Source organism: Burkholderia sp. YHN3-13 (assembly GCF_055810675.1).
This window is the reverse complement of record NZ_JBVVNQ010000017.1, coordinates 55,000-112,027: the sequence shown is the minus strand read 5'-3', so window position 1 is coordinate 112,027 and position 57,028 is coordinate 55,000. Positions and strand designations below refer to the sequence as shown.

General features: G+C 69.4%; 48 protein-coding genes and 1 pseudogene (2 of these 49 running past the window's edge). 23 read left to right on the top strand and 26 right to left on the bottom strand.

What is annotated here, in order from left to right:
• A protein-coding gene (locus AC0KUR_RS29535) for an SDR family oxidoreductase (protein ID WP_034190783.1) crosses the window boundary here: on the top strand, positions 1-252 show its 3' portion. It extends 510 nt beyond the left edge of the window; the window shows 252 of its 762 coding nt (coding positions 511-762); the start codon falls outside the window, past its left edge; the stop codon is at positions 250-252.
• Positions 253-481: 229 nt separating this feature from the next.
• Entirely contained in the window at positions 482-2,374 is a 1,893-nt protein-coding gene (locus AC0KUR_RS29530; RefSeq protein WP_034190782.1) for an ArnT family glycosyltransferase, read from the top strand.
• Positions 2,375-2,532: 158 nt separating this feature from the next.
• Here AC0KUR_RS29530 and AC0KUR_RS29525 read toward each other — a convergent pair whose 3' ends face one another.
• The 16 genes from AC0KUR_RS29525 to AC0KUR_RS29450 all read right to left on the bottom strand — a co-directional run bounded on the left by AC0KUR_RS29525 (position 2,533) and on the right by AC0KUR_RS29450 (position 19,828).
• Positions 2,533-3,150, bottom strand: coding sequence for a DUF924 family protein (locus AC0KUR_RS29525; protein WP_473376762.1), 618 nt, complete (start codon positions 3,148-3,150; stop codon positions 2,533-2,535).
• Complete coding sequence (locus AC0KUR_RS29520) at positions 3,147-3,878, bottom strand: alanyl-tRNA editing protein (protein WP_473376761.1); 732 nt, start codon at positions 3,876-3,878, stop codon at positions 3,147-3,149. Before AC0KUR_RS29520 ends, AC0KUR_RS29525 begins: the two co-directional genes overlap by 4 nt.
• A 104-nt stretch (positions 3,879-3,982) precedes the next feature.
• Positions 3,983-4,393, bottom strand: coding sequence for a group II truncated hemoglobin (locus tag AC0KUR_RS29515; protein WP_034190779.1), 411 nt, complete (start codon positions 4,391-4,393; stop codon positions 3,983-3,985).
• 43 nt (positions 4,394-4,436) lie between these two features.
• Complete coding sequence (locus tag AC0KUR_RS29510) at positions 4,437-6,941, bottom strand: ABC transporter permease (protein WP_473376770.1); 2,505 nt, start codon at positions 6,939-6,941, stop codon at positions 4,437-4,439.
• 107 nt (positions 6,942-7,048) lie between these two features.
• The gene (locus AC0KUR_RS29505; RefSeq protein WP_034190778.1) at positions 7,049-7,666 is read right to left on the bottom strand and encodes a DUF4126 domain-containing protein; all 618 of its coding nucleotides are present in this window, start codon (positions 7,664-7,666) and stop codon (positions 7,049-7,051) included.
• A gap of 240 nt (positions 7,667-7,906) precedes the next feature.
• Positions 7,907-8,227, bottom strand: coding sequence for a quaternary ammonium compound efflux SMR transporter SugE (sugE, locus tag AC0KUR_RS29500; protein ID WP_034190777.1), 321 nt, complete (start codon positions 8,225-8,227; stop codon positions 7,907-7,909).
• Positions 8,228-8,387: 160 nt separating this feature from the next.
• Positions 8,388-8,669, bottom strand: a complete 282-nt coding sequence (locus AC0KUR_RS29495) for a DUF333 domain-containing protein (RefSeq protein ID WP_034190835.1) — start codon at positions 8,667-8,669, stop codon at positions 8,388-8,390.
• Positions 8,670-8,827: 158 nt separating this feature from the next.
• Positions 8,828-9,526, bottom strand: coding sequence for a two-component system response regulator KdpE (gene kdpE, locus AC0KUR_RS29490; protein WP_034190776.1), 699 nt, complete (start codon positions 9,524-9,526; stop codon positions 8,828-8,830).
• On the bottom strand, positions 9,519-12,362 hold the full coding sequence (locus AC0KUR_RS29485) for a DUF4118 domain-containing protein (RefSeq protein ID WP_069705565.1): 2,844 nt from the start codon (positions 12,360-12,362) through the stop codon (positions 9,519-9,521). The genes kdpE and AC0KUR_RS29485 overlap by 8 nt, the downstream gene beginning before the upstream one ends.
• Positions 12,363-12,514: 152 nt before the next feature.
• Complete coding sequence (gene kdpC, locus AC0KUR_RS29480) at positions 12,515-13,096, bottom strand: potassium-transporting ATPase subunit KdpC (protein ID WP_049036776.1); 582 nt, start codon at positions 13,094-13,096, stop codon at positions 12,515-12,517.
• A gap of 25 nt (positions 13,097-13,121) precedes the next feature.
• Positions 13,122-15,206, bottom strand: a complete 2,085-nt coding sequence (gene kdpB, locus AC0KUR_RS29475; RefSeq protein WP_034190773.1) for a potassium-transporting ATPase subunit KdpB — start codon at positions 15,204-15,206, stop codon at positions 13,122-13,124.
• A 46-nt stretch (positions 15,207-15,252) separates the two neighbouring features.
• Entirely contained in the window at positions 15,253-17,058 is a 1,806-nt protein-coding gene (gene kdpA / locus AC0KUR_RS29470) for a potassium-transporting ATPase subunit KdpA (protein WP_049036779.1), read from the bottom strand.
• A complete protein-coding gene (gene kdpF / locus AC0KUR_RS29465) occupies positions 17,055-17,147 on the bottom strand; it encodes a K(+)-transporting ATPase subunit F (protein WP_006752209.1) in 93 nt (30 codons plus the stop codon). Before kdpF ends, kdpA begins: the two co-directional genes overlap by 4 nt.
• 300 nt (positions 17,148-17,447) lie before the next feature.
• On the bottom strand, positions 17,448-18,422 hold the full coding sequence (locus tag AC0KUR_RS29460) for a quinone oxidoreductase family protein (RefSeq protein ID WP_034190771.1): 975 nt from the start codon (positions 18,420-18,422) through the stop codon (positions 17,448-17,450).
• A 177-nt stretch (positions 18,423-18,599) separates the two neighbouring features.
• A complete protein-coding gene (locus AC0KUR_RS29455) occupies positions 18,600-18,992 on the bottom strand; it encodes a methylglyoxal synthase (RefSeq protein ID WP_034190770.1) in 393 nt (130 codons plus the stop codon).
• A gap of 56 nt (positions 18,993-19,048) precedes the next feature.
• Complete coding sequence (locus AC0KUR_RS29450) at positions 19,049-19,828, bottom strand: SDR family oxidoreductase (protein WP_034190769.1); 780 nt, start codon at positions 19,826-19,828, stop codon at positions 19,049-19,051.
• A 207-nt stretch (positions 19,829-20,035) separates the two neighbouring features.
• On the opposite strand from AC0KUR_RS29450, the gene upp reads away from it, so the two are divergent.
• The 13 genes from upp (at position 20,036) to AC0KUR_RS29385 (ending at position 31,466) form a co-directional block, all read left to right on the top strand.
• On the top strand, positions 20,036-20,686 hold the full coding sequence (gene upp, locus AC0KUR_RS29445; RefSeq protein WP_006478229.1) for a uracil phosphoribosyltransferase: 651 nt from the start codon (positions 20,036-20,038) through the stop codon (positions 20,684-20,686).
• Positions 20,687-20,903: 217 nt separating this feature from the next.
• Positions 20,904-21,632, top strand: coding sequence for a YebC/PmpR family DNA-binding transcriptional regulator (locus AC0KUR_RS29440; RefSeq protein WP_034190768.1), 729 nt, complete (start codon positions 20,904-20,906; stop codon positions 21,630-21,632).
• Between the two features lie 105 nt (positions 21,633-21,737).
• The gene (gene purD, locus AC0KUR_RS29435) at positions 21,738-23,018 is read left to right on the top strand and encodes a phosphoribosylamine--glycine ligase (protein WP_034190767.1); all 1,281 of its coding nucleotides are present in this window, start codon (positions 21,738-21,740) and stop codon (positions 23,016-23,018) included.
• Between the two features lie 119 nt (positions 23,019-23,137).
• Positions 23,138-24,061 carry an oxygen-dependent coproporphyrinogen oxidase gene (gene hemF, locus AC0KUR_RS29430; RefSeq protein WP_034190766.1) on the top strand — a complete coding sequence of 308 codons (924 nt, stop codon included), beginning with the start codon at positions 23,138-23,140 and terminating at the stop codon, positions 24,059-24,061.
• Entirely contained in the window at positions 24,052-24,801 is a 750-nt protein-coding gene (locus AC0KUR_RS29425; RefSeq protein ID WP_404824005.1) for a nicotinate-nucleotide adenylyltransferase, read from the top strand. Before hemF ends, AC0KUR_RS29425 begins: the two co-directional genes overlap by 10 nt.
• 4 nt (positions 24,802-24,805) lie before the next feature.
• Entirely contained in the window at positions 24,806-25,255 is a 450-nt protein-coding gene (rsfS, locus tag AC0KUR_RS29420; RefSeq protein WP_034190765.1) for a ribosome silencing factor, read from the top strand.
• Between the two features lie 18 nt (positions 25,256-25,273).
• Positions 25,274-25,744, top strand: a complete 471-nt coding sequence (rlmH, locus tag AC0KUR_RS29415; RefSeq protein WP_006484265.1) for a 23S rRNA (pseudouridine(1915)-N(3))-methyltransferase RlmH — start codon at positions 25,274-25,276, stop codon at positions 25,742-25,744.
• Between the two features lie 51 nt (positions 25,745-25,795).
• The gene (locus tag AC0KUR_RS29410) at positions 25,796-26,428 is read left to right on the top strand and encodes a Maf family protein (RefSeq protein WP_034190764.1); all 633 of its coding nucleotides are present in this window, start codon (positions 25,796-25,798) and stop codon (positions 26,426-26,428) included.
• Positions 26,429-26,436: 8 nt separating this feature from the next.
• Positions 26,437-27,906 (top strand): ribonuclease G, encoded by a 1,470-nt coding sequence (gene rng / locus AC0KUR_RS29405; RefSeq protein WP_034190763.1) that lies wholly within the window; start codon positions 26,437-26,439, stop codon positions 27,904-27,906.
• A gap of 127 nt (positions 27,907-28,033) precedes the next feature.
• Positions 28,034-28,369 (top strand): YggL 50S ribosome-binding family protein, encoded by a 336-nt coding sequence (locus tag AC0KUR_RS29400; protein WP_034190762.1) that lies wholly within the window; start codon positions 28,034-28,036, stop codon positions 28,367-28,369.
• A 267-nt stretch (positions 28,370-28,636) separates the two neighbouring features.
• On the top strand, positions 28,637-29,599 hold the full coding sequence (locus tag AC0KUR_RS29395) for a PRC-barrel domain-containing protein (protein ID WP_034190761.1): 963 nt from the start codon (positions 28,637-28,639) through the stop codon (positions 29,597-29,599).
• Positions 29,596-30,858: an MFS transporter gene (locus AC0KUR_RS29390; protein WP_034190760.1), complete on the top strand. Its 1,263-nt coding sequence runs from the start codon at positions 29,596-29,598 to the stop codon at positions 30,856-30,858. Before AC0KUR_RS29395 ends, AC0KUR_RS29390 begins: the two co-directional genes overlap by 4 nt.
• Before the next feature lie 41 nt (positions 30,859-30,899).
• The gene (locus AC0KUR_RS29385) at positions 30,900-31,466 is read left to right on the top strand and encodes an FUSC family protein (protein ID WP_473376760.1); all 567 of its coding nucleotides are present in this window, start codon (positions 30,900-30,902) and stop codon (positions 31,464-31,466) included.
• A gap of 56 nt (positions 31,467-31,522) precedes the next feature.
• On the opposite strand, the gene AC0KUR_RS29380 is transcribed toward AC0KUR_RS29385, so the two are convergent.
• Together AC0KUR_RS29380 and msbA are read right to left on the bottom strand one after the other, a co-directional pair.
• The gene (locus AC0KUR_RS29380) at positions 31,523-31,903 is read right to left on the bottom strand and encodes an RcnB family protein (RefSeq protein WP_034190758.1); all 381 of its coding nucleotides are present in this window, start codon (positions 31,901-31,903) and stop codon (positions 31,523-31,525) included.
• 94 nt (positions 31,904-31,997) lie between these two features.
• A complete protein-coding gene (gene msbA / locus AC0KUR_RS29375) occupies positions 31,998-33,749 on the bottom strand; it encodes a lipid A export permease/ATP-binding protein MsbA (protein ID WP_034190757.1) in 1,752 nt (583 codons plus the stop codon).
• A gap of 225 nt (positions 33,750-33,974) precedes the next feature.
• On the opposite strand from msbA, the gene AC0KUR_RS29370 reads away from it, so the two are divergent.
• From AC0KUR_RS29370 to AC0KUR_RS29360, 3 genes are all read left to right on the top strand, one after another.
• The gene (locus AC0KUR_RS29370; protein WP_034190756.1) at positions 33,975-34,727 is read left to right on the top strand and encodes a glycosyltransferase family 2 protein; all 753 of its coding nucleotides are present in this window, start codon (positions 33,975-33,977) and stop codon (positions 34,725-34,727) included.
• Positions 34,728-34,850: 123 nt separating this feature from the next.
• On the top strand, positions 34,851-35,693 hold the full coding sequence (locus AC0KUR_RS29365) for a glycosyltransferase family 2 protein (RefSeq protein ID WP_069705570.1): 843 nt from the start codon (positions 34,851-34,853) through the stop codon (positions 35,691-35,693).
• A 136-nt stretch (positions 35,694-35,829) separates the two neighbouring features.
• Positions 35,830-37,110: an O-antigen ligase family protein gene (locus AC0KUR_RS29360; protein WP_034190754.1), complete on the top strand. Its 1,281-nt coding sequence runs from the start codon at positions 35,830-35,832 to the stop codon at positions 37,108-37,110.
• A gap of 133 nt (positions 37,111-37,243) precedes the next feature.
• Here AC0KUR_RS29360 and AC0KUR_RS29355 read toward each other — a convergent pair whose 3' ends face one another.
• The 3 genes from AC0KUR_RS29355 to dnaE form a co-directional block, all read right to left on the bottom strand.
• Entirely contained in the window at positions 37,244-38,422 is a 1,179-nt protein-coding gene (locus AC0KUR_RS29355) for a glycosyltransferase family 9 protein (protein WP_059558138.1), read from the bottom strand.
• A 163-nt stretch (positions 38,423-38,585) separates the two neighbouring features.
• A complete protein-coding gene (locus AC0KUR_RS29350) occupies positions 38,586-39,671 on the bottom strand; it encodes a glycosyltransferase family 9 protein (protein ID WP_473376759.1) in 1,086 nt (361 codons plus the stop codon).
• Between the two features lie 308 nt (positions 39,672-39,979).
• A complete protein-coding gene (dnaE, locus tag AC0KUR_RS29345) occupies positions 39,980-43,513 on the bottom strand; it encodes a DNA polymerase III subunit alpha (RefSeq protein WP_034190751.1) in 3,534 nt (1,177 codons plus the stop codon).
• Between the two features lie 216 nt (positions 43,514-43,729).
• On the opposite strand from dnaE, the gene AC0KUR_RS29340 reads away from it, so the two are divergent.
• Both AC0KUR_RS29340 and gluQRS read left to right on the top strand, forming a co-directional pair.
• On the top strand, positions 43,730-44,584 hold the full coding sequence (locus tag AC0KUR_RS29340; protein WP_034190750.1) for a sulfurtransferase: 855 nt from the start codon (positions 43,730-43,732) through the stop codon (positions 44,582-44,584).
• A 19-nt stretch (positions 44,585-44,603) separates the two neighbouring features.
• Positions 44,604-45,497 (top strand): tRNA glutamyl-Q(34) synthetase GluQRS, encoded by an 894-nt coding sequence (gluQRS, locus tag AC0KUR_RS29335; protein WP_473376758.1) that lies wholly within the window; start codon positions 44,604-44,606, stop codon positions 45,495-45,497.
• A gap of 174 nt (positions 45,498-45,671) precedes the next feature.
• Here the strand turns inward: gluQRS and AC0KUR_RS29330 are convergent, their stop codons facing one another.
• The 4 genes from AC0KUR_RS29330 to purT form a co-directional block, all read right to left on the bottom strand.
• The gene (locus AC0KUR_RS29330) at positions 45,672-47,189 is read right to left on the bottom strand and encodes a DEAD/DEAH box helicase (protein WP_473376757.1); all 1,518 of its coding nucleotides are present in this window, start codon (positions 47,187-47,189) and stop codon (positions 45,672-45,674) included.
• A gap of 465 nt (positions 47,190-47,654) precedes the next feature.
• Complete coding sequence (locus AC0KUR_RS29325) at positions 47,655-48,035, bottom strand: MliC family protein (RefSeq protein WP_034190747.1); 381 nt, start codon at positions 48,033-48,035, stop codon at positions 47,655-47,657.
• 86 nt (positions 48,036-48,121) lie between these two features.
• A complete protein-coding gene (locus tag AC0KUR_RS29320; RefSeq protein WP_006497052.1) occupies positions 48,122-48,307 on the bottom strand; it encodes a DUF6726 family protein in 186 nt (61 codons plus the stop codon).
• 18 nt (positions 48,308-48,325) lie between these two features.
• Positions 48,326-49,540: a formate-dependent phosphoribosylglycinamide formyltransferase gene (gene purT, locus AC0KUR_RS29315; RefSeq protein WP_069705573.1), complete on the bottom strand. Its 1,215-nt coding sequence runs from the start codon at positions 49,538-49,540 to the stop codon at positions 48,326-48,328.
• 213 nt (positions 49,541-49,753) lie between these two features.
• Between purT and AC0KUR_RS29310 the strand changes: the two genes are divergently transcribed.
• Both AC0KUR_RS29310 and AC0KUR_RS29305 read left to right on the top strand, forming a co-directional pair.
• On the top strand, positions 49,754-50,299 hold the full coding sequence (locus AC0KUR_RS29310) for an META domain-containing protein (RefSeq protein WP_034190745.1): 546 nt from the start codon (positions 49,754-49,756) through the stop codon (positions 50,297-50,299).
• Positions 50,300-52,906: 2,607 nt separating this feature from the next.
• Positions 52,907-54,910 (top strand): annotated as a pseudogene (locus AC0KUR_RS29305) (DNA translocase FtsK); the annotation flags it as partial.
• A 110-nt stretch (positions 54,911-55,020) separates the two neighbouring features.
• Here AC0KUR_RS29305 and AC0KUR_RS29300 read toward each other — a convergent pair.
• A complete protein-coding gene (locus tag AC0KUR_RS29300) occupies positions 55,021-56,271 on the bottom strand; it encodes a lactonase family protein (protein ID WP_124609477.1) in 1,251 nt (416 codons plus the stop codon).
• A 164-nt stretch (positions 56,272-56,435) separates the two neighbouring features.
• On the opposite strand from AC0KUR_RS29300, the gene AC0KUR_RS29295 reads away from it, so the two are divergent.
• On the top strand, positions 56,436-57,028 hold the beginning of the coding sequence (locus AC0KUR_RS29295; protein ID WP_473376756.1) for a glycoside hydrolase family 15 protein. Its footprint extends 1,237 nt past the window's final position; 593 of the gene's 1,830 nt are visible here — the first part of the coding sequence; the start codon lies at positions 56,436-56,438; the stop codon falls past the right edge of the window.

Sequence of the window (57,028 nt, the reverse complement as noted above, 5' to 3'; positions counted from 1 at the left end):
TCGTTGACGATCGGTCTGGCGAAGGAACTCGGCCCGCACGGCGTGCGCGTCAACGCGGTGCGCCCCGGCCTGATCGAGACCGACATTCACGCCAGCGGCGGCCAGCCCGGCCGGGCAGCGCGCCTCGGCGCGCAAACGCCGCTCGGCCGCGCGGGCGAGGCACCGGAGATCGCCGAAGCGATCGTCTGGCTGCTCGGCGACGCGGCGTCGTACACGACGGGCGCCCTGCTCGACGTCGGCGGCGGCCGGTAATCTCGCCCGCCCGGCGCCCCCGAAGCGCCGCCAGGCATGCCCTGTCGTCACGACACCACAAATCTCCACAATTTCGTGACGGTTTCAGTAAACATTCGTAACAGTTCCGTGCTCTACTAGCGGGCAATCAGACAGGCGTCGTCTACGCCAAGTCTCCGCCACCCTGATGTGGCCCTTATCGGTCCCGCCCAAGTAGCGGACCGGCTCGACTCGACCCGAGATCTTTTCCATGCCTGGAACCGCAGCGCCCAGCCGGCGACGCACGTCTGTGCCCGCGCCGGCTCAGCACGCCCGCTCGACAGCCGACACCGACGCCACCGCGACGCTCGACGCCGCCGGCACGCCCGTCGTGGCGTCGACCACCGCAACCCGCACCGCGCGCGACCGCGCGGCCCTGCTCGGCTGGCGGGCCTGGCTGCTCGTCGTCGTGCTGGTCTGCGCGTACACGCTGCCGGGCGTGCTCGGCCACGATCCGTGGAAACAGGACGAAACCTATACGTTCGGCATCATCCAGCACATGCTCGAGACCGGCGACTTCGTCGTGCCGACCAATGCCGGCCTGCCGTTCATGGAAAAGCCGCCGCTTTACGCATGGGTCGCGACGAGCCTCGCCTGGCTGCTGCAGCGCGTGATGCCGCTGCACGATGCGGCGCGACTCGCCAGCGCGCTGTTCGCCACGCTCGCGTTCGGCTTCATCGCACGTGCGGCGCGCGTCGCCAGCCGCGCGGACAGCTGGTTCGACCTGCGCGTGATCGGCCCCGTCGTGCTGAGCGCGAGCACGCTCGTCGTCATCAAGCACCTGCACGACATGATGACGGACGTCGCGCTGTTCGCCGGCACGGCGATGGGCTTCTGCGGGCTGCTCGAACTCGTGATGCAGCACGTCGCGCGCGCGCAGCAGATGCGGCACGGGCTGCCGGTCCGGCCGTCGGGCCGCTGGGCCGCGCCGCTCTTCGGCGCGGGCGTCGGCATCGCGCTGATGACGAAGGGGCTGTTCGTGCCGCTCGTGTTCGCGGCCACGCTCGTCTGCACGCTGGTGCTCTACCCGGCCTGCCGCACCCGCTCGTTCGCGCGCGCGCTCGGTGTCGCCGCGCTCGTGTTCGCGCCGTTCGCGCTGATCTGGCCGACCGCGCTGTTCCTGCGCTCCGAAACGCTGTTCATGACGTGGTTCTGGGACAACAACGTCGGCCGGTTCTTCGGTTTCTCCGTCCCCGAACTCGGCGCGGAAAACGACAAGCCGTTCTTCATCCTGCGTGCGTTCCTGCTCGTCGGCTTCCCGGTCGCGCCGCTCGCGATCGTCGCCGTCGCGCGCGGCGCATGGCGCGACTGGCGCACGCCGCGCGTCGCGCTGCCGGTGCTGTTCGCCGGTATCGGGCTCGTGGTGCTGCAAATATCCGCGACGTCGCGCCAGCTCTACATCCTGCCGTTCTTCGCGCCGCTCGCGCTGGTTGCCGCGCAGGCGATCGACCGCCTGCCGCGCCGGTTGCATCTCGCGTGGGATTATTTCAGCCGCGTGCTGTTCGGCACGACCGTCGCGCTCGCGTGGGCGATCTGGGCCGTAATGGCCGATCCGGCCGCGTCGCGCGCCGATCTCGCGCTGCTCGGCCGCTGGCTGCCGCTCGACTGGACGATGCCGATCCGGCCCGCGCTCGTGATCGGTGCGCTCGCGCTGACCATCGGCTGGCTGACACTGTTGCCGAAGCTGCGCTCGACGGGCCTGTGGCGCGGCGCGCTGTCGTGGGGCGCCGGCGCGCTCGTCGCGTGGGGCCTCGTCTATACGCTGCTGCTGCCGTGGCTCGACGTCGCGAAGAGCTACCGCTCGGTGTTCGACGACCTGAACGCGCATCTCGCGCTCGAATGGAACGACGGCGACTGCATGGCGAGCCTGCACGGGCTCGGCGAATCGGAAGCGCCGATGCTGTACTACTTCTCCGGCATCCAGCACACGCCGATCGACGACGCGAAGTCGACGCGCTGCACATGGATGATCGTCCAGGGCGTGCGTGCCGTCGATCCGGCACCCGGCAGCGAATGGCAACTGTTCTGGACCGGCGCCCGCCCGGGCGACAACGAGGAACTGCTGCGCGTGTACGTGCGGACGCCCGAACAGCACCTGCAGTAACACGGGGCGGGGCGGTGCGCCGCCCTGCCCGCCTTCATCTTTCGCGCCGGTCGCGCCCGCCCGGTCGGCCGGCGCGCAACCTCTGCGCGATATCCATCCTTGACGCACCCGCATCAAGCCGCGGGCTCGCACTCCCCTTTACACCACGGCCTGGATCTTCAGAACGACGAACCGGGCTCGCGCAGGAACGCCGTTTCCTCGTCGGTCGACGCGCGGCCGAGGATCGCGTTCCGGTGCGGGAAACGGCCGAAGCGCTCGACGACCGCCGCGTGCAGCACGGCGAAGCGGTGATAACGCTCGCACCCGGCCTCGTCGCGAATGCCCGCGCACAGGCGCACGGCTTCGCGCTGGCTCTCGACCGACTCGTCGTGCTCGAGCGGCAGGTACGCGAACGCACGATGATGCCCGCTCGGCAGCCGTGCGTCCCAGCCGGTCGCGACGACACGGCGGGCGATCGCGAGCGCCTTCGGATCGGCGGCAAACGCGCGCGGCGTGCCGCGATGGATGTTGCGCGAGAACTGGTCCAGCACGACGATCAACGCCAGCGCACCCGACGGCGAGCCGGCCCAGTGATCGCAGGCGCCGTCGCATGCGGCGTCGAGCAACGCGCCATAGCGTGCGCGCAGCAGATCGTCGAAGGCGGCGCCGCCGTTGAACCACACCTTGCGTTGCCGCCCGAATTCGGCCGAGCCCGGCTCGCCGAACCAGAAATCCAGAATCTCCCGTGCTTGCGGATCCAGCGCTGCCGCGCCGGCGTGGCCGGTATCGATCGTCATGCAAACGCCAGGACGAGGCGCCGTGTACGCGCGCTCTTCTTTTCCAGTTTCGCGACCCGCAGCGCGCCGATTTCGGACGTGTTGCGCACATGCGTGCCGCCGCACGGCTGCAGGTCGACTTGCTCGATCCGCAGCAGCCGCACGCGGCCGAGGCCCATCGGCGGCTTCACGCTCATCGTGCGCACGAGTTCGGGCCGCTCGGCCATCTCGTCGTCGGTGATCCATTCGGTCGTGACCGTATGCGCGCCGCCGACCAGCGCCGCGAGACGCCGTTCGACGTCGTCGCGGTCGATCGCATCGGACGTCGCGAAATCGAGCCGCACGTAGTCGGCCGTCACGCTGCAGCCATCGACCGCGTACGGCAGCACCGCGCACATCAGGTGCGCGGCCGTGTGCAAACGCATGTGCCGGTAGCGGCGCAGCCAGTCGATCTCCGCGATCACGCGCGTGCCGGGCGCGAGCGCCGCGACGCGGGCCTCCTGCCCCGGCGCCGGCACGTGGACGGCGTCGTCGGGCGTCGCGCCGTCGAACTTCGCCTTGCGCGTGTCGGCGATCACGATCGTGCCGCCGTCGGGCAGCGTCAGCGTGCCGGTGTCGCCGGCCTGGCCGCCGCCGAGCGGATAGAACACCGTGCGGTCGAGCCGGATGCCGTCGTCGCCGACGGCCCGGACGACCGCGTCGCATTGCGTGAGGTACGCGTCTTCGCGAAACAGCGCTTGTGTCGTCATCGGGCGAGCCTCGTATCGGTGGGGGAAACGGCCAGTGTCGCGCGATGCCTTCCGCGCGCCCAGACGCAGATCGTCCGGCGCACGGGCAGCGGCGTACCGGTCGATCAACCGGGCCGGTTGCGCATCCAGTCGGCCGTGTCGTAGAACGAATGCATCAGCCGCTCGCGCAGCGGCTCGGCCAGCCCGACATCCTCCATCGCCCACGCCATGCAGCGCAGCCACTGGTCGCGCTCGACCGACGCGATCGGGAACGGCAGGTGCCGCGCGCGCAACCGCGGATGGCCGAACCGGCTGATGTAGTGGTCGGGGCCGCCGAGCCAGCCGCACAGGAACCAGAACAGCTTGTCGCGCGAGCCGTCGAGCGACTGCGGATGCAGCGCGCGAATCTGCGCGAACTCCGGCTCGAGGTCCATCAGGTCGTAGAAGCGGTCCACCATTTCGCGCACGCGGGCTTCGCCGCCCACGAGTTCGAACGCCGTCGGCTGCGACGGCGCATCGTCATTCACATCGGTCATACGGATAGTCGGAAAACGGGATCTTCGGGGCCGCCGGCAACGCTCATGCGTCGCGCAGCGACTGCAGCGCGGGGCGCCGCAACACATTATGCAGGCTCAGCCAGCCGGCCGCACCGGCGCAGGCGACACCGGCCGCGATGCCGGCCGGCACGAGCCACGGATCGACGGCGAGCTGGAAGTCGAACACGCGCGACGCGAGCACCCAGCCAACCGCGATCGCGCCCGCCGAAGCCAGCACGCCGGCCAGCGCGCCGACCACGACGAATTCCGCGCGCTGTACCGCATTGACCTGCGCGCGCGACGCGCCGAGCGCGCGCAGCAGCGCGGCCTCGCGCACGCGCTCGTCGCGCGAGCCGGCAAGCGCCGTGTACAGCACGAGCACGCCGGCCGCGAGCGTGAACGCGAACAGGAACTGCACCGCGCCGACCACCTGCAGCATCATCCGCTGCAACTGCGCGAGGATCGGCGCGACGTCGATCGCGGTCAGGTTCGGATAGCGCGCGATCAGCGGATCGAGCAGCGCGGCGTTCGATGCGGGCAAATGGAAGCTCGTCAGGTAGACGGCCGGGAAATCCTTCAGCACCGGCGGCGGCATCAGCACGAAGAAGTTCACGCGGAACGAACCCCAGTCGAGCTTGCGCACGCTCGTGACCGGCGCGTCGACCGTCAGCCCCGTCACGTCGAAACGCAGCGTGTCGCCCGGCTTCACGTTCAGCGTCTTCGCGAGGCCGGCCTCGATCGAGATCTGCGGCGTCGCCGCGGTGCCGAACCAGTCGCCCTCGACGATCCGGTTGTCGGACGGCAGTTCGGTCGTATACGACAGGTTGAACTCGCGGTCGACGAGCCGGCGCGCCTCGTCGGACGGATACGCGTCCGGATTCACCGGCTTGCCGTTGATCGCGACGAGGCGGCCGCGCACCATCGGCGCGGGCACCGCGTCGCGCACGCCGTGCGCGGCCAGATAGGCCGCGACGTCGTCGCGCTGGTCGGGCTGGATATCGATCAGGAACTGGTTCGGCGCATCGGGCGGCGTCGACTGCCGCCAGCCCGCGACGAGATCGTTGCGCGTGATCGCGATCAGCAGCAGGCACATCAGGCCGAGCGCGAGCGCGGTGATCTGCAGCGCGCTCGCCGTGCCGCGCCGGTGCAGCGACGCCAGCGCGTAGCGCCAGCCGACGCCGGCGGCCACGCGCGCGTTGCGTACCGCACGTGCCGCCGCGAACAGCACGAGCCGCGCGATCAGTGCGAAACCGACCAGCGCGCCGGCGAAGCCGCCCGCGACGATCAGGCCGAGCTTCAGGTTGCCGGCCGCCACGATCAGCAGCCCCGCGAACAGCACGACGCCGATCGCATACGCGGCCCACGCGGTGCGCGACGCGTCGCCCCACTCGCGGCGCAGCACGCGCACCGGCGGCACGCGCGTGAGCGGCACGAGCGGCGGCAGCGCGAAGCCGAGCAGCAGCACGAGCGCCGCGCCCATGCCGATCAGCGCCGGCCACAGCGTCGGCGGCGGCAGCGCGACGTCGATCAGGCCGCCGAGCGCGGCCAGCAACGCCCAGTGGCCGCCGTAGCCGAGCACCGCGCCCGCGGCGCCCGAGACGATGCCGACCCCGGCGAATTCGAGCGCGAACAGCGCGCCGAGCGTGCGGCGGCTCACGCCGAGGCAGCGCATCGTCGCGCAACCGTCGAGATGGCGCCGCATGTAGCGCTGGGCGGCCATCGCGATCGCGACCGCCGCGAGCAGCGCGGTCAGCAGCGCGACGAGCGTCAGGAAATGGCGCGCGCGGTCCAGCGTCTGCCGCACCTGCGGCTGCCCCTGCTGCAACGACTCGAGCCCGACGCCGCGCAGTTTCCCGCCATCGACGCGCGCGTGCGCGTAGGCTTCGAAACGCGCGACGGCCGGTGCGTCGCCGGCGACCAGCAGCCGGTAGGTGACGCGACTGCCGTAGCCCGTCAGCCCCGTCGCGGCGAGGTCGTCCGCGCGCATCATCAGCCGCGGCGAAAAATTGACGAACGAAAAACCGCGATCGAGTTCGCGGGAAATCGACGCGGCGACCGTGAACGTTCGCAGACCGACGCGCACGGTGTCGCCCGCCTTCAGGTGCAACGCGTCGAGCAACGCGGGATCGGCCCACACGGTGCCGGGCGCGGGAATCGCGGCCGCCTTCTGCGCGGCGGTCGCGCCGGCCGGCACGATGTCCACGGCGCCGCGCAGCGGATACCCGGGCGACACGGCCTTCACGGCCGCGAGGCGCGACGGCGCGGCATCGGCTGCCTGGCCGCCCGCGGCGGACGCGATCATGCTCGGGAAGATGGCGGTCGTCGCGGTGCGCAGGCCGAGCGCCCGGGCCTGCCGGTCGAACGACGGATCGACGGGACGATCGGCGCGCACGACGAAATCGGCGCCGAGCATCTGGCGTGCATCGCGCTCGAGCCCCTGGCGCAGCCGGTCGGCCAGAAAACCGACGCTCGTCAGCGCCGCGACCGCCAGCACCAGCGCGAGGACGAGCAACGTCAACTCGCCCGCGCGCCAGTCGCGCGCGGTCATCCGGGCGGCCTGGCGGATCAGGTCGTGCAGGCCGAAGCGGCCTGCCTGCGCGGGCCCGTCATGGCCGGGCTGCCCGGCCGGCGGCTGCGCCGCGTGTCGCCGCTCGTTCAATCGCGCTTGCCCCCGATCGAGTTGAGCCGCGACACCATGTGGTTCGCCATCCCGCGGAAGCCGCCCGACACGCCGCGCCACAGACGCGGCAGCGCCCACGCCGACGCCGCGATGAACGCGGCGAGCAGCACGAGGAACGCGAGCGGAACGAAGAACGCGAGCACGAGCCCGCCGACGACGAGGCCGTCCTCGGTCGACGACGCGACCCAGTTCGAAATCGGCTCGGGGGACAGGTTGATCAGCGCACGCGTGCCGGCCTTCGCGACGTGCGCGGCGCCGGCCAGCGAGCCGCCGGCGAGCCCCGCGACCGCGAGCACGGTCGGATCGGCATGGCCGAGCGCGCCGGCGGCCAGGACGGCACCGGCGGGAATGCGGATGAAGGTATGCACGGCATCCCACAGCGAGTCGAATGCGGGGATCTTGTCGGCCAGGAATTCGGTGAGGGTGAGCACGGCCGCCGCGCCGATGACCCACGGCGACATCAGGACGGCCAGCGTATCGGGCAGATGGAGCCAGCCGACCCGCGCGAGCACGCCGGCGATCAGCACCGTCAGGTACAGGCGCAGCCCGCTCGCCCACGCGAGCCCCGCGCCGAGCGAAATGGCTTCGATCATCGCCCTCTCCTTGCACTTTCCGTGCGATTTGCCGATTGACCGGATCGGGTCGGACAGGCCGGCCGCGCGGCGCGTGGCGACCGGCACCGCGTGCCGCGAGAGGCACGACGGTATTCAGGCCCGAATGCGTTCCATTATAGACAGGCTATCCGGGTGACCGGCGCAATTCCGCAGCGCGACATGCCGGGCACACGCGCGGCCGGATGCCGGTGCCGCGGTATCGACGCCCTGACGCCGGCGTCAGGCGGCCGACGACAGCTTGAGGCCGACCAGCCCCGCGACGATCAGCGCGGCGCTCGCGACGCGCGCGGCGGTCAGCGCCTCGCCCATCATCACGATGCCGAACACGAACGCGCCGACCGCGCCGATGCCCGTCCACACCGCGTACGCGGTGCCGAGCGGCAACTGGCGCATCGCGACCGCGAGCAGCCCGAAGCTGGCCAGCGCCGTCACGATCGTGAACACCGACGGACCAAGCTTCGTGAAGCCGTCCGACGATTTCAGGCCGGCCGCCCAGGCCACTTCCAGCAAACCGGCAATCAACAACCATACCCACGCCATCTCGACGTACTCCGTATCGGATGGGGCCGTCCCCGTTGAAGCGAATGACCCGGGGTCGTCCCCGGGCGGCGCCGAGTATAACAAGTTGCTTACGGACCGCCGCGGCGGGGCAGCCCAACGGCCGATCCGGGGCGCGATCGGCCGGGCCCGGCCAGTTCGGTCAGTTCGACACGCGCTTGGGCGCGCCGCCGCCGACGCAGCGGTCGTCGCGGTACAGCGCCCACTCCTCGCACACGCGGCCATCCTTGAACATGCACATCCCGACCTGCCCGCGCGGCAGGCTGCGGACCACGTGGCGGCCGCCGAGCTTCTCGCAGTTGACCGACGCGGGGTTGGCCAGCGCCGCCTGGGCGGGCGGCTGCTGCCCGGGCGGCAGCGGCTGGGCGAACGCGCCGGGCGCAGCAAGCGCCAGCGCACAGATGACGACCAGACGGACGGACATTGCACGCTCCTCGTTTTCGTTCGCGGAACGGTCAGGATAACGGGGAATGAGCGGACGGTGTGCGAGGCCGGCGCGCGGCGCGAGATTGTCGCGCCGGCGCAACCCTGCCGGCGCGCGACGTCCGGCGCGGGGATGCCGCCAGCGCCCTCGCCGCGCCGTCACGCGGCGCCGACGAGCCGGTAGCCGACGCCCGTCTCGGTGACGATGTACTCGGGCTGCGCGGGGTCGAGTTCGAGCTTCTGCCGCAGGTGCGCCATGTAGATGCGCAGGTAGTGATGGCTTTCGACGTGCGACGGCCCCCACACGTCGCGCAGCAGCTGGCGGTGCGTGAGCACACGCCCCGCGTGCCGCACGAGCGTCGCGAGCAGCCGGTATTCGAGCGGCGTCAGGTGCACGATCTCGCCGTCGCGCCACACCTGGCGCAGCGCGAGATCGACGGTCACGGTGCCGAAGCTCACCTTCGGCGACTCGTTCGCGCCGCCCTGGTTGCGCCGGCGCAGTTGCGCGCGGATCCGCGCGCGCAGCTCGGACACGCCGAACGGCTTGGTCAGGTAGTCGTCGGCGCCCGCGTCGAGCGCGGCGACCTTCTCCTCTTCCTGCGTGCGCGCGGACAGCACGATCACCGGCACCTCGGACCAGCCGCGCAGTTCGCGGATCACGTCGAGGCCGTCGGTGTCGGGCAGGCCGAGGTCGACGATCACGAGGTCGGGCTTGCGCGTGGCCGCGTCGATCAACCCCTGCTTGCCGGTCTCGGCCTCGAACACCGCGATGTCCTCCTCCTCGAGCGCGGCGCGCACGAAACGGCGGATCTGCTTTTCGTCCTCGATCAGGACGACGGTCAGGCTGGGTTCACTCATGGTCTGGCAATGACTCGGATGGGGACGAGGCGCCCGGCAGGTCGGATTCGTCGTCGGGCACGGCGGGCGCGGCCGGCGGCGTCTCGACCGGCAACGTGAACCAGAAGCGCGCGCCCGTCACGTGGCCGTCGGGCGCGGTGCGGTTGAGCGCGCCGATTTTACCGCCGTGCGCCTCGACGATCGCCCGGCAGATCGCGAGACCGAGCCCGATGCCCGGCGTCGCCGACTCCTTCTCGCCGCGCGTGAACTTGTCGAAGATGCGCGTTTCCATCCCGGCCGGCAAGCCCGGGCCGTGATCGTCGACATGCACGCGCACGAACGGCAGCCCGTCGTCGGTCACGCGCTCCGCGCCGATCTCGATCGACGTATCGGGCGGCGTGTACTTCGCGGCGTTCTCGAACAGGTTGGTGAACAGGCGCTCCATCAGCACCGCGTCCATCTGCAGCAGCGGCAGGTCGGCCGGCAGCGCGACGCGCGCGGGATGACGCGCGAGCACGCGCTTGCACGCGGCGAGCGCGGCGCCGACGGTCTCCTCGAGCAGCGACCATTGGCGCTTGAGCTGCAGGCTGCCGGCCTGCAGCCGCGCCATGTCGAGCAGGTTCGTGACGATGCCCGTCATGCGCAGCGCCTCGTCGTGGATCGCGTCGACCAGCTCGCCCTCGCGCTGCGCGAACCGCTCGGCCGCCGCCGCGTCGCCGCCCTGCGCGGCCGCGCGCCCGTTCGCGAGCATCGACGAGAAGCCGACGATCGTCGTCAGCGGCGTGCGCAGGTCGTGCGAGATCGCGGACAGCAGCGAGTTGCGCAGCCGCTCGGACTCCATGTTGACGAGCGCGTCGCGCGCGATCTCGACGTAGTGCACGCGCTCGAGCGCGAGCGCGATCTGCGCGGCGAACGCGTCGAGCATCCGCTGCTGCTCGGGCACCTCGAGCTCGCGCGGCTCGCGCGACGCGACCGCCAGCACGCCGCGCGTGCGCATCGGCGCCTTCAGCGGCAGGTACAGCGCGGCCGTCGCGGGCAAGGTGTCGGTGCCGCGGCCGGCCGGCTTCTGCTGGTCGTACACCCACTGGCCGACGTCGCTGTCGAGGTCGGCACCCGTCAGCGTGACGGCGGCGTCCGGCTCCTCGATCTTCTGCCGCACCTTGTCCGCGCTGTCGGGCAGCAGGAACGCGACGCGGGCGCGGAACACCTCGCCCACGTGGCGGCTGCCGATCTCGACGATCTGCTCGGTGGTGAGCGCCGCGCCGAGCTCGCGCGCCATCGCGTAGATCGCGCCGGTGCGGCGCTCGCGGCGCTGCGCGACACTCGCCTGGCGCGTCAGCGTCGACGTCAGGTGGCTGATCACGAGCGACGTCAGCAGCATCCCGAAGAAGGTCAGCAGGTATTGCGTGTCGCTGACCGAGAACGACATGCGCGGCGGCACGAAGAAGTAATCGAACGCGGCCACCGACAGGAACGACTGCAGCACGCCCGGGCCGCGCCCGAGCCGCACGGCCGAGAACACGACGCCGAGCAGGTACAGCATCACGAGGTTCGTCAGGTCGAGCCGCTCGGACACGAGGCTCGCGACGACCGTGATCGCCGTGCAGATCGCGGCCGCATAGACGTAGTGGCGCGGCGGCGAACGGTGCGTGCCGAACTGCGCGAACGCATCGCGCCAGTCGCGCGCCCGCGCGTCGAGCGGCGCGGCGCGCGCCTCGTCGCTCGTGGACGCGCGGATCAGCATCAGGTCGACGTCGCCCGCGCGTTCGGCGAGCTGCTCGCCGAACGGCCGCGCGAGGCGGCGCAAGAGCCCGGCCTTCGGCGAGCCGCCCGCGACGATCTTCGACACGTTGCGCACCTTCGCATAGCCGATCAGCGCGGCCACCGCGTCGGCGCCCGCGAGCGTGGCCGTTTCCGCGCCGAGCTCGGAGGCGAGCTTCAGCGCATCGAGCGTGCGCTGCCGCCGCGCGTCGGGCAGCCGCTGCAGGCGCGGCGTCTCCACGTACACGGCAAGCCAGTCGGCCTTCAGGCTCGCGGCGAGCCGCGCGGCCGCGCGCACGAGCGTCGGCGCTTCGGCGCCCGGCCCGACGCACACGAGCAGCCGCTCGCGCGCCTGCCAGATGCGCTGGATCGAACGGTCGGCGCGGTATTCGCGCATCTGCGCGTCGACCCGATCGGCCGTGCGGCGCAGCGCGAGTTCACGCAGCGCGATCAGGTTGCCCTTGCGGAAGAAGTTGCGCACCGCGCGCTCGGCCTGCTGCGCGAGATAGACCTTGCCGTCGCGCATCCGCTCGAGCAGCTCCTCGGCCGGCAGATCGACGAGCGTGACCTCGTCGGCCGCGTCGAACACGCGGTCGGGCACGGTCTCCCACACGCGGATGCCGGTGATCGCGCCGACCACGTCGTTCAGGCTTTCGAGATGCTGGACGTTGACGGTCGTATAGACGTCGATGCCCGCGTCGAGCAGTTCGTAGACGTCCTGCCAGCGCTTCAGGTGCCGCGCGCCCTGCACGTTCGAATGCGCGAGTTCGTCGACGAGGATCAGTTGCGGCTGGCGGGCGAGCGCACCGTCGAGGTCGAATTCGGCGAGCGTGCGGCCGCGATAGTCGATGCGCGCGAGCGGCAATACGTCGAGGCCGTCGAGCAGCGCGGCGGTCTCGCCACGGCCGTGGGTCTCGACGATGCCGACGACGACGTCGACGCCTTCCTGCAGGCGCTGGCGCGCGGCCTGCAGCATCGCGTAGGTCTTGCCGACACCGGCCGACGCGCCGAAGAAGATCTTGAGCTGGCCGCGCCGCTGCTTTTCTTCGTCTCGCTGCAGCTTGTCGAGGAGTTGGTCTGGATCGGGACGGTTCATGCGTCAGGAAAGCGGAGCGCCCGGATGCGCGCGAGTACGAGCATTGTTGTGCCAAATCGCCGCAAAAGGCAAAGACGGCGCATGCGCCGTCGGGAATGAATGCGTCCGGCGCGGGTCATGCCGCGCCGGACGCCGGTCGTCGGGTACCCGAATCAGTGCGCGGCCTGCGCCGCGTCGAGCGCGAGGTTCAGCTTCAGCACGTTCACGCGCGGCTCGCCGAGCACGCCGAACTGGCGGCCCGTCGTGTTCGCGGCGACCAGCTGCGCGACCGCGTCCGGCGTCAGGTTGCGCGCCTTTGCAACGCGTTCGACCTGGTATGCGGCCGCAGCCGGCGTGATCTCCGGATCGAGACCGCTCGCCGACGCCGTCACGAGGTCGACCGGCACGGGCTTCGACATGTCGGTCCCGGCGTCGCGCAGCGCGGCGATGCGCCCCTTCACCTGGTCGGCGAGCGACGGATTCAGCGGGCCGAGGTTCGAGCCGCCGGAGCCGGTCGCGTTGTACGGCATCGGCGCGGTGGCCGACAGCCGGCCCCAGAAATACTTCGGCGCATCGAACGACTGGCCGATCAGCGCGGAGCCGACCGCCTGGCCGTTCTTCTCGATCAGGCTGCCGTTCGCCTGCGACGGGAACACGGCCTGGCCGAACACGGTCATCACGGCCGGGTAGGCCAGGCCCGTCACGGCGGTCAGGACCACAAAGAGCACGACGAGCGGGCGAATCAACGTTTTCATGATGTTTCCTTCAAGGACGGCCGGCTCAGGCCCAGCCGAGTGCGGCGAGCGTCATGTCGATCAGCTTGATGAACGGGAACGGCAGCAGCACGCCGCCGAGACCGTAGACCAGCAGGTTGCGGCGCAGCAGCGACGCGGCGCCGAGCGGCCGGTACGTGACGCCCTTCAGCGCGAGCGGGATCAGCGCGACGATGATCAGCGCGTTGAAGATCACCGCCGACAGGATCGCGGACGCCGGCGACGTCAGGTGCATGATGTCGAGCACGCGCAATTGCGGGTAGGTCGTCACGAACGCGGCCGGGATGATCGCGAAGTACTTCGCGATGTCGTTCGCGATCGAGAACGTCGTCAGCGAGCCGCGCGTCATCAGCATCTGCTTGCCGATCTCGACGATCTCGATCAGCTTCGTCGGGTTCGAGTCGAGGTCGACCATGTTGCCGGCTTCCTTCGCGGCCTGCGTGCCCGTATTCATCGCGACGGCCACGTCGGCCTGCGCGAGCGCCGGCGCGTCGTTCGTGCCGTCGCCCGTCATCGCGACGAGCCGCCCGGCGGCCTGGTGCTCGCGGATCGTCGCGAGCTTGGTTTCCGGCGTCGCTTCCGCGAGGAAGTCGTCGACGCCCGCTTCCGCCGCGATCGCCGCGGCCGTCAGCCGGTTGTCGCCCGTCACCATCACGGTCTTGATGCCCATCTTGCGCAGCTCCGCGAAGCGCTCCTTGATGCCGCCCTTCACGATGTCCTTCAGCTCGATCACGCCGAGCACGCGCGCCGCCCCTTCGTGCAGGTCGGCCACGACGAGCGGCGTGCTGCCGCGGCGCGCGACGTCGTCCACCGCGCGGCGCACGTCTTCCGGGAAGCGGCTGCCATGCGTCTCGACGTAGCGGCGGATCGCGTCGGCCGCGCCCTTGCGGATCTCGCGGCCCGGCAGGTCGACGCCGCTCATCCGCGTCTGCGCGGAAAAGCCGAGGAACGTCGCGTGCAATTGCGCCATGTCGCGCTGGCGGATGTTGAAGCGCTCCTTCGCGAGCACGACGATGCTGCGGCCTTCCGGCGTTTCGTCGGCGAGCGACGACAGTTGCGCGGCGTCGGCCAGCGCTTCCTCGGTCACGCCCGGTGCCGGCACGAACGTCGACGCCTGGCGGTTGCCGAGCGTGATCGTGCCGGTCTTGTCGAGCAGCAGCACGTCGACGTCGCCGGCCGCTTCCACCGCGCGGCCCGACGTCGCGATCACGTTCGCCTGCATCATCCGGCTCATCCCCGCCACGCCGATCGCGGACAGCAAGCCGCCGATCGTCGTCGGGATCAGGCACACGAGCAGCGCGACGAGCGCGGTGATCGTCACCACGTGGCCGGCCTTCATCGCATCGACCGAGAACATCGAGAACGGCAGCAGCGTCGCCGTGGCGAGCAGCATCACGATCGTCAGCGCGACCAGCAGGATCGTCAGCGCGATCTCGTTCGGCGTCTTCTTGCGCTTCGCGCCTTCGACCATCGCGATCATCCGGTCGAGGAACGCCTCGCCCGGGTTCGCGGTGACCTTGACGACGATCCAGTCGGACAGCACGCGCGTGCCGCCCGTCACCGACGAGAAGTCGCCGCCCGATTCGCGGATCACCGGCGCGGATTCGCCGGTGATCGCCGATTCGTCGACCGACGCGACGCCGTCGACGACCTCGCCGTCGGCCGGGATCACGTCGCCGGCCTCGACCAGCACGACGTCGCCCTTACGCAGATCCGACGCGGTCGTGACGCGGATCGGCGACTTCGGATGCGGCTCGTTGAGCTTCTTCGCCATCACGTCCTTCTTCGCGCTGCGCAGCGACGCGGCCTGCGCCTTCGAGCGCCCTTCGGCGAGCGCCTCGGCGAAGTTCGCGAACAGCACGGTGAACCACAGCCACAGCGCGATCGCGAGGATGAAGCCCGCGGGCGCCTCGGCCTGACCGGCGAGCGCCGCGATCCACAGGATCGTGGTCAGGATGCTGCCGACGTACACGCAGAACATCACCGGGTTGCGGAACTGCGTGCGCGGCGTGAGTTTCTTGAACGAGTCCACGATCGCCGGGCGCAGCAGCGCCGGGTCGAACATGGACCGTGTTGCGGAATGTTGAGTCATTGCGATCTCTTCAATCTCTTCAGTCTTTTCAACGTGTCGCCGCGCGTCATGCGCCCAGCCACATCATCAGGTGCTCGACGCCCGGGCCGAGCGCGAGCGCCGGCACGTAGGTCAGCGCGCCCACCAGCAGCACGGTGCCCAGCAGCAGCACGACGAACAGCGGACCGTGCGTCGGCAGCGTGCCGCTCGTCACCGCGATGCGCTTCTTCGCGGCGAGCGAACCGGCGATCGCCAGCACCGGCACGATCGTGCCGAAGCGACCGAACCACATCGCGATCGCGGTCATCCAGTTGTAGAACGGCGTGCCGACCGTCAGGCCCGCGAACGCGCTGCCGTTGTTGTTCGCGGCCGAGCTGAACGCGTACAGGATTTCCGAGAAGCCGTGCGGGCCGGGATTCGCGATGCCGGCCTTGCCCGCATCGGCGAGCACGGCGATCGACGTGCCGACCAGCACGAGCAGCGGCGTGAGCAATACGACGATCGACACCATCTTCATCTCGTACGCCTCGATCTTCTTGCCGACGTACTCCGGCGTGCGGCCGATCATCAGGCCCGCGACGAACACCGCGAGCAGCGCGAACACGAGCATCCCGTAGAGGCCCGAACCGACCCCGCCGTAGACCACCTCGCCCAGCTGCATCAGCAGCATCGGCACGAGGCCGCCGAGCGGCGTCAGCGAATCGTGCATCGTGTCGACCGCGCCGCACGACGCGGCCGTCGTCGCGACCGTGAAGATGCCGGTCTGCGCGATGCCGAAGCGCGTTTCCTTGCCTTCCATGTTGCCGCCCGGCTGCAGCGCGCTTGCCGACTGATCGACGTGCAGCGCGGCGAGCGTCGGGTTGCCGCCCTGCTCGGCATTCACCTCGACACCGATCGCGATCACGAATGCGACCGTCATCGCCGCGAGCACCGCGATGCCCTGCCGGCGGTCGCCGATCATGCGGCCGAACACGAGACACAGCGCGGCCGGAATGATCAGGATCGCGAAGATCTGGATGAAGTTCGCGAACGGCGTCGGGTTCTCGTACGGATGGGCGGAGTTCGCGTTGAAGAATCCGCCGCCGTTGGTGCCGAGCATCTTGATCGCTTCCTGCGACGCGACCGGCCCCATCGCGAGCGTCTGCCTGGTCAGCGGCGTCGGCACCGTGACCGCATTCCCCTTGTCGTCCTTCACCGGATTGCCCTGCGCGTCGAGCTTCGGCGCCGCGTAGGTGCTCGTCTGCAGCACCGGCACGTCCTGGTAGGCCTTCATGTTCTGGATCACGCCCTGGCTCATCAGCAGCGCGGCGATCACGACCGACATCGGCACGAGCACGTACATCGTCACGCGCGTCAGGTCGACCCAGAAGTTGCCGATCGTCTGCGCGGTGTGACGTGCGAAGCCGCGGATCAGCGCGATCACGACGACGATGCCGGTCGCCGCCGACAGGAAGTTCTGCACGGTCAGGCCGAGCATCTGCGTCAGGTAGCTGACGGTCTGCTCGGGCGTGTAGTCCTGCCAGTTCGTGTTGGTGACGAAGCTGACGGCCGTGTTGAACGCGCCGTCGACCGTCATCGCGCCGAATTGCTGCGGGTTGCCGGGCAGGAAGCCCTGCAGGCGCAACAGGCCGTAGAGGAACAGCGCGCCGAGCGCGTTGAACGCGATCGTCGCGATCGCGTACTGTTTCCAGTTCATCTCGCTGCCGGCATCGACGCCGGCAATGCGGTACAGCGCGCGTTCGAGCGGCCCGAACACGCGCACGACGCGCGAGCTGCCGTCCATCACCGCGCTCAGGTAGCGCGCGACCGGCACGGCCGCCGCGAGCAGCACGACGATGAACAGCAGCGTCTGCAACAGGTTGTTCGCGTTCATTCGATATCCTCCGCGCGCAGCAGCGCAAAGACGAGATACGCGAACAGCAGGGCCGTGGAGGCGCCCGCCAGCCAAAGCATCCAGGTCATGCCCGCCCCCCGCGACCGTATTGCACGAGCTTGTCGCAACCGGCAACCAAGCCGAGGATCAGCGTGGTGAAGAGCACCAGAGCGCCGATGAAAACCCCATCCATTTTTGTGTTCTCCGTCGTCGAAATCAGACGACTAGAACCTTATGGGAACGCACGTAAAGGACGGGTCAAAGGTATCGGGGCGGATATAAAAAACGTGTAAACACGCGGACGAGGCGAACCGGAAGGCGGGACGGGCGGCGCCGGGGCGCCGCCCGCGAGGGCGCGTGCCGGCGCGGCGCCGGCACGGAGAATCGGGTCAGGGAACGAGGATCGTCGAGCCGGTGGTCTTGCGCGCTTCGAGCTCGGCATGCGCGCGGCCGACTTCCGCGAGCGGATAACGCTGGTTGATGCTGGTCTTCACCTTGCCCGACAGGATCACGTCGAACAGCTCGGCGGCCGCGGATTCGAGATCGGCGCGCTTCGCGATGTACGAGAACAGCGTCGGCCGCGTGAAGAACAGCGACCCGCGCGACGAGAACTCCTTCGAATCGATCGGCGGCAGCGGGCCCGACGCGTTGCCGAAGCTGACGAAATAACCGAGCGGCGCTAGGCAGTCGAGCGAGCCGATGTAGGTGTCCTTGCCGATCGAATCGTAGACGACCGGCACGCCCGCGCCGTGCGTGATCTCCTTCACGCGCTGCGTGAAGTTCTCGCGCGTGTAGACGATCGGGTGATCGCAGCCGTGCGCCTTCGCGAGCGCGGCCTTTTCGTCGGAACCGACCGTCCCGATCACGGTCGCGCCGAGCGCCTTCGCCCACTGGCACACGAGCAGGCCGACGCCGCCGGCCGCCGCGTGGATCAGGATCGTGTCGCCGGCCTTCACCGGGTACGTGCGACGCAGCAGGTAGTGCGCGGTCAGGCCCTGCAGCATCACCGATGCCGCATCGTCGTAGCTGATGCCGTCCGGCAGCTTCACGAGCCGCCCGACCGGCATCACGCGCTCCTGCGCATACGCGCCGGGCGGCTGCCCGACATACGCCACGCGGTCGCCGACCTTGAACGCGGTCACGCCGTCGCCGACGGCCGTCACCTCGCCCGCCGCCTCCATCCCGAGGCCGCCGGGCAGCGGTTGCGGATAAAGGCCGGTGCGGAAATACACGTCGATGTAGTTGAGCCCGACCGCGTGCTGCCGGATGCGGACTTCGCCCGCCTGCGGCTCGCCGACCTCGACATCGACCCACTTCATCACCTCCGGGCCGCCCGGCTGGTCGTATCGGATTGCTTTCGGCATCGTTTCGCTCCTCGTCTGTCTATCGGTCAGGAAAAAATCCGGGTCGCCGATGCGCGGGCCGGCCGGTTCATCCAGGAACCGGGCTGCGGGTGCGCATCGAGACGCACGATTCTCGCGCGTTGCCGCCGTGCGTGCATGGCCCTGCCGTCGGCAGGGGCAATCGGGCGCGGCCCACGCCTAGCACACGTCCTGCATGGTGCGCGCCAGGTCGTCGAGCAGCATCCGCGCGGTGGCGACGTTGGTCGCGACCGGCACGTCGTGCACGTCGCACGCGCGCACGAGCGCGGTGATGTCGGGATCGTGCGGCTGCGCGGTCATCGGGTCGCGCAGGAACACGACGATGTCGACGCGGCCCTCGGCCAGTTCCGCGCCGATCTGCAGGTCGCCGCCGAGCGGGCCCGACAGCTTGCGCTCGACCTCGAGCCCGTGCGCGGCCGCGATGCGGCCGCCCGTCGTGCCCGTCCCGACCAGCCGGCATTGCGCGAGCGTCGCGCGGTATTCGCCCGCGAGCGCGACGATCTCGTCCTTCTTCGCGTCGTGCGCAATCAATGCGATGCGGGGTTTGCTCATCTCCAGTTCCTTCGTCGTCCGGTTGTTGTCGTGATCGTGAATCGAAAAGCCGCGCGTCAGAACGTGCCCGGATACGCGCCGCCGTCGAGCAGCCAGTTCTGCCCGGTGATGTAGCCGGCATGCACGCTGCACAGGAATGCGCATGCCGCGCCGAATTCGGCGCGCGTGCCGAGGCGGCCGGCCGGGATGTCCTTCGTGCGCCGCGCGCGCAGGTCGTCGACCGTCACGCCCTGCGCCCGCGCCGAGGCGGCGAGCGTGGTCGCGATCCGGTCGGTGTCGAACAGCCCCGGCAGCAGGTTGTTGATCGTCACGCCCTGGCCCGCGACCTTGCGCGACAGCCCCGCGACGAAGCCGGTCAGCCCCGAGCGCGCGCCGTTCGACAGCGCGAGCACGTCGATCGGCGCCTTCACGGCGGAACTGGTGATGTTGACGATCCGGCCGAAGCGGCGCGCGATCATCCCGTCGAGGGTCGCGCGGATCAGCTCGATCGGCGTCAGCATGTTCGACTCGAGCGCGCGGATCCAGTCGTCGTGCGAGAAGTCGCGGAAATCGCCGGGCGGCGGGCCGCCGGCATTGTTCACGAGAATGTCCGGTTGCGGGCACGCGGCGAGCGCGGCCGCGCGGCCTTCCGGCGTCGTGATGTCGCACGCGACCGGGGTGATCGACACGTTCGACGCCGCGCGGATCTCCTCCGCGGTTTCCTCCAGCGTGTCGCGCGTGCGCGCGACGATCACGAGGTTCACGCCCTCGGCGGCCAGCGCTTCCGCGCAGCCGCGACCGAGCCCCTTGCTCGCCGCGCATACGAGCGCGGTCTTTCCTTCGATACCGAGATCCATCGTCGACTCCCTGGTGGCGACGCGCGCCGGGACGGCCCCGCCGCGCCGGTGGACGGGCGAACGGGCGGGCGCGGCGCGCGGATTGTCGTGAGACGTCGATAATATCCGGATCATGCGGCGCGCCTTGGTAAAATTGCGGCCATAAGCGGCGGCCGGCGTTCGCCCGCCGCCGCCCCGATCCCCTTTTGCCGCCAAGGCGCCTCCGTCATGAAACAGGACAGCCGTTTCCCGAACCTCTTCATCACCGATCACCCGCTGATCCAGCACAAGCTCACGCACATGCGCGACAAGGACACGTCCACGCGCACGTTCCGCGAACTGCTGCGCGAGATCACGCTGCTGATGGGCTACGAGATCACCCGCAACCTGCCGATCACGACCAAACGGGTCGAAACCCCGCTGGTGGCCGTCGACGCGCCCGTGATCGCGGGCAAGAAACTCGCGATCGTGCCCGTGCTGCGCGCGGGCATCGGGATGTCGGACGGCCTGCTCGACCTGGTGCCGTCCGCACGCGTCGGCCACATCGGCGTGTATCGCGCCGAGGACCACCGCCCGGTCGAATACCTGGTGCGCCTGCCGGACCTCGAAGACCGCATCTTCATCCTGTGCGACCCGATGGTCGCGACCGGCTATTCGGCCGTGCATGCGGTCGACGTGCTCAAGCGCCGCAACGTGCCGGCCGCGAACATCATGTTCGTCGCGCTGGTCGCCGCGCCCGAGGGCGTCCAGGTGTTCCAGGACGCGCACCCGGACGTGAAGCTGTTCGTCGCGTCGCTCGATTCGCACCTGAACGAGCACGCGTACATCGTGCCGGGCCTCGGCGACGCGGGCGACCGCCTGTTCGGCACCAAGAACTGAGTGCCCGCACGGCCGCGCGGCGCGCGGTCCGGTCCGCGACGGCCTGCCCGGCCGTTCGGCCAGGCGCGGCGGCCCCGAACCGGCGGTCGCCGCGTGATAAAATCACGATCCACTCGATACGCGCGGCCCCGCGGCTTCATGCCCGCCGACACGGCCGCCGACTCAACGACACACTGAAACAATCGCCCGCGCCGCGCGCCCGGGCACGGAGAAAGGTATGGCTGGTCATTCGAAATGGGCCAACATCAAGCATAAGAAGGCAGCGGCCGACGCGAAGCGCGGCAAGATCTGGACCCGCCTGATCAAGGAAATCCAGGTCGCGGCGCGCCTCGGCGGCGGCGACGTCAACTCGAACCCGCGCCTGCGCCTCGCGGTCGACAAGGCGGCCGACGCGAACATGCCGAAGGACAACGTCAAGCGCGCGATCGATCGCGGCGTCGGCGGCGCGGACGGCGCGAACTACGAAGAGATCCGTTACGAAGGCTACGGCATCAGCGGCGCGGCGATCATCGTCGACACGCTGACCGACAACCGCACGCGTACGGTCGCGGAAGTTCGCCACGCCTTCTCGAAGTTCGGCGGCAACATGGGCACCGACGGCTCGGTCGCGTTCATGTTCGATCACGTCGGCCAGTTCCTGTTCGCGCCCGGCACGTCGGAAGACGCGCTGATGGAAGCCGCGCTCGAAGCCGGCGCGAACGACGTGAACACGAACGACGACGGCTCGATCGAAGTGCTGTGCGACTGGCAGGAATTCTCGAAGGTGAAGGACGCGCTCGAAGCCGGCGGCTTCAAGGCCGAACTCGCCGAAGTGACGATGAAGCCGCAGAACGAAGTCGAATTCACCGGCGACGACGCGGCGAAGATGCAGAAGCTCCTGGACGCGCTCGAGAACCTCGACGACGTGCAGGACGTGTACACGAACGCCGTCATCGTCGAGGAATGAGATGCCGGCCGCCGCTCGCCTGTCGCGGGCGGCGGCCCGACCGATTCCGCGGCCGGCGCGCCTGAGCGTGCCGGCCGCCCTGTTTTCTAGTCTGCGGGGAATCCCATGAAACTACTCGTCGTCGGTTCCGGCGGCCGCGAACATGCGCTGGCGTGGAAGCTCGCGCAGTCGCCGCGCGTCCAGATGGTCTACGTCGCGCCCGGCAATGGCGGCACGGCACAGGACGAGCGTCTGAAGAACGTCGATATCACGTCGCTCGACGCACTCGCCGATTTCGCGGAAAGCGAAGGCGTCGCGTTCACGCTCGTCGGGCCGGAAGCACCGCTCGCGGCCGGCATCGTCAACCTGTTCCGCGCACGCGGCCTGAAGGTCTTCGGCCCGACCCGCGAAGCCGCGCAGCTCGAAAGCTCGAAGGATTTCGCGAAGGCGTTCATGAAGCGCCACGGCATCCCGACGGCCGACTACGAAACCTTCGCCGACGCGGCCGCCGCCCACGCGTACATCGACGCGAAGGGCGCGCCGATCGTCGTGAAGGCCGACGGCCTCGCGGCCGGCAAGGGCGTCGTGGTCGCGATGACGCTGGAAGAAGCGCACGCAGCCGTCGACATGATGCTGTCGGGCAACAAGCTCGGCGATGCCGGCGCGCGCGTCGTGATCGAGGAATTCCTCGACGGCGAGGAAGCGAGCTTCATCGTGATGGTCGACGGCAAGCACGCGCTGGCGCTGGCTTCGAGCCAGGACCACAAGCGCCTGCTCGACGAAGACCGCGGCCCGAACACCGGCGGCATGGGCGCGTATTCGCCCGCGCCGATCGTCACGCCGCAGATGCACGCACGCGTGATGCGCGAGATCATCATGCCGACCGTGCGCGGGATGGAGAAGGACGGCATCCGCTTCACGGGCTTCCTGTACGCGGGCCTGATGATCGACAAGGACGGCAATCCGCGCACGCTCGAGTTCAACTGCCGGATGGGCGACCCGGAAACGCAGCCGATCATGGCGCGCCTGAAGAGCGATTTCTCGAAGGTCGTCGAGCAGGCGATCGCGGGCACGCTCGACACGGTCGAGCTCGACTGGGACCGTCGCACCGCGCTCGGCGTCGTGCTGGCCGCGCACGGTTATCCGGACGCGCCGCGCAAGGGCGACCGCATCAACGGGATCCCGGCCGAAACCGAGCAGGCCGTGACGTTCCATGCGGGCACCACGCTCGGCGACGGCGACAAGCTCGTGACGTCCGGCGGCCGCGTGCTGTGCGTGGTCGGCCTTGCCGATTCCGTGCGCGAAGCGCAGCAGCATGCGTACGACACGATCAACCAGATCAATTTCGAAGGCATGCAGTACCGCCGCGACATCGGCTTCCGCGCGCTCAACCGCAAGAGCGCGTGACGTCGCAATCGCCGCCCCGCCCCCGCGCGGCGGCGGCTCCTCTGCCGGGGTTCGATAGAATGCCCGGCAGAGGCCTTTTTTTACGGCCCCCGCTTCGGGCGGGGGCGCCCAGTCCAGACATGACCGATTCGACCTACGACGTGGCGCGCGTGCGCACGTACCTCCAGGGCCTGCAAACACGCATCGCCGACGCGCTCGGTGCGCTCGACGGCACGCCGCTCGCGACCGACACGTGGCAGCGCGGGCCGGCCGAACGCCTGCGCGGCGGCGGCTGCACGCGGATTCTCGAAGGCGGCCGCGTGTTCGAACGCGCGGGGATCGGCTTTTCCGACGTCGCGGGCGACGCGCTGCCGCCGTCGGCGAGCGCGGCGCGCCCGCAGCTCGCGGGCCGCGGCTTCGAGGCGCTCGGCGTGTCGCTGGTACTGCACCCGCGCAATCCGTACTGCCCGACCGTCCACATGAACGTGCGGATGCTGATCGCGACGAAACCGGGCGAGGCGCCCGTGTTCTGGTTCGGCGGCGGCATGGATCTGACACCCGTTTACGGTTTCGAGGACGACGCGCGGCATTTCCACCAGACCTGCAAGGATGCGCTCGACCCGTTCGGCGCCGAACTCTACCCGCGCTTCAAGAAATGGTGCGACGAGTATTTCTTCCTGAAGCACCGCAACGAAATGCGCGGCATCGGCGGGATCTTCTTCGACGATTTCTCCGAGCCCGGTTTCGAACGCTCGTTTGACCTGATGCAAAGCGTCGGCGATGCGTTCCTGCAGGCCTACCTGCCGATCGTCGAACGCCGCGCCGGGCTGCCGTACGGCGAGCGCGAGCGCGACTTCCAGGCGTATCGCCGCGGCCGTTACGTCGAATTCAACCTCGTGTTCGACCGCGGCACGCTGTTCGGCCTGCAAAGCGGCGGCCGGACCGAGTCGATCCTGATGTCGATGCCGCCGGTCGCGAACTGGCGCTACAACTGGCAGCCCGAGCCGGGAACGCCCGAAGCGCGCCTGTACAGCGACTTCATCGTGCCGCGCGACTGGGTGTGAGCCCGCGCGCCCCGCTGCCCCAAGGAAAGGACGCGTTTCTGGACACCACCGCCCGCCCCGCCCCGCTGCCGCGTCGTATCGGCTTGCTGGGCGGTACTTTCGACCCGATCCACGACGGCCATCTCGCGCTCGCGCGCCGGTTCGCCGAGTTGCTCGGCCTGACCGAACTCGTGCTGCTGCCCGCCGGGCAGCCGTACCAGAAGCGCGACGTGTCGGCCGCCGAGCACCGGCTCGCGATGACGCGCGCGGCCGCCGGCTCGCTGTCCCTGCCGGGCGTGACCGTGACCGTCGCCACCGACGAGATCGAGCACGCCGGCCCAACCTACACGGTCGAGACGCTCGCGCGCTGGCGTGAGCGCATCGGTGCGGATGCCTCGCTGTCGCTGCTGATCGGCGCCGACCAGCTCGTGCGGCTCGACACGTGGCGCGACTGGCGCAAGCTGTTCGACTTCGCGCACATCTGCGTGTCGACGCGCCCGGGTTTCGACCTGGGCACCGCGCCGCCGGACGTCGCGCGGGAAATCGCCGCGCGGCAGGCCGGCGCCGACGTGCTGCAGGCCACGCCGGCCGGCCACCTGCTGATCGATACGACCCTTTCGTTCGACATCGCCGCGACCGACATCCGCGCGCACCTGCGCGAATGCATCGCGCGCCATGCGCAAATGCCCGATGCGTCGGCCGAGCATGTGCCAGCCGCCGTATGGGCCTATATTCTTCAACATCGCCTCTACCATTCCTGAATCCATGGATATTCGCAAACTGCAGCGCGTGATCGTCGACGCCCTCGAAGACGTCAAGGCGCAAGACATCAAGGTGTTCAACACCAGCCACCTGACCGAACTGTTCGACCGCGTGGTCGTCGCATCGGGCACGTCCAACCGCCAGACCAAGGCACTCGCCTCGAGCGTGCGCGACAAGGTCAAGGAAGCCGGCGGCGACATCGTCAGCTCCGAAGGCGAAGACACCGGCGAATGGGTGCTGGTCGATTGCGGCGACGCGGTCGTGCACATCCTGCAGCCGGCCCTGCGCCAGTACTACAACCTCGAGGAAATCTGGGGCGACAAGCCCGTGCGGATGAAGCTCGGCGGCGACAAGGGCCCGAACGGCTTTGCCACGGCCAGCGAAGGCGACGAGGACGACGAGGAAGCCGCGCCCGCACGCCCGGCGCGCAAGACGGCCGCCCGCCGCCGTTAAGCCGTCACGCGTGTTCCGATGAAGCTTTTCATCCTCGCGGTCGGCCACAAGATGCCGGGCTGGATCGCATCCGGCTTCGACGAATACACGAAGCGGATGCCGCCCGAGCTGCGCATCGAGTTGCGCGAAATCAAGCCCGAACTGCGTTCGGGCGGCCGCAGCGCCGAAAGCGTGATGGCGGCCGAGCGGCAGAAGATCGAAGCCGCGCTGCCGAAGGGCGCGCGCCTCGTCGCGCTCGACGAGCGCGGCCGCGACTGGACCACGATGCAGCTCGCGCAGGCGCTGCCCGGCTGGCAGCAGGACGGCCGCGACGTCGCGTTCGTGATCGGCGGCGCCGACGGGCTCGATCCGGAACTGAAAGCGCGCGCCGACGTACTGCTGCGCATCTCGAGCATGACGCTGCCGCACGGGATGGTGCGCGTGCTGCTCGCCGAACAGCTTTACCGGGCGTGGAGCATCACGCAGAATCACCCTTACCACCGCGCATGACGTGTCGTCCTCGAGACGCGCGCTGCGCGCGCACACCGAGATAACGACACCATGCCGTCCAGCACGTCCCCCGCGCTTTTCCCGATCCTTTACCTCGCTTCGCAAAGCCCGCGCCGCCAGGAGCTGCTGCAGCAGATCGGCGTTCGCTTCGAACTGCTGCTGCCGCGCCCCGACGAAGATGCCGAAGCGCTCGAGGCCGAGCTGCCCGGCGAAGCCGCCGACGCCTACGTGCGGCGCGTGACCATCGCGAAGGCCGAGGCCGCGCGTGCGCGCCTCGTCGCGAGCGGCAAGCCGGCCGCGCCGGTGCTGGTCGCCGACACGACCGTGACGATCGACGGCGCGATCCTCGGCAAGCCGGCCGACGCGAACGACGCGCTCGCGATGCTCATGCGCCTCGCGGGCCGCGAACACGCGGTGCTGACCGCCGTCGCCGTGATCGATGCCGGCGGCGAACTGCTGCCGCCCGCGCTGTCGCGCTCGTCGGTACGCTTCGCGGCCGCGTCGCGCGACGCCTACGCGCGTTACGTCGAAACCGGCGAGCCGTTCGGCAAGGCCGGCGCGTATGCGATCCAGGGACGCGCCGCCGAATTCATCGAGCGGATCGACGGTTCCCATTCGGGTATCATGGGTCTGCCCCTTTTTGAGACCGCGGCGCTGTTGCGCACCGCGCGTGTCGCCTTCTGAAGCCCACCATGAACGAAGAAATCCTGATCAACCTCACGCCGCAGGAAACGCGGGTCGCACTCGTGCAGCAAGGCGCGGTGCAGGAGCTTCACGTCGAGCGCACGCTGTCGCGCGGGCGGGTCGGCAACATCTATCTCGGCAAGGTCGTGCGCGTGCTGCCGGGCATGCAGTCGGCGTTCATCGACATCGGCCTCGAGCGCGCGGCATTCCTGCACGTCGCCGATATCTGGCATCCACGCCTCGCCGGCGAACCGCAGTCGGGCACGCCGCACCAGCCGATCGAGAAGATCGTGTTCGAAGGCCAGACGCTGATGGTCCAGGTGATCAAGGATCCGATCGGCACGAAGGGCGCGCGGCTGTCGACGCAGGTCAGTATCGCGGGCCGCACGCTCGTCTACCTGCCGCAGGAGCCGCATATCGGCATCTCGCAGAAGATCGAGAGCGAAGCCGAGCGCGAGGCCGTGCGTGCGCGCCTGACGGCCGTGATCCCACCGGACGAGAAAGGCGGCTACATCGTGCGCACGATCGCCGAGGATGCGACCTCCGACGAACTGGCCGGCGACGTCACGTACCTGCGCAAGACGTGGGCGACGATCGTCGCGCAGGCGCAGCGCTTGCCGGCGACGAGCCTGCTGTACCAGGATCTCGATCTCGCGCAGCGCGTGCTGCGCGATTTCGCGAACGACGACACGACGCGCATCCAGGTCGATTCGCGCGAGACGTACCAGCGCCTCGCGGAATTCGCGGGGGAGTTCACGCCGGCCGTGAGCCCGAAGCTGCACCACTACACCGGCGAGCGGCCGCTGTTCGATCTGTACAACATCGAGACGGAGATCCAGCGTGCGCTGTCGCGCCGCGTCGACCTGAAGTCGGGCGGCTACCTGATGATCGACCAGACCGAGGCGATGACGACGATCGACGTGAACACGGGCGGCTACGTCGGCGCCCGCAACTTCGACGACACGATCTTCAAGACCAATCTCGAGGCCGCGCATACGATCGCGCGCCAGCTGCGGCTGCGCAATCTCGGCGGGATCATCATCATCGACTTCATCGACATGGAGAACGCCGAGCATCGCGACGCGGTGCTGTCGGAGTTGAAGAAGGCGCTGTCGCGCGACCGCACGCGCGTGACGGTCAACGGCTTCTCGCAGCTCGGGCTCGTCGAGATGACGCGCAAGCGCACGCGCGAATCGCTCGCGCACGTGCTGTGCGAGCCGTGCCCGACCTGCCAGGGCAAGGGCCAGGTCAAGACGTCGCGCACCGTGTGCTACGACATCCTGCGCGAGATCCTGCGCGAGTCGCGGCAGTTCAATCCGCGTGAATTCCGCGTGATCGCCGCGCAGCAGGTGATCGACCTGTTCCTCGATGAAGAGTCGCAGCATCTCGCGATGCTGATCGACTTCATCGGCAAGCCGGTATCGCTGCAGGTCGAGTCGAATTTGAGTCAGGAGCAGTACGATATCGTGCTGATGTAGCGCTCCGCCCCTGCGCCGCCGGCATCGCCGCGCGGCGTCCGGATGCGGTGCCCGGGCCGCTCGCGCCTGTCGCGCCGGCGCCCGCCGCCGCCCTTTCATTCACCCCTTTTCGCATTCATCACCCACCATGAGCCAAGGCCACAACCGCCGCCAGCGCAAGAAACTCCACATCGGCGAGTTCCAGGAACTCGCGTTCAACGCCACCGCGCACTACCGCAACGACATGACCGATCTCGCGCGCGGCGAACTGATCGACGCGTTCATCGACTTCGTCGAGGCGAACGGGCTGATGACCGTCGCATCCGCGGACGAAGGCATCGGCGCCTACGTGATCTCCGGCGCGCCGCGCGGCACGACGACCGACGCCGATCGCGAGCTCGTGCGCGGCTGGCTGGCCGCCCGTCCGGAACTGACGGACGTCAAGGTCAGCGATTTCACCGACGCGTGGTATCCGGACGCCTGACCTTCCGGTTTCCTGCGCCGCGCATCGGGCCATGCGCGGCGCCCGCATCGTCGCCGATGACCGGGCGCCGCGGCGCCACGCTTCGCTTCACCTCGCCCGCCACCGACCCCTTCCTTTTCCCGACGGTCAGCCTGCGACAAGCCGTCGAAATCGGTCCTGAAAGCAAGACACGTTAAACTCTCACCTCGCGTGGTGCGCCGCCCGCACCCGCCATCCATCGCCAGCCGCGTGCCCTCGGGCCGCCCCCGACCCATGGAGTGAGTGTCAATGAGCGGCGGACTTCCGTTTCCCGCATCCCGCAAGTCGTTGCCGTCCTCGACGGTCTTCCTGATTCTCGCCGCCGTCGCGCTGCTGTCCGGCTGCGGGTTGCTGCCGGTCCAGAACCCGCCCGCGCCGATCAGCGAGGCGCTCGTCGAGCCCATCGAGGAAACCGCCGGCGAGCCGCTGACGATGCCGCCCGTGCCGGCGCCGACGCAACCCGAGGCACCGGAAGCACCGAAGAAGCCGCACCGCGAAGTGACGCGGCCGAAGCCCGTGCAGCGGCCCGAATCGCCGACACCGCCACCGCCGCCGCCCCCGCCGATCGTCGCGACGCGCCCGCTCGACCGCACCCAGATCCACGCGCTGCTCGACAGTGAAGTCGCGCGCCGCAACGGCAAGGTGGTCGGTCGCGCGGTCGACATGGTGGTGGACGGAAGCGGCAAGCCGCGCGAGATGATCGTCAACCTGCAGGGCTTCATGGGCGTCGGCGACCGCAAGGTCGTCTTCCCGTGGAACGTGTTCCGCTTCACGCCGGGCGGCAAACAGGAGCCGATCGTGCTCGACGTGCCGTCGGGCGACCTGCCGCCGGCCGCGCGGCCGAAGGCCGTGCCGCTGTCGGGTTCGGCCGCGGCGTCGCCCGCGACGCGGCTGCCGATGCTCGACAGCGACGTCGAGCGCCCGAACGGCACGAAGATCGGCCGCATCGTCGACGTGCTGATCGACCGCGCCGCGCAGCCGCAGGCGGTCGTGCTCGACCTCGGCGGCCTCGTCAATACCGACCGCCGCTCGATCGCCGCGAGCTGGGGCGCGCTGCGCTTCGTCACGCGCGACAAGGCGCTGCACCCGCAGCTCGACCTGAACGACGCGCAGATCAAGGCGTCGCCGCCCTACGCGGCCGACAAGCCGGTCGTCGCGGTCTACCCGCCCGTCGCGCCAGCCCCGGCTTCCTCTGCGAGTGCTGCCCGATGACGATCAAGCATTCCGTCAGCGTACGCAGTCTGCGGTCCCTCGACTGGCTCAACTTCTTCGTTGCAAACGTTCAAACCGGCTTCGGCCCGTTCATCGCGTCCTACCTCGCATCGCACAAGTGGACGCAGGGCGAAATCGGCATGGTGCTGTCGATCGGCACGATCAGCGCGATGGTCAGCCAGGTGCCGGGCGGCGCGGCCGTCGATGCGCTGAAGAACAAGAAAGGCGCGGCCGCCTGGGCGATCGCAGCCATCATCCTGTCGGCGGTGCTGCTCGCGTCGAGCCCGACGATCGTGCCGGTGATCGCCGCCGAGGTGTTCCACGGTTTCGCGAGCTGCATGCTCGTGCCGGCGATGGCCGCGATCTCGTTCTCGCTCGTCGGCCGCGCCGACCTCGGCGACCGGCTCGGCCGCAACGCGCGCTGGGCATCGATCGGCAGTGCGGTCGCGGCAGGCCTGATGGGGCTCACCGGCGAATACTTCTCCGCGCGCGCGGTGTTCTGGCTGACCGCCGTGCTGGCGCTGCCCGCGCTGTTCGCGCTCGCGATGATCCAGCCGACCCACGAAGTGATCCCGCAATCGTCGAAGCCCGACGATCACCACGACGAAGCCGGCGAACGCGAAACGCTGCTCGAACTGCTGCGCGACCGCCGGATGCTGATCTTCGCGGCGTGCGTCGTGCTGTTCCACCTGTCGAACGCGGCGATGCTGAACCTCGCGGCCGGCGAAGTCACGGCCGGGATGGGCGAAAACGTGCAGCTCGTGATCGCCGCGTGCATCATCGTGCCGCAGGCGATCGTCGCGATGCTGTCGCCGTGGGTCGGCCGCTCCGCGCAACGCTGGGGGCGCCGGCCGATCCTGCTGCTCGGCTTCTCCGCGCTGCCCGTGCGCGCGCTGCTGTTCGCCGGCGTGAGCAGCCCGTACCTGCTCGTGCCGGTGCAGATGCTCGACGGCATCAGCGCCGCCGTGTTCGGCGTGATGCTGCCGCTGATCGCGGCCGACGTCGCGGGCGGCAAGGGCCGCTACAACCTGTGCATCGGGCTGTTCGGGCTCGCGGCCGGAATCGGCGCGACCCTCAGCACGGCCGCGGCCGGCTACGTCGCCGATCACTTCGGCAACGCGGTCAGCTTCTTCGGGCTCGCGGGCGCCGGCGCGCTCGCGGTGCTGCTGGTCTGGCTCGTGATGCCCGAAACGCGTGTCGCAAACGGCGAGGCGGCGGCCGACGAGCCGGCTGCCGCCTCGCCCGAACAGGCGCACTGAACGCGGCGCGCCGCCGTTACCCGCTTCTTGGCCGACTCACGATGGATACGATCAGGACACTCAACGAAGCCCGCCAGCAGATCCAGCAGTCGATCTTCGATCTGTTCAAGGGGCTGTCATTCAGCGAACGGCTCGCGCAAGGCGGGCTGATGGCGCTCCAGGCCGTCTGCGGCGCGTGCCTCGCGTATGCGATCGGCCGCGCGATGCATACCGAGCAGGCCGTATGGGCGGCGATCACCGCGATCGCCGTCACGCAGCACAACTACTCGGACACGATGTCGCTGTCGCGCGACCAGTTCATCGGCGCAATGGTCGGCGGCATGCTGGGCTTCGCCGGTGCGGCGGTCGGCGGCGATCGCCTCGTCACGTATGCGATCACGGTCGCGGTCGTGATCGTCTGCTGCTGGTGCCTGAACGTCGGCAGCGCGGCACGGCTCGGCGGCGTGACCGCGACGATCGTGATGCTGTTCCCGGGCAACGGCCCGCTGTGGGACGTCCCGCTGATGCGGCTCGGCGAAGTGACGCTCGGCACCGTCTGTGCGCTGGGCGTGTGCTGGGTGATGTCGAGAATCGAGCGGCGCTGGTTCCGCCGCGCGCAAGCGAAGTGACGCGGCTGCCCGGCGCGCATCGCGGCATCGCGATACGTGCCGGGCGCTCGGCAAGGTCAGTCGCCGATCCGCAGCACGATGCCGGAACCGATCTGCACCAGCAGGTGATCCCCGCCGACGCCAACCCATTGATAGCCGCGCGGCGGCGGGCTCAGGCGATAGCCGCGCCAGTCGTCGATCACGTACTGGCGATCGCGGAATTCGGGGGGAAGCCGGTCGCCCTTGTGCCACTCGCGGCGCGGCTGGTCGGCCCAGCGCGGCGGCACGTCGTCCTCATGGCGCATCTGGCCGGGCGGCATGTGTTTCGGGCCGTGGCCATGCTGCATGCCGTGGCCGCCCCGGTCGTCGTGGTTGCCGTGGTCCTGCGCCATCGCGGCCGGCGCGGCGCAACCCGCCGCGATCATCGCGGCCAGCATCATCCCGTGCATCTTCCTCATCGCGCTCTCCCTCCGTGTCGTCACGTCGAACGAAACCACTCGAACTGCCCGATGAAGACTAGCACACGGCACCGCGCGGCCGCATGACCGCGCGTTACGCGGCCTGCTGCTGGTACTGGATCCGGTGCAGGTGCGCGTAGAGGCCGCCGTGGCGCAGCAGTTCGTCATGGCTGCCCTCCTCGACGATCTTGCCGGCCTCGAGCACGAGGATGCGATCCGCACGCTCGATCGTCGACAGCCGGTGCGCGATCACGAGCGTCGTGCGGCCTTCCATCAGCCGTTCGAGCGCGGCCTGCACGTGGCGCTCCGATTCCGAGTCGAGCGCCGACGTCGCTTCGTCGAGGATCAGGATCGGCGCGTCCTTGTAGATCGCGCGCGCGATCGCGAGCCGCTGGCGCTGGCCGCCGGACAGCCGCATCCCGTTGCCGCCGACGAGCGTGTCGAGGCCCTCGGGCATCGCGGCGACCGCATCGGCGAGGTTGGCGGCCTCGAGTGCGGCCTGCACGCGCGCGCGATCGGGCGTCTGCCCGTACGCGACGTTCGCGGCGATCGTGTCGTTGAACAGCACGACGTCCTGGCTGACCATCGCCATCTGGCCGCGCAGCGCATGGAGGTCGTAGTCGGAAACCGGCACGCCGTCGACCAGGATCGCACCGTCGGTCGGGTCGAAGAAGCGCGGCAGCAGGTTCACGAGCGTCGTCTTGCCGCTGCCGGACGGGCCGGCCAGCGCGATCATCTCGCCCGGCGCGACCTTGAACGAGATCCGGTCGAGCGTCGGCCGTTCGGCCGCGCCGTAGTCGAACGACACGTTGCGGAATTCGATCTCGCCGCGCGCGTGCGCCAGCGGCCGGCCGCCGCCCTGCGGTTCGGCCGGCTCGTCGATCAGCCCGAAGATCAGCTCGGCGGCCGTCATCCCGCGCTGCAGCGGCTGGTTGACGTCGATCAGGTGCTTGAGCGGCGAGATCACCAGCAGCATCGACGTGACGAACGCGACGAAACCGCCGACCGTCGTCTGGTCGTTCGACGACTGCACGACCGCGATCGTGATCACGACCGCGAGCGCGATCGACGCGAGGAACTGCGTGAGCGGCTGCGCGAGGCCGCCCGAGATCGTCATGCGCATCGCGTAGCCGCGCAGGCGCTTGCTCATCGTCGTGAAGCGGTCCATCTCGTACGCTTCGCCGTTGTGCACCTTGACGACCTTGTAGCCGCCGACCGTCTCCTCGACGATGTACGACAGCTCGTTGGTGAGCGTCTGGTGCTCGCGGTTCAGGCGGCGCAGGCGGCGGTTGATCTTGCTGACGAGCCAGCCGATGCCGGGCAGGATCACCGCGACGATCAGCGTGAGCCGCCAGTTCAGGTAGAACAGATAGCCGAGCAGGAAGATCACGGTCAGCGAATCGCGCACGAGCGTGACCATCACGCCGGTCAGCACCGACAGGATCTGGTTGACCTCGAACACGATCGCGTTGATCACCGTGCTGGCGGTTTCGCGCTGGAAGAACGACGCGCCGGTGTGGAGCATCCGCTGGAACATCTCGAGCCGCAGTTGCAGCAGGATGCGGTTCGATACGTAGTTGAGCAGGTAATTCGACGTGTACTGCGACACGCCGCGCACGAGCGCGAGGCCGATCACCGCGATCGGCACGTACCATTTCGCGTTGTCGCTGCCGTGCGCGCCGAAACCGTGGTCGAGCAGCGGCTTGAGCAGCGCCGGGATACCGGCCTCGGTGGCCGCGACGACGCCCATCGTCATCACGGCGAGCACCACGATGCCGATCAGCGGCCGGATGTACGGCCACAGGCGCTTGAGGACCGTGACCGGCGAGGTGCCGGTGCCGTCCATCGGTTTGCGAAGTGTGTTCTGGGTTTCCAAGGCAATCCTTCTTGAGCCGCGATGCGGCGCCCGGCGCGTGGCCGCCCGGGCGTTCGCCCCTGTCGGGCGGGTGCCTAAAAGGGCCCAACATTATAGCCGCACCGCCCCCGCCGGCACGGGCAGGGACGATGCGGCCGGCGGCCGGGCCGCGGGTATACTGCCGCTCACCGATTTCACCGCCTTTCCGACGATTTCATGGCTGAACCCTCCCTCGGCGTCGCCCTCATCGCCCTCAACGCGTCCGCGCGGCTCGCGCAGTGCCTCGGCGCGCTGTCGTTCGCCGACGACGTCGTCGTCATCGACGGCGGCAGCACCGACGATACCGTCGCGATCGCGCAGGCGCACGGCGCGCGCGTGATCGTCGAGCGCGACTGGCCGGGCTTCGGCCCGCAGAAGAACCGCGCGCTCGACGCGCTCGGCACCGACTGGATCCTGTCGCTCGATACCGACGAAGTCGTCACGCCGGAACTCGCCCGGTCGATTCGCGACGCGATCCGCGCGCCGGCCGCGCAGGTCTATGCGGTCGACCGGCTGTCGAGCTTCTGCGGCCAGTGGATCCATCACAGCGGCTGGTATCCGGACTGGGTGCCGCGCCTGTTCCGGCGCGGCACCGCGCGGTTCTCGGACGACCTCGTGCACGAGCGCCTCGTGTTCGACGGCGCCGCGCAGCGCCTGGCCGGCAAGCTGATGCACTATTCGTACGAGGACTTCGAGACCGTCGTGCGCAAGCTCGACGCGTATTCGACGGCCGGCGCGCGCCAGCGCCGCGCGGCCGGCCAGCGCGGCGGCTTCGGCAAGGCGCTCGCGCGCGGCGCGTGGGCGTTCGTGCGCACCTACGTGCTGCGGCGCGGGTTCCTCGACGGTCGCGCCGGCTTCATGATCGCCGTCTTCAACGCGGAAACCGTGTATTACCGCTTCCTGAAGCTCGGCCACGAAGCCGCGCGCTGAGCGCCCGCCCCGCACACCGCCGGCGTGCGGGCGGCCCGGCGTTACAATGCCGGGCTGCCCGCGCCGCGCGTGCCCGCCCGAAGGCGCCGCCGCCCGCCACGACGACCACCGAATCCGACCGCCATGTTCTCCATCATCATTCCGACCTGGAACAACCTGCCGTACCTCAAGCTCGTCGTCGACAGCCTGCGCCGCTACTCCGCGTACGATCACCAGATCATCGTGCACGTGAACGACGGCTCGGACGGCACGCTCGACTGGGTGCGCGGCGAAGGCATCGAACACACCGCGTCACCGGCCAATATCGGCATCTGCCATGCGGTGAACCTGGCCGCCGCCCGGGCGACGCGCGATTACGTCGTCTACATGAACGACGACATGTTCTGCTGCCCCGGCTGGGACACGGCCCTCGTGCGCCGTATCGAGCAGATGCCGACCGATCTCTTCATGCTGTCGGGCACGATGGTCGAGCCGGTCGACACGCGCAACCCGTGCGTCGTCGTCAGCAATTTCGGCCGTGACGCCGAGCAATTCGACGCGGCGGGCCTCGTCGCCGCGACGCCGAAGCTCGCCCGCGCGGACTGGCTCGGGTCGACCTGGCCGCCGACGCTCGTGCACCGCGACTGGTGGAACCGCATTGGCGGCTACAGCAGCGAACTGTCGCCCGGCATGAGCAGCGACAACGACTTCTCGATGAAATTCTGGGACGCCGGCTGCCGGATCTTCCTCGGCGTCGGCGACAGCCTCGTCTATCACTTCCAGCAGAAAAGCACGGGCAAGATCGTCAAGAACGACGGCCGCCGCCAGTTTCTCAATAAATGGGGCATGACCCAGGCGACGTTCGACCGCTACTACCTGCATCGCGGCGAGCCCGCCGGCCCGAACATCACGCTCGACACGCCGGCCGTGGAAGGCCGCCTGAAGCGCGCGCTGCTGCGCTCGCGGATCAAGCGCGCCTTCAGCTGATCGGGCCCCGAAAACGACACGGAAACCCGTCCCGCTTCGCGTATACTTTGCGGTTCGTCCCGAATCTCTTGTCGGGACGCGCGGCGACGTGCAGCAGGATGTCCGCCAGCCGCATTCGTCCATTCGACAGGTTCCGATGCTTTCGTTTTCCGCTCCCGCCTCGCGGCGCCTGACCGCCGCACGCGCATTCGCCGTTGCCGCGCTCTGCATGGTGCCCGTCTCGACCGCGCTGACCAATGTGTTCTGCGGGCTGTTCGCCGCCGCGCTCGTGATCTCTCCCGAATTCTGGCGCAACCTGCGCTCGTTCTTCACCGATCCGGCTTCGCTCGCGGCACTGCTGATCCTCGCGGCGCTGGCCGTCAGCGTCACGTACACGATCGCGCCGCACAACAAGGCGTGGAACTGGGTCGCGAAGTACGACAAGCTGCTGTTGCTGCCATTTGCCGTGCTCGCGTTCCGTCATTCGAACTGGGCGCCGATCGTGCAGCGCTGCTGGTTCGGCACGCTGTGCGTCATCCTGTTGCTGTCGACGACCAACTATCTCGGGTTGACCGCGATCGGGCCCGCGTATGCGTCCGCGCTGCCGGTATCGCGCGCGTGGGTGTTCAAGAACCACATCGCCGCCGGCATGTTCGGCGCACTGCTGTTCTACCAGGCTGCGGATCTCGCGCTGGCGGCTCGCACGGCGCTGTCGCGCATTGCCTATGCGGTTGTCGCCGCATGGACGCTCGTCAACGTGTTCGTGATGCTGCAGGGACGCACGGGGCAGGTCATCGCGCTACTGCTGATTCTCGTTGTCGCGGTGCGTTTCGTGCTGTTGCTGCGTCGGCAGTCGGCGCTGCGCGCCGGGCTGGCCGCCGGCGTGCTCGTCCTGTCCGGCATTGCACTCGTCGTCGCAGCGTGTACGGTTCACAACGGCCGGCTCGCGGAGGTCGTGACGGAAGTGCAGCAATATCGGCAGAGCGATGCCGTCACGTCATCCGGCCTGCGCCTCGAATGGTACAAGAGAGGGCTCGAGCTGTTCAGCCAGCGCCCCGTGATCGGCTACGGTGCGGGCGGCCTCGAGGTCGAGTTCCAGAAGCTCTCGGCCGGCAAGACGGCGGCCGAAGGCCAGCTCACGTCGAACCCGCACAACGAATACCTGCTGATGGCCGTCCAGCTCGGCTCGGTCGGCCTGCTGCTGTTCGTCAACCTGATCGTGCAGATCGCGCGCGGCAGCCGCGCGCTCGATCCGCGCTCGCGGCACCTGCTGCTCGGGTGGCTCGCGATCTTCGCGATCGGCAGTCTCGCGAACTCGCTGCTGCTCGATTTCGCCGAAGGGCACCTGATCGTGCTGCTGGCCGGCATCCTGCTCGGTTGCGGCGAACGCAGCGAGGCGTTGCCGCGCGAAACGTCGGCGATCCGGCGCAGCGCGTAACGCATGACGAAACGGGTTCCGCTGCCGGCCCGCTCCGGCGGCAGCGCCCGCACATCACGCCGACGCGAGCGGGCTGCGCCGCCTCGGCACGGCGCCCCTTCGAAAGCGGAAAAGCGCGCGCCTCGCGCGCGCGTCAGTCGGACCCGGCGCGAGGCAGTCGCGACGTGTCGACGATCGCGTGGGCCGCACCCGGCGGATTCAGCCCGAGCATCTCGGCCGCCGCGGCCTTCACGCGCTGCGCGCCGAGATTGGCGAGGCAGTCGCTGCGGCTGTCGACCTTGCGCTCGCAGCCTTCGTGCCGGCACGGCACGCAATCGCCCTCCCCCTGCAGCAGCCATACGTTCCCGTGCCGTCCCGAGCCGCGCAACGGCCAGGGATTCTCGGTCGCGGGCCAGTGCTGCGGCCACGGCCCCCAGCGCACCGGATCGGACGGGCCGAACAGCGCGATCGTGTCGGTGCCCGTCGCGGCCGCCACGTGGGTCGCGCCGGTGTCGGGCCCGATGAAGAGGCGCGCGCGCCGCACGAGCTCCGCGCTCTCGCCGAACGTCAGCCGGCCGACCAAGTTGAGCACGTCGCCGCCCGCTTCGGCCGCGACCTGCTCCGCATACTCGCGTTCGCTGTCCGCCGGCCCGCCCGACAGCGCGACCGCGAAGCCGTGCTCGCGCAGCCAGCCGATCATCTCGACCCAGCCGTCGAGCCGCCATTGCTTGTAGCGGAACATCGGATACGGATGCAGGACGACCAGCGGCTTGCCGGCGCGAATCGCCGGCGACTCCGCGAGCCGCGCGTCGAAGCGCGCGCGCCGCGCGGGATCGTCGCCGATGCCGGGCGCAACGACCTCGGACACCGGCTCGATGCCGATCACCGGCGCGAGTGCGAGCGTGCTGACGACCGTATGCGCGGATGCGTGATGATTGATCGCGATCCCGTTCAGCATCATTCGCGTGAGCCATGTGACACGATCCGGATCGACGAGGCCGACCCGCTTGCGGCCGGCGAACCAGCTGTAGAAACGCGGCCGGTCGGAACTCAGCGCCGCGCACGCGAGATCGTAGCGGCGCCACATCGACAACGCGTCACGCAGCCGCTCGCGGAATCCCGCTCGCTGCGCGACGACGATCACGCGGCGTACGTCGGGATTGTGCTCGAGCACCCCCTCGGTGCCGCGAAATACCAGCATGTCGATCTGCGCATCCGGCCAGCGGGCCTTCAGCGAACGGACGAGCGGCGTCGTCAGCAGGACGTCGCCGATCCGGCGCGGCGCGGCAACGAGGATGGTTCTGGGCGGGCGGGCAGAAGAAAACAGGGCCACGGCGATCGATCTGTCTAGCTGGCTGAACAAGGCTGGCAATGTACAGGATTTTGCCGCAGCCGGCGCAGCGTGGCGCACCGGCCGTGCATGCCGTCCCGAAACGGCCCTGATGCGGCCCCGCCGGCGGGCCGCGCCCACCGTCAGCGCCGGTTGGGTGCGCCCGCTACGACGCGATCGTCGCGATCGCGGGCGCGGCGGCAGCCGGCTGCTCGTGTCCCGCAGCGGCCACCGGCTCGTCGCGATGGCCGGCCCGCGGCAGCAGATGGCGCACCGCCCGCTCGACCGCGTCGACGCCGATCGCGTCGACGGTCGCGCCGGCGCGCAGGATCACATGCGGCACGCCGAGCGGGTGCCAGCGCAGGTATTTCTCGGGGCGGTCCTCGAACAGCGCGGCGACCGGCACGCCGAGCGCCGACGCGAGATGCACGGGCGCGCTGTCGGCCGACACGATCACGTCGAGCAGGCTCGCGGCAGCCATCAGTTCGGCAACCGACGACGGCGCCACGTGCCGCGCATTCACGTCGCGCCACGCATCGTCCTCGCCGCACGTGCCGATCGCCGGGTCGCGGAACACGATCACGTCGGCGCACGGTGCAAGCCGCAGGCCGAGGTCGCGCCAGCGGTCCGCGGGCCAGCGGCGCTCGACCGCCTTGTTCGACACGAACAATCCGACGCGCGGCTTCGTGCGCGCGCCGAGCAGGCGGTACCACGTGTCCTGCAGCGTACAGTCGGGATGAACCGACAGTTCGAGGCGGTCGAGATCGGCACGGCCCAGTTCGGGCACCAGCCGGAAACCCGACAGCGCCTCGTGACACATCTGCCGCTGCGCAACGTGCTCGGGCTTGCGATCGTCGAATTCGCTGTCGGCATCGTGCCAGCGGCAATCCTTCGCGCGAAGCTGGCGCGCGAACTGCATGCTGCTGCGATGCATGCCGCCGTTCGGGACGACCACGAGGTCGAACCGCAGGCGACGCAGGCGGCGCACGAGCCGCAGCCGGTCGAAGAATGCGCGCATCCGCCCGGGACGGTCGTTGCGCTCGCACTGGCGGCTGTACACGTAGGTGTGGACCGCGTGCACGTCCGGGTTGCCGGCCAGCGCGGCCGCATTGTAGCGGTTCGCGACCACATGGAGCTCCGCACCGGGCCAACGCGCCTTCAGCGCGCCGAGAAATGCCGTTGTACACAGCATGTCGCCGAGAAAATCGATCCGGATCACGAGGATCCGCCGCGTCGGGTTCCGATTGGCCATGGTCATGTGGTGACAGTCAGTTTTTTATCGTCGCGACGGGCCGTTCCACGGCATCCCGATCCAGGGTGATCCTGTCGCGCGTCCCGCAGACCGCCCCCGTGCATGCACACGACAACACGACGGCGGTGCCGTTCGCCGCGCGAACCCGCGGCAGGCGCCGCATACATGCGGCCAGCGCGCGATTGTATAGCGTCCGGATGACCGGCCCAAGGCCCGATTACCCTCGGATGAAAGAAAACGGCCCGCCGCACCGCGCGATGGCGATGCGCCGGGCCGTCTGTCGCGACAGCCGTCTAAACAGGACGCGATCAGTACGTGATTTCGACGACGCTGCCGTCGAACGCCGCGCGCAGTTCCGCGAGCAGCACGTCGCTCGGCTTCACGCGCCACGCGTCGCCCAGACGCATTTCGCCTTGCGCCCGCGCATTGCTGTACTGGATCTGGACCGCGAGCCCGTTCGGCAGCGGCGCCTGCGGGCGACGGCCGCCATCGCGCCCGCCGCCGCGCGGCGCCGGCGCTTCGACCGCGGTCGCGGCCGCCGGATCGTCCTTCGACACGTGCGGCTCGAGCACGCGGCGCAGCGCGACTGCGTCGGCGTTGCCGTTCATCGTCAGCCGCACGGCCTGCGCATAACGGCTGCGTGCGCGTTCGAGATCCATCACGGTATCGGCCGTGAAGCGGATGCCGCCGGTGAACGCGTCATTGCGCGCCTGCCCCTGCACGATCAGCAGCTCGTCTTCCTTGAACAGCGCCTTGTTGGCCTCGAACTGTTCGTTGAAGATCGTGATCTCGCACTGGCCCGACCCGTCGTCGAGCAGCGCGATCAGCATCTTGCCGCGCTGGGTCATCTGGGTGCGCAGCGACGCGATGATGCCCGCGACGAGCTTGTCGCGCCCCTCCTTCAGGTCGCCGACCTTCTGCCGCACGAAGCGGCGCACTTCGTCACGATATGCGTCGAACAGGTGGCCGGACAGGTAGAAGCCGAGCGCCCCCTTTTCCTCCTGCAGGCGGCGCTTGTCGTCCCAGGCGGGCTCGTCGACGAGCGCATGCGCGTGCGGCGACTCGGCGCCCATGTCGAACAGGCCGGCCTGCATCGCGTTCGCCTCGGCCTGGTCGGCCGCTTCCATCGCGAGCGGCACCGACGCGATCAGCTGCGCGCGGTTCGCATTCAGCGAGTCGAACGCGCCGGCGCGGATCAGCGCCTCGACCGTGCGGCGATTGACGACGCGACGGTCGATCCGTTCGCAGAAGTCGAACAGGTCGGTGAACGCCTTCTCCTCGCGAGCGCGCAGGATTTCCTCGATCGCGTTCTGGCCGCTGCCCTTCACCGCGCCGAGGCCGTAGCGAATCGTGCGCGAACGCTTGCCGTCGGCTTCGGCGACCGGCTCGAACCGGTAATGCGACTGGTTGATGTCGGGCGGCAGCACGGCGAGGTTGTTCACGACGCAGTCGTCGAACAGGATCTTCACCTTGTCGGTGTCGTCCATCGCGAGCGTCATGTTGGCCGCCATGAATTCGGCCGGATGGTGCGCCTTCAGCCACGCGGTGTAATACGCGAGCAGTGCGTAGGCAGCCGCGTGCGACTTGTTGAAGCCGTAGCCCGCGAACTTCTCCATCAGGTCGAAGATCTCGTCGGACTTCTCGCGCGAGAGGCCGTTCTTCGCCGCACCCTCGGCGAAGATCTCGCGGTGCTTGACCATCTCCTCGGGCTTCTTCTTGCCCATCGCGCGACGCAGCAAGTCGGCGCCGCCGAGCGAGTAGCCGCCGATGATCTGCGCCATCTGCATCACCTGCTCCTGATAGACCATGATGCCGTAGGTCTCTTTCAGGACGGGTTCGACGCGCGGATCCGGATACTCGACCTTCTCGCGGCCGTGCTTCCGTGCGCAGAAACTCGGGATCAGGTCCATCGGGCCCGGACGGTACAACGACACGAGCGCGATGATGTCCTCGAAGCGGTCGGGCTGCGCATCCTTCAGCATGCCCTGCATTCCGCGGCTTTCCAGCTGGAACACCGCGACCGTGTTGGCCTTCTTCAGGATCTGGAACGAAGCCGGATCGTCGAGCGGCACCTGCGCGAGCGACCAGTCGGCCTTCGACGGATCGAGGCGGCGAATGTAGCGCTCGGCCCAGTCGAGGATCGTCAGCGTCGTGAGACCCAGAAAGTCGAACTTCACGAGGCCGACGGCTTCGACGTCGTCCTTGTCGTACTGGCTGACGACACCGCCTTCGTCGCCCTGCGTGTACAGCGGGCAGAAATCGGTCAGCTTGCCGGGCGCGATCAGCACGCCGCCCGCGTGCATCCCGACGTTACGCGTGAGGCCCTCGACGCGCTGCGCGAGATCGAGCAGCTGGTGGACTTCGTCCTCGTGGTCGTAGCGCTCCTGAAGCTGCGGCTCTTCCTTCATCGCGTCGGCGATGGTCACGTGCTTGCCCGGCTTGAACGGGATCAGCTTCGCGACGCCGTCGGTGAACATGTAGCCGAGGTCGAGCACGCGGCCGATGTCGCGCACGGCTGCCTTCGCGGCCATCGTGCCGAAGGTGGCGATCTGCGACACGGCGTCCGCGCCGTATTTTTCCTTCACGTACTGGATCACGCGATCGCGGCCGTGCTGGCAGAAGTCGATGTCGAAGTCGGGCATCGACACGCGTTCCGGGTTCAGGAAGCGCTCGAACAGCAGGTTGTAGCGCAGCGGATCGAGATCGGTAATGCCGAGCGCATACGCGACCAGCGAACCGGCGCCCGAGCCGCGGCCCGGGCCGACCGGCACGCCGTTGTTCTTTGCCCAGTTGATGAAGTCCGCGACGATCAGGAAGTAGCCGGGAAAGCCCATCTTCGTGATGGTCCCGCACTCGAATTCGAGGCGCTTGTAGTAGGTGTCGCGCTGCGCGTCGCGCTCGGCTTCGACCGGATACAGCTGCGCGAGACGGGTCTCGAGCCCTTCCTTCGACAGCTGGACGAGGTAGTCGTCGAGCGACATGCCGTCGGGCGTCGGGAACAGCGGCAGCTTCGGCTTGCCGAGCTCGAGCTTCAGGTTGCAGCGCTTCGCGATCTCGACCGTGTTCGCGACCGCCGACGGCAGGTCGGCGAACAGCGCGACCATGTCGTCCTGCGTGCGGAAGTACTGGTCGGTCGTGAACCGCTTCTGGCGCCGCGGATTCGCGAGGATGTCGCCTTCCGAGATACACACGCGCGCTTCGTGCGCGGTGAAATCGTCGTCGGTCATGAACTGCGTCGGGTGCGTCGCGACGACCGGCAGCTTCAGCGCCGCGGCGAGCGTCGCGGCCTGCTGGATGTACGCCTCCGCGCCCGGCTGGCCGTAACGCTGCAGCTCGATGTAGAAGCCGCCCGGGAATACCTTCGCCCAGCGCTCGGCGTGACGGCGCGCGGCGTCCTCGTTGCCGGCGGCCAGCGCGAGCCCGATGTCGCCCTGCTGCGCGCCCGACAGCGCGAGCAGCCCCTGCGAAAGCGGGCCATCGAGCCAGCTCGCGTCGAGTTCCGCGCGGCCGCGGTACTGGTTCGTGAGCCATGCCTTCGACAGCAGCTCGCAGAGATTCAGGTAGCCGACCTTGTCCTTGACGAGCAGCAGCAGCCGCGACGGCTTGTCGCGATCGTCGGGATTGGCGATCCAGACGTCGCAGCCGGCGATCGGCTTGATGCCCTTGCCGCGGGCTTCCTGGTAGAAACGGACGAGGCCGAATGCGTTGCCGAGATCGGTGAGCGCGAGCGCGCCCTGACCGTCCGCGGCCGCCGCCTTGACGATGTCGTCAATGCGCACGATGCCGTCGGCAATCGAGAATTCGGAGTGAACGCGAAGATGGACGAAGCGGGGATCTGACATGGGCGCTATTGTAGCCGCCCCGCCGCGCAGGCTGCCCAAAAAATCCCCGCGCCGGCCGTTCGGCCGATGCGCGCGGCGACACGTCGCGCGACCGGCCGGACAGCCGGGTGCCGATGCCCGCGCGGTTTGCGGGATAATACGGGTTTTCGAATCAACGCCCCGGCTTCGCACCCTATTTTGCGGGCCGCCGTGCGGCCGTTTTCCCGTCGGACCATCATGACCATCGTCAACCTCGCCGCCTACCACTTCGTGTCGCTCGACGCGAACGAACAATGGCGCCCGCTCGTCACCGCCCGTTGCAACGAACTCGGCCTGCGCGGCACGATCCTGCTCGCCCCGGAAGGCATCAACCTGTTCATCGCCGGCACGCGCGACGCCACCGACGCGTTCATCGCGTACCTCCGCCACGATCCGCTGTTCGAAGGCAAGTTCGCGTCGCTGCAGTTCAAGGAAAGCCTGTCCGACTCGCAGCCGTTCCGCCGCATGCTCGTGCGCCTGAAGCGCGAGATCATCACGATGAAGAAACCCGCGATCAAGCCGGAGCTCGGCCGTGCGCCGTTCGTCGACGCGCACACGCTGAAGGCGTGGCTCGACCGCGGCCACGACGACACGGGGCGCCCGGTCGTGATGCTCGACACGCGCAACGCGTTCGAGGTCGACGTCGGCACGTTCGACAACGCGCTCGACTACCGGATCGACAAGTTCAGCGAATTCCCCGAAGTGATCGACGCGAACCGCGCCGACCTCGAAGGCAAGACGGTCGTGTCGTTCTGCACCGGCGGCATCCGCTGCGAGAAGGCCGCGATCCACATGAAGGAAATCGGCATCGAGAACGTGTACCAGCTCGAAGGCGGGATCCTGAAGTACTTCGAGGAAGTCGGCGGCGCGCACTATCACGGCGACTGCTTCGTGTTCGACTACCGCACCGCGCTGAACCCGCAACTCCAGCCGACCGAGAACGTCACCTGCTTCGCATGCCGCGCGGTCGTCACGCCGGAAGCGCAACAATCGCCGAGCTACGTGCCCGGCAAGTCGTGCCCGGCCTGCGCGCAGGCAGCCAGCGCCGCGTAAGCGCGCAACCGGCGTTCCGATGAACGACTATCGCGGCCGCTTCGCGCCGTCGCCCACCGGCCCGCTGCACTTCGGCTCGCTGGTCGGCGCGCTCGCGAGCTGGCTCGACGCACGCGCGCACGGCGGCGCGTGGCTCGTGCGCATCGAGGATCTCGACGGTCCGCGCACGGTACCCGGCGCGGCCGACGACATCCTCGCGACGCTCGCGCATTTCGGCATGACGCCCGACGAACCGCCCGTGTGGCAAAGCACGCGCGACGCGGCCTACACGGCCGCGCTCGAACAGCTCGTCGCGGCAGGGCTCGTCTATCCGTGCGGCTGCACGCGCAAGGAAATCGCCGATTCGCTGCGTGCCGCGCACGAACGCCACACGACGCTCGCGTACCCGGGCACGTGCCGCACCGGCCTGCACGGCAAGCTCGCGCGCGCGTGGCGGCTGCGCGTGCCGGACGGCGGCGACGCGATCGTCGCGTTCGACGACCGCTGGCAGCACACGCAATCGCAGAACCTCGCGACCGAAGTCGGCGATTTCGTGCTGAAGCGCGCGGACGGCCAATGGGCCTATCAGCTCGCGGTCGTCGTCGACGACGCCGCCGCGTGTATCACGCATGTCGTGCGCGGCGCCGACCTGCTCGATTCGACCGCGCGCCAGATCCATCTGCAACACTGCCTCGGGGTGCCAACGCCACGGTATCTGCACGTGCCCGTCGTCGTCGATGCAAACGGCGAGAAACTCAGCAAGCAGACGGGCGCGACCGCGCTCGAACGCGCCGCCCCGCTGCCCGCGCTGCAGGCCGCGGCAGCGCACCTGGGCCTCGCGCCCAACGGTGCGCTGCCCGGCGCGACGCTGGAGGCGTTCTACGCGGCCGCGACGGCAGCGTGGGCGCGGCGCTTCGGCCCGCGGGCCGGCTGACGCGCGTGCAGCGAGCCGGCTTCGCGGCAATCGCGGCCGGCGCCCCATGACGGATGCGTCGCCTGCCGCGCCACGATCCCCCAGCCGCACCCCCAATGAAAAACGGGCACATGCTTGTCGCATGCACCCGCTCGTCCGGCAGCGCTCGCGCGCCGCCCCTGCCTTCCGCCGACCTTACGCCGACGGCTTGCGCGGCATCCCGAACCCGCCGAGCAACGCCGCAACCTGACGCTTCGGCCCTTTCTTCTCGGGCTGTTGCGCGGGTTGTGCGTCGTCCGCCTGCTTCGCCGGCGCCGACGGCTCATACGGCTTCAGGAAGAAATCATCGACCGGCGCTTCGTGGCGACGGTGATGACCGCCGCGCTCGGAACCGCCCGACCGGCGCCCCGATGCGCCGCGATGCTCGTCGCGATCGCGACGGCCGCCTCGTTCGCCACCGCGTTCGCTGTTGCGATCGCCGCCACGGTCACCACCGCGCTCGCCGCCGCGCTCGCCGCCGCGGTCGTCGTGACGATGGCGCGCCGGCTTGTCGAGCGTGAGCGTCTGCACGTCGAGCGGACGCTTGATCAGCTTCTCGATATCGGCAAGCTGCTTGCGCTCGTTCGGGCTGCACAGCGACAGCGCATCGCCCGTCGCGCCCGCGCGGCCGGTGCGGCCGATCCGGTGCACGTAGTCTTCCGCGCTGAACGGCAGGTCGAAGTTGATCACGGCCGGCAGCTCGGCGATGTCGAGGCCGCGCGCGGCCACGTCGGTCGCGACCAGTGCCTCGATCTCGCCGCGCTTGAACGCGTCGAGTGCCTGCATCCGCTCGATCTGCGTCTTGTCGCCGTGAATCGCCGACGCGACGACACCGTCGCGCTCGAGATTGCGCGCCAGGCGGCTCGCGCCGATCTTGCTGTTGCAGAACACGATCACCTGTTTCAGGCCGCGATCGCGCAGCAACTGCACGACGGCCGCCTGCTTGTCGCCTTCGGCGACGTCGTAGACGATCTGCGTGACGTTCGCGTTCGTCGAGTTGCTGCGCGCGACCTCGATCGTCTGCGGGCTGCGCAGGTAGGTCGACGCGAGCTTCTTGATTTCAGGCGAGAACGTGGCCGAGAACAGCAGCGTCTGGCGCTCCTTCGGCAGCAGGTTCAGGATGCGCTGCAGATCGGGCAGGAAGCCCATGTCGAGCATCCGGTCGGCTTCGTCGAGCACGAGGATCTGCACCTGGCCGAGGTTCGCGGTCTTCTGCTGCACGTGGTCGAGCAGGCGGCCCGGTGTCGCGATCAGGATCTCGACGCCGCGGCGCAGCTCCGCCGACTGCGGGTTCATGTCGACGCCGCCGAACACGACCGCGCTGCGCAGCGGCGTGTGCTTCGCATACGCGTGCACGTTCGCGGCGACCTGGTCGGCGAGTTCGCGGGTCGGCGTGAGGATCAGCGCACGCACGGGGTGGCGCGCCGGTGACGCGCTCGTGTTGGCCTGCGGCAGCAGGCGCTGGATGATCGGCAGCGAGAAGCTCGCGGTCTTGCCGGTGCCCGTTTGCGCGGCGCCCATGACGTCGCGGCCGGCGAGCACGACCGGAATGGCCTGCGCCTGGATCGGCGTCGGCGTCGTATAACCCTGCTCCGCAATGGCTTTCAGGATATCGGCGGCAAGGCCGAATTGGTCGAAGGTTGCGTCGACGGGCTTGGCGACAGAATCGGACATGGTGGCGTTTCGCTCAAAAGGCGCGGCGGGGACATCGTGCGTCAGGCCGGCCGGGCCTGCGCTCATCACAATTCGGAAATAGACGGAGCCGCGGCGCGCCGCGCGGCGCCGCTCTGGCGCTTGGGACCGGTTCAATGCGAACGCTGGACGCCAGGCCGTGCGGACTCCGTTCGGCGCGAATGCCGGCGGAAAGGGCCGTATTGTAGCACTGTGCGGCCGTCTGTCCGTGACAACGCCGCGAACGGCCGCACCGGCGGTTCGCGCGGCCGGCCGGTACAGGCCCGCGCGGGGCGACGGACGGCCCGCTCGGGCTATCCCGATCGGCCGGCGGCAATATCAGGGGACTGATCGCGGAGTGTCGCGTCCGGAGGCCCGCCGCCTGCCCGCGGAACGGGCGAACGGGCGGCCAGGCCCGGCAGCCGGTCGATGCGAGCGGCGCGTACGGTCCGCGACCGCGCCCGGCGCTCAGCCCTTCTTCTTTTTCTTCTCGACCTGCGCGCAATCGCCCAGCAGCGGCGGCGAATTCGGGTCGGCGATCTCGTCGCGCAGCGTCGCTTCCTTGCCCTTCGTCCACCACGTATAGCGGCCGGCCTGGTAGCGCGCGCCCGACGCCGACACGGTGTCGACGAACAGCATCTGCTTCCCGTTGACCGGCACGAGCGCGAAGCTCTGGCCGTTGCCCGCGAGCCAGTACGACACGCGCACGGGCTGCTTCTGGTTCGCGCACTGGTAGACGGCCTGCTGGCGTGCATCGGCATCGATTTCCTCGACGGTCAGCTGCGCGGCGTGCGCGACGGAAACGGCAGTGCCCGCAAGCGCGAGCGCGGCAAGGGTGTGGCGAATCATGCAGGTCCTCTCACGAGACGGGTGGAAGCGCGCCCTCCCGGAGCGCGCGATTACTGTTGACGGGCGATCGCCCCGGCTGGCGGGGATCAGGGATCGATGACGTCGGCGCACGCGTCGGTCGGCGCCGCCGCGACGTGGCCGACGAGCGGCACGATCTTGAGCCCGGCCGAAGCCACCCGGCACGGCGCGGCCGCGAGGCCGCAACCCGCGAGACTCGCGACGAGCGCCAGCGCGGCGCCCAGCTTGCCGATACGCAACCACCTCGACGCCATCGCCCTCTCCTCGTTCCGTCAGCGGGCCGACACGGGCCGGACGGCCGCGGCGGCGCGCTTCGCGCGTTCGCGGGCTTCGTCGACGGTCGCGCCGGTCGCCAGCGCGACGCCCATGCGCCGCTTCGCAAAACTTTCCGGCTTGCCGAACAGGCGCAGGTCCGCGCCCGGCACCGCGAGCGCGTCGCGTACGCCTTCGAACGCGATCCCGCGCTCGTCGAGCCCGCCGTAGATCACGGCCGACGCGGCCGGGGTCCCGAGCGCCGGATCGACCGGCAGCCCGAGAATCGCGCGCGCATGCAGCTCGAATTCCGACTGGCGCTGCGACGCGAGCGTGACGAGGCCCGTATCGTGCGGCCGCGGACTCACTTCCGAGAACCACACGTCGTCGCCGCGCACGAACAGCTCGACGCCGAACAGCCCGCGCCCGCCGAGCGCCTCGGTGACCTTGTGCGCGATCTCGCGCGACTTCTCGAGCGCCACCGCGCTCATCGGCTGCGGCTGCCACGATTCGACGTAGTCGCCCGCGACCTGCACGTGGCCGACCGGCTCGCAGAAGTAGGTGCGCGTGGCGAGCGTCGCCGGGTCGATCGCGCGCACGGTCAGCTGCGTGATCTCGTAGTCGAAATCGATGAAGCCCTCGACGATCACGCGGCCGTGGTTCACGCGCCCGCCCGCCATCGCGTAGTCCCACGCGGCCTTCACGTCGGCGTCGGTCTTCACGACCGACTGCCCCTTGCCCGACGACGACATCACGGGCTTCACGACGCATGGCATGCCGATCTTCGCGACCGCCGCGCTGAAGGCCTCGAACGAATCCGCGAACGCATACGGCGACGTCGGCAGGCCGAGCTCCTCGGCCGCGAGCCGGCGGATCCCTTCGCGATTCATCGTGAGCTGTGTCGCGCGCGCGGTCGGGATCACCTCGGCAAGACCGGCCGTCTCGATCGCCGCGAGCGCGTCGGTGGCGATCGCCTCGATCTCCGGCACGATCAGGTGCGGACGCTCGGCCTCGACGATCGCACGCAGCGCGGCGGCGTCCGTCATGTCGATCACGTGCGCGCGATGCGCGACCTGATGGCCCGGCGCGTCCGGATAGCGGTCGACCGCGATGACTTCGACACCGAGACGCTGCAACGCGATGATGACTTCCTTGCCGAGCTCGCCGGCGCCGAGCAGCATGACGCGCGTGGCCGAGGGTGAAAGCGGCGTACCGAGCCGCTGACCGATCTGCATGTGATTTCCCGCTTCTGGTGGAGGACGAAAACGGCTCCGATGTTAACACGCGCGATGACGCCGGTTTGAGGCGTTTCGACGCGCCGGCGCCCGACCGCGCACGACGCGCAGGCACGCTGCGAACGTTTTCATGCGTGAAGTGTCGGCTCGCCTGCCGCGGGGCGGGTGCGTTACTCTTACGCCTTGATCAGAATCCGATGAGGAACGAGGCTCATGTCCCACCTGTCCGCCGCCGCACGCGCACGCACCGGCCTGCTTCGCCCGTTGCGCGCGCCGCTCTGCGCGTTGACGCTTGCCACGCTTCTCGCCGCCTGCGCGATGCCGACCCATCCCGATTCCGCCGCCCCCGCGCCCGACCCGTACAACCCGGCCGCCGTCCAGCTGCTCGACGACACGAGCTGGGAACTCACCAGCTGGACGAATGCCGACGGCACGCCGCGCGCGATCCCGCACGGCGACAACGGCGAGCCGATCAAGCTCGCGCTGTCGACCGAGTCGGGCATCCGGCGCGCCAGCGGGTTCTCGGGCTGCAACCGCTACACGGGCACCTACGCGATCAAGAACGGCCTGCTGAGCTTCGGACCGCTCGCCGGCACGCGGATGGCCTGCCCGAATTCGCTCGGCGGCCAGCTCGAGCGCGCGTACCTCGACGCGCTTGCGCACGTCGACAAGACCGGCGTGCAGATGCGCGAGCCGCAGCAATTGCAGATCGTGACCAGCGCCGGCGCAACGCTCGTTTTCACGCACCGGAGCCCTTGATGCATCACGCACGCGAAGGCTGGCCGACCGCCTTCGCGTCGCGTGTCGCGCGCGTGTGCCGGCCGCACGCGCCGCACGGCGTGAACCGAATTCACGTCGCCCGGGAATCTTGTTCGCCGGCCGGTTAAACTCGGCGGGTCGCGCCTCGCGCGCCCCTCCCTACTCCTGTTTCAAAGCATGCACACGGTAGTCTTCGGCTGGTTCGGCATCTCCGCCGTCTGGTTCCTCCTTCTCTTCTGGCGTCTCGTGCAGGCGATGCTGCCCGGCGGCGGCGGGCTCGCCGGCCGCGGCTCGATCCGCCTGTGGCTCGGCTTCGTCGCGGTATTCGTCGCGAGCTGCACGCTGACGAGCCCGCTGTCGGGCCCGGACACGAACGCGCTCGGCCATGCGTTCTCGGCGGGCTTCGCGCACGTACTCGGTCCGATCGGCACGCCGGTCGCGATGGTCGTCCTGTTCTTCGCCGGGTTGCCCTGGCTGACCGGCATCGGCTGGCGGCAGTTCGCCGCGTGGGTCGACACGTCGTTCGGCGTCAAGCTGTCGCGCGACGGCGACGACGACGACGCGCGCGGGATCGCCGACCTGCCGCGCAGCGCGCTGCATCGCGACGACGACCTCGTGCAGCCAACCACCGCGCATACCGTCAACTCGATGGCGCCGCGCCAGAACGGCCGGTATTCACGCCCGACGCTGTGGAAACCCGATCCGCAGGCGCGGCCGAAGCCGCGCGGCAAGACGCCGCCGCGGCCGCACACGGAACCCGTCGCGCCGTCGGGCTGGCTGAAGCCGACCGTGCCGCAGCGCACGCCGGTGGCGCCCGCCGCGCCGATTCCGGCCGGCGCGATGCCGCCGCCGACGACCGGCAGCACCGCGAGCCTCGCACGCGCGGCAGCCAACTCGCAAGTGCCGCGCCCCGATCCAGCCCCGCTTCCTGTCGGATTCGAACCCGTCCGGCCGCGGCCGACTGCCGTGCGACCGGCCACCGCCGCGCTGAAACAGACGCCACCGCGTGCGACGGTCACGCCGCGCCCGGCCGCCGCGCCACCGCAGCGTCCGCCGGCACGCCCGGTCGCGGGAACGGCCGCAGCCGGCGTGTCGCCGGACACGACGCGACGCCGTCCGGTGCCGCCGACGCCGGCGCGCGCGCCGCTCTATGCCTGGACTGAAAAACCTGCGACGCCGATCACGCCGGCGCCGAGCGTTCACGACACGCTGCGTTCGATCGAAGCCAGCACCGCGCAATGGGCCACGCTCGGCGGCGCACAGTCGACCGATGCGACGCACGCCGCGACGGCCGCCGCAGCCGCGGCTGGAATGGCTGCGACAGCAGGCAGCGTCGCCGCGCCGGCAGCGGCGCCCGTGTCGAACGCATTCGTTTCGGCAACGCACGGTATCGCGGCCCGTGACACTGGTGCTCGGGTCCAGCACGATGCCGCGCCCGCACGCGACGACAGCGCGCCGATCGTGCTGGATGCGTTCATGCCGGCGGAGCCCGGCATCCCCGCGACGATTGCCGATTGGGCCACCCCGGCGCTCAACGGCGCCGCACCGCACGCGCTGCCGAATGCTGACACGGGCGCCGGCAGCGACGATGCCGTGTCGTCGCATCAAACCGACGATGACATCCGTCACGTCGACGCTGCGCCCGCCGCACACGCACCTGCACCTGCACATGGGATCCCGCCGGCGCCGTCGTTCGACGCCCCGGTCAATCTCGCGCCGTGGGAGGACCTCGGCCGCCCGTCGGTTTCCTCGTTCGAAGCATCGCCCGCGCATCCGATCGCTGAATCACCGGCAGACGCAACGCAACCGGAGCCGGCCCACGCCGCCTTCGCGCAACAAGCTGACGAAGCAGCGGTCGACGAAGCCCCCGCACGCAATCCGGCAGCATTCTCCGGTACCGCCGCCCCGGCGATCGAACGCCCTGCATCGGCTTACCTGCCACCGGGTGTCGATGACGCACATGACGACCTGAAGCCCGCCGGTGGCATCGCGCCGTTCGCGGCGCTCCCCTCTTCGTCGATCGCCGCGACATCGGCACGCGCCATGACCGGAACGACGCCGATTGCGGCAACGTCGGCACGCCCTGCATCGAACCTCGTTCCGGAGGCCGCCCAACCGGCAGGGGCGGAACGTAGTGCATCGCTGTCGGCCATCGCTGAAGGCAGCACGCCCGTCACGCATTGGGCGCCGCCGGTGCAACCCGCAACGACACCCGCGGCGGCTTCCGCGGAATTGCCTGAATCGCCGACGATTCAACCGTTTGCCGCAGCACCGACCGCTTCTGCCGCGGCTGCGTCGCCGTTCGTCGGCACGGCCCTCGGTTCGACCGCACCGGTACCTGCCTCCGCTTCGGGTGTTGCGCCCGTCACCGCCATACCCGCCGCGACACCATCGACGGCCGGCATGACCGGCACGGCATCGGCATCGGTTTCGCCGTCGCAACCGGCCGTATCGGCATCGACCGGCGCCTCCGTTGCGCCGGCAGCGCCGATCGGTGTCCCGGACATGAGCTACGGTGCGTTCGTCCGCGCATCGATGCCCGAGACAACCGCCACGCCCGCCGCGGCACCGTCGACGACCGGCGCGCCGGGTTCGGCCGCGCAAGCGCCCGCGGCACCGGCACCCGTGAGTTTCACGTCCGCCCCGCTTGCGGCACAACCGTCCGTGCCGACACCGGCGCATCAGGCCGGCACGGCAACCTCGTCGAGCGGCACGGCAATCGACGGCTCCGGCTCGTTCGGCGCAACCGCCGCGCAACCGGCAACCCGCCTTCCCGTGCCGCCGGCCGCTTCCGCTGCGGTCGGATCGCTCGCCTCCATCGGTGCAGCGGCCGCGTCGCCGACTCCGTCGGTCGCTGCCACGCCGGCCGCCGCCACGACGTTCACGACGGCGCCCGCCCCCGCCGCGTCGCCGGCAAGCTGGTCCGTGTCGAACGACGTGTCCGCGGCGCCGCAACCGGCCGCCCCGCTCCCGGGCGCGAGCCTGTCAGTGCCGGCAGCGATCGTTGCTGCGCCGACCGGCGCAACCGCCGCCGTGACGGCCGAGCCGGCCGCAACCGACACCGCGGCCCCCGACGCCCCCGTGCGCCAGCCGCGCCCGAACGCGTTCGAATTCCACGCACCCGCGTCGTTCAGCGTCGAACTGCCGACGCTCGACCTGCTCGAGCCCGCATCCGACGACGTCGAAACGATCACCGAGGAACACCTCGCGCAAACGGCCCAGGTGATCGAACAGCGGCTGCAGGAATTCAAGGTGCCGGTGACGGTGGTCGGCGCCTCGGCCGGCCCCGTGATCACGCGCTTCGAGATCGAGCCGGCGCTCGGCGTGCGCGGCAGCCAGATCGTCGGGCTGATGAAGGATCTGTCGCGCGGCCTCGGCCTCACGTCGATCCGCGTCGTCGAGACGATTCCCGGCAAGACCTGCATGGGCCTCGAGCTGCCGAACGCGAAGCGCCAGATGATCCGCCTGTCGGAAATCCTCGCGTCGCGCGAGTATCAGCATTCGCAATCGCAACTGACGATCGCGATGGGCAAGGACATCACGGGCCGCCCGGTCGTCACGGATCTCGCGAAGGCGCCGCACATGCTCGTCGCCGGCACGACGGGTTCGGGCAAGTCGGTCGCGATCAACGCGATGATCCTGTCGCTGCTGTACAAGGCGACGCCGGAAGACGTACGGCTCATCATGATCGACCCGAAGATGCTGGAGCTGTCCGTCTACGAAGGCATCCCGCACCTGCTCGCGCCGGTCGTCACCGACATGAAGCTCGCGGCGAACGCGCTGAACTGGTGCGTCGGCGAAATGGAGAAGCGCTACCGGCTGATGTCGGCTGTCGGCGTGCGCAACCTCGCGGGTTTCAACCAGAAGATCCGCGATGCGGAAGCGAAGGAAAAGAAGATCGGCAACCCGTTCTCGCTGACGCCCGAGGATCCCGAGCCGCTGTCGAAGCTGCCGCTGATCGTCGTCGTCATCGACGAGCTGGCCGACCTGATGATGGTCGCCGGCAAGAAGATCGAGGAGCTGATCGCGCGCCTCGCGCAGAAGGCGCGCGCGGCCGGCATCCACCTGATCCTCGCGACGCAGCGCCCGTCCGTCGACGTGATCACCGGCCTGATCAAGGCGAACATCCCGACGCGCGTCGCGTTCCAGGTGTCGTCGAAGATCGACTCGCGCACGATCCTCGACCAGATGGGCGCGGAGTCGCTGCTCGGGATGGGCGACATGCTGTTCCTGCCGCCGGGCACCGGTTATCCGCAGCGCGTGCACGGCGCGTTCGTCGCCGACGAGGAAGTGCATCGGATCGTCGAGTATCTGAAGCAGTTCGGCGAGCCGCAGTACGAGGAAGGCATCCTCGACGGCCCGGCCGCCGACGGCGCGACGCAGGACCTGTTCGGCGAAGCGCCGGACGCGGAAGCCGATCCGCTGTACGACGAAGCCGTCGCGTTCGTCGTGCGCACGCGGCGCGCGTCGATCTCGTCGGTGCAGCGGCAGCTGCGCATCGGCTACAACCGCGCGGCACGCCTCGTCGAGCAGATGGAAGCGGCCGGGCTCGTGTCGGCGATGGGCATCAACGGCAGCCGCGAGGTGCTGGTGCCGGCCGCGGCCGACTGAGCGCGGCGGCGGCCGAACGGCCGCCGTCGACCGATACGGGCGCACCGGGAAACCGGGCGCACCGAAAAAAACGGGCGCTGCGTCCGCAGCGCCCGTTTCATTTACCGCGTTTACATCGACTGCACCGGCACCAGTTTGAAATCGACCGGCTTGCCGACCGCGACCTTCTGCGGATTCGCGCCGAGCTGCCCCGTTTCGACATCGCGGCTGAACACGTAGAACGTGTCGCTGTCCTGGTTGCCGACGATCAGCCACTTGCCGGTCGGATCGATCAGGAACTCGCGCGGCGTCTTGCCGAGGCTCGACTGGCGGCCGACCTGCTTGAGCCGGCCGTCGGCCTGGTTCACCGCGTAGATCACGAGGTCGTTCGCGTCGCCGCGGTTGCTCGCGTACAGGAAGCGGCCGTCCGGCGACAGGTGGATCGCGCCGCCCCCGACCTTGCCCTTGAAGCCCGGCGCCGTCATCGACACCGTCTGGACCGGCGTCAGCTTGCCGTCGTGATAACCGAGCACCTCGACCGACGCGTTGAGCTCGCTCGTCACGTACGCGAACCGGCCGTCGGCGCCGAACACCATGTGACGCGGGCCCGAGCCGGCCTTCACCGGCGTGTAGCGCGTGTCGGTCGGGCTGATCAGCCCGCGGCTGCCGTCCACCGTGTAGCGGTAGCCGTAGATCTTGTCCGCGCCCAGATCCTGCACGAACAGGTAGCGGCCGTCCGGCGAAAACACCGTCGAATGCACGTGCGCGCCGTCCTGACGGCCCTTCACGGGCCCGGTGCCTTCGTGGTGCACGGCCAGCACGGCCTCGCCGAGCGCACCGTCGTCGCGCAGCGGAAACACCGCGAAGCTGCCGCCCGGATCCTTCGCGACCGAGTAGTTGGCCGTCACGAGATACTTGCCGTCCGGCGACAGCGCGAGATAGCAAGGATCGTTCCCTTCCGACGACACGCGGTCGATGAAGCTCAGCGCGCCCGTCTTCGCGTCGAAGCGGAACGCGCTGACGCCGCCGCGCTGCGACGCCGGCCCGTCGTCGCCGGGCAGTTCGTTGACCGCGTAGACGGTGCGACCGTCGCGGCTCGGCAACAGATACGACGGATTCACGGTCTTCGCCGACGATACGGGCGCGACGCTGCCATTTTTAGTATCGAAGCGGTAAACATAGATCCCGTCGCTGCCGCCGCCCGTATAGGTGCCGACCAGCAGGTTGTAGACGCCGTCGGCCGGTGCGGGCGATTGCTGCGCAAATGCATGGGTCGCGGACAGGGAAAGCACGATCGCGAAACCTTTCATCCAGTGAGCGAGCCTAAGCGGGAACCCTCGTGTCGAAGCGTGTGCGTCACGCTCGCGTAAACGGTTGGGCATTGAATCCTCCTTGCATCGAGTCGCTTCAAGTGTTGAGATAGGACGAAACGCCGGCCGTTCATGCGCTCCGCCGCCCGGCCGAGTATACGGGGCGCGACGCCCGGGCGTGAAGCCCGGCCGCCGCCGTCCGCATTGTGAACTCGATACCCAAGGACCGCCTGCCCATGCCTGCCCTGATCGAAGACTACGCCCTCGTCGGCGACGGCCACACGGCCGCGCTGATCTCGAAAGACGGCTCCGTCGACTGGCTGTGCTGGCCCCGCTTCGATTCGGGCGCCTGCTTCGCGGCACTTCTCGGCACCCCCGAGCACGGCCGCTGGCTGCTTGCGCCTGCCGCCGACGCCACAGTCACGCACACCACGCGCCGCTATCGCGGCGACACGCTGATTCTCGAAACGGATTACGAAAGCGCCGACGGCGCCGTCACCGTGATCGACTTCATGCCGCCCGGCAACGGCTGGTCCGAACTCGTGCGGATCGTCGTCGGCCGTCACGGCACGATGAAGATGCGCATGGAGCTCGTGTTGCGCTTCGACTACGGCTTCTCGATCCCGTGGGTCACGCAACTGACTCGCGAGGACGGCATGAAGGCGATCGCGGGCCCCGACACCGTCGTGCTGCGCACGCCGGTGCCGCTCACCGGCAAGAATCTCCATACGCTCGCGGAATTCACGGTCGGCGCCGACCAGCGCGTGCCGTTCTCGCTCAGCTACGCGGCGTCGCACATGCGGCTGCCGCCCGCGCGCGATCCGCTGTC

What these genes read in the sequence shown, in the direction of transcription:
- AC0KUR_RS29505 (WP_034190778.1), bottom strand. Translation starts at nt 7,666, where the DNA reads ATGATCGAAGCCATTTCGCTCGGCGCGGGGCTCGCGTGGGCGAGCGGG.
- AC0KUR_RS29385 (WP_473376760.1), top strand. Translation starts at nt 30,900, where the DNA reads ATGGATACGATCAGGACACTCAACGAAGCCCGCCAGCAGATCCAGCAG.
- hemF (WP_034190766.1), top strand. Translation starts at nt 23,138, where the DNA reads ATGACCGATTCGACCTACGACGTGGCGCGCGTGCGCACGTACCTCCAG.
- AC0KUR_RS29325 (WP_034190747.1), bottom strand. Translation starts at nt 48,035, where the DNA reads ATGATTCGCCACACCCTTGCCGCGCTCGCGCTTGCGGGCACTGCCGTT.
- upp (WP_006478229.1), top strand. Translation starts at nt 20,036, where the DNA reads ATGAAACAGGACAGCCGTTTCCCGAACCTCTTCATCACCGATCACCCG.
- AC0KUR_RS29520 (WP_473376761.1), bottom strand. Translation starts at nt 3,878, where the DNA reads ATGACGACACAAGCGCTGTTTCGCGAAGACGCGTACCTCACGCAATGC.
- kdpC (WP_049036776.1), bottom strand. Translation starts at nt 13,096, where the DNA reads ATGAAAACGTTGATTCGCCCGCTCGTCGTGCTCTTTGTGGTCCTGACC.
- rlmH (WP_006484265.1), top strand. Translation starts at nt 25,274, where the DNA reads ATGAAGCTTTTCATCCTCGCGGTCGGCCACAAGATGCCGGGCTGGATC.
- purD (WP_034190767.1), top strand. Translation starts at nt 21,738, where the DNA reads ATGAAACTACTCGTCGTCGGTTCCGGCGGCCGCGAACATGCGCTGGCG.
- AC0KUR_RS29350 (WP_473376759.1), bottom strand. Translation starts at nt 39,671, where the DNA reads ATGGCCAATCGGAACCCGACGCGGCGGATCCTCGTGATCCGGATCGAT.
- dnaE (WP_034190751.1), bottom strand. Translation starts at nt 43,513, where the DNA reads ATGTCAGATCCCCGCTTCGTCCATCTTCGCGTTCACTCCGAATTCTCG.
- AC0KUR_RS29300 (WP_124609477.1), bottom strand. Translation starts at nt 56,271, where the DNA reads ATGCCCAACCGTTTACGCGAGCGTGACGCACACGCTTCGACACGAGGG.
- AC0KUR_RS29440 (WP_034190768.1), top strand. Translation starts at nt 20,904, where the DNA reads ATGGCTGGTCATTCGAAATGGGCCAACATCAAGCATAAGAAGGCAGCG.
- rng (WP_034190763.1), top strand. Translation starts at nt 26,437, where the DNA reads ATGAACGAAGAAATCCTGATCAACCTCACGCCGCAGGAAACGCGGGTC.
- AC0KUR_RS29365 (WP_069705570.1), top strand. Translation starts at nt 34,851, where the DNA reads ATGTTCTCCATCATCATTCCGACCTGGAACAACCTGCCGTACCTCAAG.
- gluQRS (WP_473376758.1), top strand. Translation starts at nt 44,604, where the DNA reads ATGAACGACTATCGCGGCCGCTTCGCGCCGTCGCCCACCGGCCCGCTG.
- kdpB (WP_034190773.1), bottom strand. Translation starts at nt 15,206, where the DNA reads ATGACTCAACATTCCGCAACACGGTCCATGTTCGACCCGGCGCTGCTG.
- AC0KUR_RS29460 (WP_034190771.1), bottom strand. Translation starts at nt 18,422, where the DNA reads ATGCCGAAAGCAATCCGATACGACCAGCCGGGCGGCCCGGAGGTGATG.
- purT (WP_069705573.1), bottom strand. Translation starts at nt 49,540, where the DNA reads ATGCAGATCGGTCAGCGGCTCGGTACGCCGCTTTCACCCTCGGCCACG.
- AC0KUR_RS29320 (WP_006497052.1), bottom strand. Translation starts at nt 48,307, where the DNA reads ATGGCGTCGAGGTGGTTGCGTATCGGCAAGCTGGGCGCCGCGCTGGCG.
- AC0KUR_RS29530 (WP_034190782.1), top strand. Translation starts at nt 482, where the DNA reads ATGCCTGGAACCGCAGCGCCCAGCCGGCGACGCACGTCTGTGCCCGCG.
- AC0KUR_RS29380 (WP_034190758.1), bottom strand. Translation starts at nt 31,903, where the DNA reads ATGAGGAAGATGCACGGGATGATGCTGGCCGCGATGATCGCGGCGGGT.
- msbA (WP_034190757.1), bottom strand. Translation starts at nt 33,749, where the DNA reads ATGGACGGCACCGGCACCTCGCCGGTCACGGTCCTCAAGCGCCTGTGG.
- AC0KUR_RS29330 (WP_473376757.1), bottom strand. Translation starts at nt 47,189, where the DNA reads ATGTCCGATTCTGTCGCCAAGCCCGTCGACGCAACCTTCGACCAATTC.
- kdpE (WP_034190776.1), bottom strand. Translation starts at nt 9,526, where the DNA reads ATGAGTGAACCCAGCCTGACCGTCGTCCTGATCGAGGACGAAAAGCAG.
- AC0KUR_RS29525 (WP_473376762.1), bottom strand. Translation starts at nt 3,150, where the DNA reads ATGACGATCGATACCGGCCACGCCGGCGCGGCAGCGCTGGATCCGCAA.
- AC0KUR_RS29485 (WP_069705565.1), bottom strand. Translation starts at nt 12,362, where the DNA reads ATGAACCGTCCCGATCCAGACCAACTCCTCGACAAGCTGCAGCGAGAC.
- AC0KUR_RS29515 (WP_034190779.1), bottom strand. Translation starts at nt 4,393, where the DNA reads ATGACCGATGTGAATGACGATGCGCCGTCGCAGCCGACGGCGTTCGAA.
- AC0KUR_RS29410 (WP_034190764.1), top strand. Translation starts at nt 25,796, where the DNA reads ATGCCGTCCAGCACGTCCCCCGCGCTTTTCCCGATCCTTTACCTCGCT.
- AC0KUR_RS29450 (WP_034190769.1), bottom strand. Translation starts at nt 19,828, where the DNA reads ATGGATCTCGGTATCGAAGGAAAGACCGCGCTCGTATGCGCGGCGAGC.
- AC0KUR_RS29400 (WP_034190762.1), top strand. Translation starts at nt 28,034, where the DNA reads ATGAGCCAAGGCCACAACCGCCGCCAGCGCAAGAAACTCCACATCGGC.
- AC0KUR_RS29495 (WP_034190835.1), bottom strand. Translation starts at nt 8,669, where the DNA reads ATGTCCGTCCGTCTGGTCGTCATCTGTGCGCTGGCGCTTGCTGCGCCC.
- kdpF (WP_006752209.1), bottom strand. Translation starts at nt 17,147, where the DNA reads ATGACCTGGATGCTTTGGCTGGCGGGCGCCTCCACGGCCCTGCTGTTC.
- AC0KUR_RS29310 (WP_034190745.1), top strand. Translation starts at nt 49,754, where the DNA reads ATGTCCCACCTGTCCGCCGCCGCACGCGCACGCACCGGCCTGCTTCGC.
- AC0KUR_RS29360 (WP_034190754.1), top strand. Translation starts at nt 35,830, where the DNA reads ATGCTTTCGTTTTCCGCTCCCGCCTCGCGGCGCCTGACCGCCGCACGC.
- AC0KUR_RS29370 (WP_034190756.1), top strand. Translation starts at nt 33,975, where the DNA reads ATGGCTGAACCCTCCCTCGGCGTCGCCCTCATCGCCCTCAACGCGTCC.
- kdpA (WP_049036779.1), bottom strand. Translation starts at nt 17,058, where the DNA reads ATGAACGCGAACAACCTGTTGCAGACGCTGCTGTTCATCGTCGTGCTG.
- AC0KUR_RS29455 (WP_034190770.1), bottom strand. Translation starts at nt 18,992, where the DNA reads ATGAGCAAACCCCGCATCGCATTGATTGCGCACGACGCGAAGAAGGAC.
- AC0KUR_RS29340 (WP_034190750.1), top strand. Translation starts at nt 43,730, where the DNA reads ATGACCATCGTCAACCTCGCCGCCTACCACTTCGTGTCGCTCGACGCG.
- sugE (WP_034190777.1), bottom strand. Translation starts at nt 8,227, where the DNA reads ATGGCGTGGGTATGGTTGTTGATTGCCGGTTTGCTGGAAGTGGCCTGG.
- AC0KUR_RS29390 (WP_034190760.1), top strand. Translation starts at nt 29,596, where the DNA reads ATGACGATCAAGCATTCCGTCAGCGTACGCAGTCTGCGGTCCCTCGAC.
- AC0KUR_RS29510 (WP_473376770.1), bottom strand. Translation starts at nt 6,941, where the DNA reads ATGACCGCGCGCGACTGGCGCGCGGGCGAGTTGACGTTGCTCGTCCTC.
- rsfS (WP_034190765.1), top strand. Translation starts at nt 24,806, where the DNA reads ATGGATATTCGCAAACTGCAGCGCGTGATCGTCGACGCCCTCGAAGAC.
- AC0KUR_RS29395 (WP_034190761.1), top strand. Translation starts at nt 28,637, where the DNA reads ATGAGCGGCGGACTTCCGTTTCCCGCATCCCGCAAGTCGTTGCCGTCC.